The 45,651-nt window shown below is 42.4% G+C and carries 41 protein-coding genes and 2 pseudogenes; 18 read left to right on the forward strand and 25 right to left on the reverse strand.

Annotated features, from left to right (window positions below; translation table 11 throughout):
• Positions 1 to 396: 396 nt before the first annotated feature.
• Positions 397 to 1,464: a potassium channel family protein gene (locus tag AC5JM2_RS09605; protein WP_495834667.1), complete on the reverse strand. Its 1,068-nt coding sequence runs from the start codon at positions 1,462 to 1,464 to the stop codon at positions 397 to 399.
• A gap of 133 nt (positions 1,465 to 1,597) precedes the next feature.
• On the opposite strand from AC5JM2_RS09605, the gene AC5JM2_RS09610 reads away from it, so the two are divergent.
• Entirely contained in the window at positions 1,598 to 2,863 is a 1,266-nt protein-coding gene (locus AC5JM2_RS09610; RefSeq protein WP_495834668.1) for an aspartate aminotransferase family protein, read from the forward strand.
• Positions 2,864 to 3,110: 247 nt separating this feature from the next.
• Here the strand turns inward: AC5JM2_RS09610 and AC5JM2_RS09615 are convergent, their stop codons facing one another.
• The 5 genes from AC5JM2_RS09615 to AC5JM2_RS09635 form a co-directional block, all read right to left on the reverse strand.
• Positions 3,111 to 4,001, reverse strand: coding sequence for a hypothetical protein (locus tag AC5JM2_RS09615; RefSeq protein WP_495834669.1), 891 nt, complete (start codon positions 3,999 to 4,001; stop codon positions 3,111 to 3,113).
• 128 nt (positions 4,002 to 4,129) lie between these two features.
• Positions 4,130 to 5,542, reverse strand: coding sequence for a galactose oxidase-like domain-containing protein (locus AC5JM2_RS09620; RefSeq protein WP_495834670.1), 1,413 nt, complete (start codon positions 5,540 to 5,542; stop codon positions 4,130 to 4,132).
• A 683-nt stretch (positions 5,543 to 6,225) separates the two neighbouring features.
• Positions 6,226 to 7,356 (reverse strand): FUSC family protein, encoded by a 1,131-nt coding sequence (locus AC5JM2_RS09625; RefSeq protein ID WP_495834671.1) that lies wholly within the window; start codon positions 7,354 to 7,356, stop codon positions 6,226 to 6,228.
• A gap of 31 nt (positions 7,357 to 7,387) precedes the next feature.
• Positions 7,388 to 8,077: a tRNA (adenosine(37)-N6)-threonylcarbamoyltransferase complex dimerization subunit type 1 TsaB gene (gene tsaB / locus AC5JM2_RS09630; RefSeq protein WP_495834672.1), complete on the reverse strand. Its 690-nt coding sequence runs from the start codon at positions 8,075 to 8,077 to the stop codon at positions 7,388 to 7,390.
• 101 nt (positions 8,078 to 8,178) lie between these two features.
• Positions 8,179 to 8,427, reverse strand: a complete 249-nt coding sequence (locus tag AC5JM2_RS09635) for a Ycf34 family protein (RefSeq protein ID WP_495834673.1) — start codon at positions 8,425 to 8,427, stop codon at positions 8,179 to 8,181.
• An 86-nt stretch (positions 8,428 to 8,513) separates the two neighbouring features.
• On the opposite strand from AC5JM2_RS09635, the gene AC5JM2_RS09640 reads away from it, so the two are divergent.
• The gene (locus AC5JM2_RS09640) at positions 8,514 to 9,761 is read left to right on the forward strand and encodes a tRNA nucleotidyltransferase/poly(A) polymerase-related protein (RefSeq protein ID WP_495834674.1); all 1,248 of its coding nucleotides are present in this window, start codon (positions 8,514 to 8,516) and stop codon (positions 9,759 to 9,761) included.
• Between the two features lie 52 nt (positions 9,762 to 9,813).
• Here the strand turns inward: AC5JM2_RS09640 and lepB are convergent, their stop codons facing one another.
• Positions 9,814 to 10,446 carry a signal peptidase I gene (lepB, locus tag AC5JM2_RS09645; protein ID WP_495834675.1) on the reverse strand — a complete coding sequence of 211 codons (633 nt, stop codon included), beginning with the start codon at positions 10,444 to 10,446 and terminating at the stop codon, positions 9,814 to 9,816.
• Between the two features lie 260 nt (positions 10,447 to 10,706).
• Between lepB and AC5JM2_RS09650 the strand changes: the two genes are divergently transcribed.
• Together AC5JM2_RS09650 and AC5JM2_RS09655 are read left to right on the forward strand one after the other, a co-directional pair.
• Positions 10,707 to 12,029, forward strand: coding sequence for a dihydroorotase (locus tag AC5JM2_RS09650; protein WP_495834676.1), 1,323 nt, complete (start codon positions 10,707 to 10,709; stop codon positions 12,027 to 12,029).
• 215 nt (positions 12,030 to 12,244) lie between these two features.
• Complete coding sequence (locus AC5JM2_RS09655; protein WP_495834677.1) at positions 12,245 to 13,357, forward strand: phosphatase PAP2 family protein; 1,113 nt, start codon at positions 12,245 to 12,247, stop codon at positions 13,355 to 13,357.
• On the opposite strand, the gene tsaE is transcribed toward AC5JM2_RS09655, so the two are convergent.
• Together tsaE and AC5JM2_RS09665 are read right to left on the reverse strand one after the other, a co-directional pair.
• Positions 13,344 to 13,808 (reverse strand): tRNA (adenosine(37)-N6)-threonylcarbamoyltransferase complex ATPase subunit type 1 TsaE, encoded by a 465-nt coding sequence (gene tsaE, locus AC5JM2_RS09660; RefSeq protein WP_495834678.1) that lies wholly within the window; start codon positions 13,806 to 13,808, stop codon positions 13,344 to 13,346. The two genes, AC5JM2_RS09655 and tsaE, sit on opposite strands and share 14 nt — an antisense overlap.
• Positions 13,809 to 14,123: 315 nt before the next feature.
• Positions 14,124 to 15,518 carry a gluconeogenesis factor YvcK family protein gene (locus tag AC5JM2_RS09665; RefSeq protein WP_495834679.1) on the reverse strand — a complete coding sequence of 465 codons (1,395 nt, stop codon included), beginning with the start codon at positions 15,516 to 15,518 and terminating at the stop codon, positions 14,124 to 14,126.
• 172 nt (positions 15,519 to 15,690) lie between these two features.
• Between AC5JM2_RS09665 and ruvC the strand changes: the two genes are divergently transcribed.
• The gene (gene ruvC, locus AC5JM2_RS09670) at positions 15,691 to 16,182 is read left to right on the forward strand and encodes a crossover junction endodeoxyribonuclease RuvC (RefSeq protein ID WP_495834680.1); all 492 of its coding nucleotides are present in this window, start codon (positions 15,691 to 15,693) and stop codon (positions 16,180 to 16,182) included.
• A 429-nt stretch (positions 16,183 to 16,611) separates the two neighbouring features.
• Here ruvC and AC5JM2_RS09675 read toward each other — a convergent pair whose 3' ends face one another.
• Positions 16,612 to 17,331, reverse strand: coding sequence for a response regulator transcription factor (locus AC5JM2_RS09675; protein WP_495834681.1), 720 nt, complete (start codon positions 17,329 to 17,331; stop codon positions 16,612 to 16,614).
• A 773-nt stretch (positions 17,332 to 18,104) separates the two neighbouring features.
• Here AC5JM2_RS09675 and AC5JM2_RS09680 point away from each other — a divergent pair.
• Positions 18,105 to 18,734 (forward strand): CPP1-like family protein, encoded by a 630-nt coding sequence (locus AC5JM2_RS09680; RefSeq protein ID WP_495834682.1) that lies wholly within the window; start codon positions 18,105 to 18,107, stop codon positions 18,732 to 18,734.
• A gap of 63 nt (positions 18,735 to 18,797) precedes the next feature.
• Here the strand turns inward: AC5JM2_RS09680 and AC5JM2_RS09685 are convergent, their stop codons facing one another.
• From AC5JM2_RS09685 to AC5JM2_RS09700, 4 genes and pseudogenes are all read right to left on the reverse strand, one after another.
• Positions 18,798 to 19,487 carry an HAD family hydrolase gene (locus tag AC5JM2_RS09685; protein WP_495834683.1) on the reverse strand — a complete coding sequence of 230 codons (690 nt, stop codon included), beginning with the start codon at positions 19,485 to 19,487 and terminating at the stop codon, positions 18,798 to 18,800.
• A 129-nt stretch (positions 19,488 to 19,616) separates the two neighbouring features.
• Positions 19,617 to 20,801, reverse strand: coding sequence for a 4-hydroxyphenylpyruvate dioxygenase (gene hppD, locus AC5JM2_RS09690; protein WP_495834684.1), 1,185 nt, complete (start codon positions 20,799 to 20,801; stop codon positions 19,617 to 19,619).
• Positions 20,802 to 20,924: 123 nt separating this feature from the next.
• Positions 20,925 to 21,737, reverse strand: coding sequence for a peptidylprolyl isomerase (locus tag AC5JM2_RS09695; protein ID WP_495834685.1), 813 nt, complete (start codon positions 21,735 to 21,737; stop codon positions 20,925 to 20,927).
• A gap of 253 nt (positions 21,738 to 21,990) precedes the next feature.
• Positions 21,991 to 22,434, reverse strand: a pseudogene (locus tag AC5JM2_RS09700) (hypothetical protein); the annotation flags it as partial.
• Between the two features lie 198 nt (positions 22,435 to 22,632).
• Here AC5JM2_RS09700 and AC5JM2_RS09705 point away from each other — a divergent pair.
• The 4 genes from AC5JM2_RS09705 (at position 22,633) to AC5JM2_RS09720 (ending at position 24,239) form a co-directional block, all read left to right on the forward strand.
• Positions 22,633 to 22,761 carry a hypothetical protein gene (locus AC5JM2_RS09705; protein ID WP_495834686.1) on the forward strand — a complete coding sequence of 43 codons (129 nt, stop codon included), beginning with the start codon at positions 22,633 to 22,635 and terminating at the stop codon, positions 22,759 to 22,761.
• 116 nt (positions 22,762 to 22,877) lie between these two features.
• Complete coding sequence (locus AC5JM2_RS09710) at positions 22,878 to 23,420, forward strand: hypothetical protein (RefSeq protein WP_495834687.1); 543 nt, start codon at positions 22,878 to 22,880, stop codon at positions 23,418 to 23,420.
• A gap of 1 nt (position 23,421) precedes the next feature.
• Entirely contained in the window at positions 23,422 to 23,778 is a 357-nt protein-coding gene (locus tag AC5JM2_RS09715) for a hypothetical protein (protein WP_495834688.1), read from the forward strand.
• Between the two features lie 47 nt (positions 23,779 to 23,825).
• On the forward strand, positions 23,826 to 24,239 hold the full coding sequence (locus AC5JM2_RS09720; protein WP_495834689.1) for a hypothetical protein: 414 nt from the start codon (positions 23,826 to 23,828) through the stop codon (positions 24,237 to 24,239).
• 274 nt (positions 24,240 to 24,513) lie between these two features.
• On the opposite strand, the gene pstB is transcribed toward AC5JM2_RS09720, so the two are convergent.
• The 4 genes from pstB to pstS form a co-directional block, all read right to left on the reverse strand.
• Positions 24,514 to 25,293: a phosphate ABC transporter ATP-binding protein PstB gene (gene pstB / locus AC5JM2_RS09725; protein ID WP_495834690.1), complete on the reverse strand. Its 780-nt coding sequence runs from the start codon at positions 25,291 to 25,293 to the stop codon at positions 24,514 to 24,516.
• 49 nt (positions 25,294 to 25,342) lie between these two features.
• Positions 25,343 to 26,221 carry a phosphate ABC transporter permease PstA gene (gene pstA, locus AC5JM2_RS09730; protein WP_495834691.1) on the reverse strand — a complete coding sequence of 293 codons (879 nt, stop codon included), beginning with the start codon at positions 26,219 to 26,221 and terminating at the stop codon, positions 25,343 to 25,345.
• Positions 26,222 to 26,340: 119 nt separating this feature from the next.
• Positions 26,341 to 27,333 (reverse strand): phosphate ABC transporter permease subunit PstC, encoded by a 993-nt coding sequence (pstC, locus tag AC5JM2_RS09735; RefSeq protein ID WP_495834692.1) that lies wholly within the window; start codon positions 27,331 to 27,333, stop codon positions 26,341 to 26,343.
• Between the two features lie 362 nt (positions 27,334 to 27,695).
• Positions 27,696 to 28,733, reverse strand: coding sequence for a phosphate ABC transporter substrate-binding protein PstS (gene pstS, locus AC5JM2_RS09740; RefSeq protein ID WP_495834693.1), 1,038 nt, complete (start codon positions 28,731 to 28,733; stop codon positions 27,696 to 27,698).
• Positions 28,734 to 29,981: 1,248 nt separating this feature from the next.
• On the opposite strand from pstS, the gene AC5JM2_RS09745 reads away from it, so the two are divergent.
• The 5 genes from AC5JM2_RS09745 to AC5JM2_RS09765 all read left to right on the forward strand — a co-directional run bounded on the left by AC5JM2_RS09745 (position 29,982) and on the right by AC5JM2_RS09765 (position 34,437).
• On the forward strand, positions 29,982 to 31,124 hold the full coding sequence (locus AC5JM2_RS09745) for an acyl-CoA dehydrogenase family protein (protein ID WP_495834694.1): 1,143 nt from the start codon (positions 29,982 to 29,984) through the stop codon (positions 31,122 to 31,124).
• Positions 31,117 to 31,863, forward strand: a complete 747-nt coding sequence (locus AC5JM2_RS09750; protein ID WP_495834695.1) for a PIG-L deacetylase family protein — start codon at positions 31,117 to 31,119, stop codon at positions 31,861 to 31,863. The genes AC5JM2_RS09745 and AC5JM2_RS09750 overlap by 8 nt, the downstream gene beginning before the upstream one ends.
• Positions 31,864 to 31,868: 5 nt before the next feature.
• The gene (locus AC5JM2_RS09755; protein ID WP_495834696.1) at positions 31,869 to 33,281 is read left to right on the forward strand and encodes an SAM-dependent methyltransferase; all 1,413 of its coding nucleotides are present in this window, start codon (positions 31,869 to 31,871) and stop codon (positions 33,279 to 33,281) included.
• A gap of 360 nt (positions 33,282 to 33,641) precedes the next feature.
• Positions 33,642 to 33,977, forward strand: coding sequence for a hypothetical protein (locus AC5JM2_RS09760; protein ID WP_495834697.1), 336 nt, complete (start codon positions 33,642 to 33,644; stop codon positions 33,975 to 33,977).
• The gene (locus tag AC5JM2_RS09765; RefSeq protein WP_495834698.1) at positions 33,970 to 34,437 is read left to right on the forward strand and encodes a type II toxin-antitoxin system YhaV family toxin; all 468 of its coding nucleotides are present in this window, start codon (positions 33,970 to 33,972) and stop codon (positions 34,435 to 34,437) included. Before AC5JM2_RS09760 ends, AC5JM2_RS09765 begins: the two co-directional genes overlap by 8 nt.
• A 95-nt stretch (positions 34,438 to 34,532) precedes the next feature.
• Here the strand turns inward: AC5JM2_RS09765 and AC5JM2_RS09770 are convergent, their stop codons facing one another.
• The 6 genes from AC5JM2_RS09770 to AC5JM2_RS09795 all read right to left on the reverse strand — a co-directional run bounded on the left by AC5JM2_RS09770 (position 34,533) and on the right by AC5JM2_RS09795 (position 42,400).
• Positions 34,533 to 35,765 (reverse strand): glycosyltransferase family 2 protein, encoded by a 1,233-nt coding sequence (locus AC5JM2_RS09770; protein ID WP_495834699.1) that lies wholly within the window; start codon positions 35,763 to 35,765, stop codon positions 34,533 to 34,535.
• Positions 35,766 to 36,420: 655 nt separating this feature from the next.
• The gene (locus AC5JM2_RS09775; RefSeq protein WP_495834700.1) at positions 36,421 to 37,905 is read right to left on the reverse strand and encodes a mannitol dehydrogenase family protein; all 1,485 of its coding nucleotides are present in this window, start codon (positions 37,903 to 37,905) and stop codon (positions 36,421 to 36,423) included.
• Positions 37,883 to 39,019: an ABC transporter ATP-binding protein gene (locus tag AC5JM2_RS09780; protein ID WP_495834701.1), complete on the reverse strand. Its 1,137-nt coding sequence runs from the start codon at positions 39,017 to 39,019 to the stop codon at positions 37,883 to 37,885. Before AC5JM2_RS09780 ends, AC5JM2_RS09775 begins: the two co-directional genes overlap by 23 nt.
• 111 nt (positions 39,020 to 39,130) lie before the next feature.
• On the reverse strand, positions 39,131 to 39,952 hold the full coding sequence (locus AC5JM2_RS09785) for a carbohydrate ABC transporter permease (protein WP_495834702.1): 822 nt from the start codon (positions 39,950 to 39,952) through the stop codon (positions 39,131 to 39,133).
• Between the two features lie 2 nt (positions 39,953 to 39,954).
• Positions 39,955 to 40,875, reverse strand: coding sequence for a carbohydrate ABC transporter permease (locus AC5JM2_RS09790; protein WP_495834703.1), 921 nt, complete (start codon positions 40,873 to 40,875; stop codon positions 39,955 to 39,957).
• 175 nt (positions 40,876 to 41,050) lie between these two features.
• Entirely contained in the window at positions 41,051 to 42,400 is a 1,350-nt protein-coding gene (locus tag AC5JM2_RS09795) for an ABC transporter substrate-binding protein (RefSeq protein WP_495834704.1), read from the reverse strand.
• A gap of 148 nt (positions 42,401 to 42,548) precedes the next feature.
• On the opposite strand from AC5JM2_RS09795, the gene AC5JM2_RS09800 reads away from it, so the two are divergent.
• The 3 genes and pseudogenes from AC5JM2_RS09800 (at position 42,549) to AC5JM2_RS09810 (ending at position 45,372) form a co-directional block, all read left to right on the forward strand.
• Entirely contained in the window at positions 42,549 to 43,352 is an 804-nt protein-coding gene (locus AC5JM2_RS09800) for an SDR family NAD(P)-dependent oxidoreductase (protein ID WP_495834705.1), read from the forward strand.
• A 341-nt stretch (positions 43,353 to 43,693) separates the two neighbouring features.
• Positions 43,694 to 44,542 (forward strand): annotated as a pseudogene (locus AC5JM2_RS09805) (sugar-binding transcriptional regulator).
• A 380-nt stretch (positions 44,543 to 44,922) separates the two neighbouring features.
• On the forward strand, positions 44,923 to 45,372 hold the full coding sequence (locus AC5JM2_RS09810; protein WP_495834706.1) for a mCpol domain-containing protein: 450 nt from the start codon (positions 44,923 to 44,925) through the stop codon (positions 45,370 to 45,372).
• A 68-nt stretch (positions 45,373 to 45,440) separates the two neighbouring features.
• Here the strand turns inward: AC5JM2_RS09810 and AC5JM2_RS09815 are convergent.
• The coding region (locus tag AC5JM2_RS09815) for a DUF433 domain-containing protein (protein WP_495834707.1) at positions 45,441 to 45,651 on the reverse strand (211 nt) is incomplete at its 5' end.

Consider the following 45,651-nt stretch of genomic DNA (forward strand, 5'->3'; position numbering starts at 1 on the left):
GTGTTAAGCATACCGCCAGCGTTCATCCTGAGCCAGGATCAAACTCTCCGTTTTGGTTAATGAGTTTATCAAGGCTCCGGAAAAAATTTTCCGAAATCTTTCCTAACTTGATATAGTTTCACTAAGTGAAACTATTAATTTATTCTTAAAATCACAAGTCTCAGTGCTTTAGACTTTCAAACTATTCATTTTTTTTTGGTTCGGTGTGTTATCTGTTTTTAACACTTTATCTAATGTAGACCCTATTTTTTCCTCTGTCAAGGGGTTTATCAAACTTTTTCGTAATCTTTTTGCTAGTACAGCACAGCATAAATAAGCCAAGTAGAATATGGGATTGATCATAGAGCGATTGCCCAAAGGGCAGACGCAATCATGCGTATCGCAGAACTTTTCGGTCTACTGACTTTTCCTGGGTCGTCGCAGTCTCTTGGAACCGATGGGTCCTAAAACCTTGTTAAGAGTACGTAATTGTTCAGCTGTCCCCATAGCTATCAGAACATCTCCTGTTAGAAAAGCGGTTTCAGGAGTCGGACCACCGATAAGTTCGCCATTGGTGCGGCGGATAGCAAGTAATAAAGCTCCGGTTTTGGCTCGCAAATTTGCTTGTCCTAAAGTCTGACCTACAAAAGGACAGATCGCAGGGTCTAACAAAAATTCTTCCATATATAATTCTCTGTCTGTACCAGAGATAATGCCATCTACAAAGTCCATTACTTGGGGTCTAAGGGCTGCAGCTGCCATGCGCTTGCCTCCAGTTATATAAGGAGAAACTACAGCATCTGCACCAGCACGTTGTAACTTTTGCAAAGCTTCCTCTGTACTGGCGCGCGCGATCGCCCGAATTTTAGGATTAAGTGTTTTCGCTGACAAAACTACATATAGATTTTCTGCATCCGAAGGTAATGCTGCTACAATACAAACCGCTCGATCAATACCAACTTTCCACAAAGTTTCATCCAGAGTTGCATCTCCTTGGTATACAATAAAACCCTTTTCTTGAGCTATTTGTACAGATTCTAGATGAGAATCAATAATCACAAAAGAAACATTTTCTGCCTGAAATTCTATGGCAATTTGGCGACCAGTGCGGCTAAATCCACAGATGATATAATGCTGTGTTAAGGATTCCATCAAGCGCCTCTGTTGTCGTATTCTAATTCCTTGTTGAAAGTAACCTTGAATAACGGCTTCTGTGAATCTGTTGACAATATAACCAATACTAATAACACCCATTAAAATCAAGGCGATGGTAAACAATCTGCCTCGTGCCCCTAGCGGTCGGGTTTCACCGTAACCAACAGTAGATAATGTGATGACGGTCATGTAAACCGCATCTTCCCAAGCCCAATGCTCCACAAACTTGTACCACAAAGTGCCAATAAGAAAGACTCCAGCAAGAGCGATCACCCCTGCTTTTAACTCTTTCTGGATACTTTGGTATTTTTGTTCAAGTGTTGAATACACGGTTTTTTTCCATCGCCACTCGTTTGAGAATATCTGAGTGCTAGCTTAATATGAGGTTTGTAAGAAGATTTTTTTCAAGATTCTCATAGAAACTAGTATCCAACGGTAGGATAAAAAATTTCAGGAGTAGGTAGTGAGCATACAAACTCTGATTTCACAAGCGACGACTCCGTCTAGCCCCTTTGATACAAATAGCTTCAATCAAGTTGTCATGTCCACCTATGCGCGGTTTCCCATAGCCCTAGAACGGGGTGCTGGATGCCGTGTTTGGGATACACAGGGGCGAGAATATCTCGACTTTGTAGCAGGTATTGCCACTTGTGCCTTGGGACATGCCCACCCTGCATTAATTGAAGCTGTCACACAACAAATACAAAAACTACACCACGTTTCTAATTTGTACTACATTCCTGAGCAAGGAGAATTAGCAAAGTGGATAGTCCAGCACTCCTGTGCTGATCGCGTATTTTTCTGCAACTCGGGGGCAGAAGCCAATGAAGCTGCGATTAAACTGGCTCGGAAATACGCCCATACAGTGCAACAAATTGAAAAACCAATCATTTTGACCGCACATGACAGTTTTCACGGAAGAACTTTGGCAACAATTACCGCCACAGGTCAACCGAAGTATCAAAAGAACTTTGAACCTTTAATGCCCTGTTTCCACTATGTACCTTACAATGACATAGAAGCAGTGGAAGTAGCGATTAGCGAACTCGATGAAGGTGATTATCGCGTAGCGGCAATTTTGATAGAACCATTGCAGGGAGAAGGTGGTGTACGACCAGGAGATATTGCCTACTTCCAAAAGCTGCGGCAGATTTGTGATGAAACTGGTGTTTTGCTGATTTTTGATGAAGTCCAAGTCGGCATGGGGCGCAGCGGCAAACTATGGGGTTACGAGTGTCTTGGTGTTGAGCCAGATATCTTCACGAGTGCTAAAGCCTTGGGCGGTGGTATCCCTATCGGGGCAATGATGTCCAAATCATTCTGCGATGTTTTTCAACCAGGAGAACATGCGAGTACCTTTGGCGGAAATCCTTTTGTGTGTGGAGTTGCCCTGACAGTCTGTCAAACTTTAGAACAGGAGAATATTTTACAAAACGTAGAGGATCGGGGTGAACAACTGCGAAGTGGCTTGCAGGCGATCGCAGCAAAATACCCCAGTCACATCACCGAAGTACGCGGTTGGGGTTTGATCAACGGTATGGTATTAAATCCACAAACTGCGCTAACAGCAGCGGAGGTTGTGAAAGCTGGGATCGACGAGGGCTTATTGCTTGTTCCCGCAGGTCCTAAAGTCATTCGGTTTGTGCCACCGTTGATTGTGACAGAAAAAGAAGTCGAGGAAGCATTGCAAGCTGTTGACAGGGCGATGGCGAGTGTCACAAAAGAATGAACAAGGAAGATGGTGGCACTAATGAAGTTAGTAACCTTCAACACTGACAGAAAATCTGTCATCAATAGATACACGTTTATAAACCTAGCGTTTGGACGCTTGTTACTTTCAGCTTCGAGTAAGAGTTGAGCCACGTGATTGAAAAAAGTCATACGTGGTTCTTTGGGAAGAGAGATACGCTGACGTATACTCTCTAACCCAACTAATCATGAGTGGTGAATCACATGCTTAAGTTAACTCAACCAAGCTAAATTGCAATTCTGGCAACGTCAAAATCTTTTATCCTAGTGATAACTCCAGTGCTTTTATTGATGGTATGCAGGTATTTTGGTGACTCATATCTTCGAGCACCTAAGGCGAACAATTCGCTTGATGAAGAGCAAACCAAGCCACTGAAGCCACTATTCCAAGGTTGAGCGTTAAAGGTTAGTGGGGTTGTTTCGTTTTTGCTATTTATCTGTAACAAACTTGTTGTGCCTTGGCGATCAACACTAATTCCATAAAGATTTCCATCTGGACATTCAGCGACAGTAGTAACCCGCACATTTCCAGACAGTTTCTCCTCATCTGCAATTTGGCCTGTTTGAGAGTTAATACTCACTATACTCATGGGGGGTGTACCATTCCTTTTGCCGACTAAAGCACCCAGAGAGCCGTTTTTACGGGTGAACAAGTCAATAATCGTCTCTTGCTTTTTGAGTCCTGAAATTGTTACAGTTTTTGGAGAAGCACCCAAAACAAGAAGGCGAGTCGGTTGATCGGCTCTGTTGTCTGTAGTACTAGTAGTAGCTACTACCTGTGTGCCATCTTTTAAAACAGCGAAACCAGTTATTTGCTCACCGAACTCCAGAATAGGTGCGCTTGTGAGTATAGGACCACGGTTTAAAGACCGGACAACAAGAGGTTGGTTAGTGAATGCAGCAATGACTTTGCTAGTAGTTTGCTCAAGAATATTTTCGGTACTATCTATTTCAGGAATTGCTAACTCATCAGTGCTGGTAGAACCAAGAATCAAACCTAAGATGTCTGAACTAGGCGTTTGTGCGAAAGTTTTATTTACAAAGGTTCCTACGGTAGCCACTACAGTAGTGGCGATCGCGACTTGACCAAACTGTCTGCGTGTTAACTTCAGGTTCATATTTGATGCTTACAATAATTGCGTCTGAGTTATCAAGTCAGGAAAGACAGTAAATTGTGCCCTGACTAATTATTAATTTCGGACTTAGGCTTTTGCCTGTTTACCATTTGCTATGAGCTGTGAGCCAACTATGTTAATTGAATCCAGCGTGCCACTGATGGAACGTTATTGTTATTAGTAATAAACATCATGTAGTAACCAGGTGGTGCCACGTTGCGGTTACTTGTTATCGTAACGGTGAGAAAAGCGCTAGTTCTAGAGTTAATTGGTAAGTCTACTAGCCGTTGTTCGGTATCTAAACCATGAGTTGTCGCCATTGGTCTAATTAGATGAACCCATTTGATGCTTGCAGCTTGGGATGTCTGGATCGTGATTCTTCCACCGTATCCCACTAATTGGGGAGCGCTTTGAATCGTGGGTCGTGTCTGTGACATGTAAGCTGGACTATAAATTTCTATTCGCGATTCATAAGAACCACGCTCAGGATTTCCCCCAGCTGTCACAACTCTCCCATCTGGCAGAAGCAGCGCCACAGAATGATAGACACGACCGTTAACACTTGGTGTCTCTACCGCTGTCCAGGTATTCGTTGCTGGATTGTAAATCTCTGCTGGCAGGGTTGATTGTCCTACATCCTCGTTCATTCTGCTGCCATTACACACAAACACCGTGCGATCAGGCAACAATACTGCATTGTGGTGCATTCTAGCGTTGATCAAAGAGGGTGCTGTCGTATAAGTGGGGTTACTAGGATTGAGATTGATAATATTGACACGATTAGTTGCCACGCCACTATCATTGCCTCCACCGATAATCATCACCTTTTGATCTTGAGCTGGTGGTAGCAATACACTGGCACTTTGGTTGCCGTAATCTGATTGTTGTAAGCCAGACACTGACTGCTCTGTAATGGCTTGGTTGTACCTACTAGGAAGGGTGAGAATTTTTGGGGAGACACCATTGTTGCCTCCTAGTTGAGCACCGGAATAGAAAAGTTTCCCACTACTAAGCAGGAAAAGGTGCGCGTAGAGCGCGAAAGAACTAGTTGGTTGTGAAAAAATAGTCCAACTACTACCGCTAAAAATTTCTGGGTTTTTGTCGAGGTTGCCATTTACATCAAGACCTGAGATCGCAAAGATCCTACCGCTACCTAAAGTTAATACGGTAGGATACCAGCGACCTCTATTCATTGATGCGACTCGTGTCCATGCTTGGGTTCTGGGATCAAACGTAAAAGTAGCGGTCTCTCCAAAAAAGGGATCGTACTGTATAGTACCGCCTGCAACGAGCAACTTACCGTTGGATAGGAACGACTGAGCAGCACAGAAAACGTCAATGGGGTTTCCAGCATTATCTAGAGGGATGTTTGGACGTAAGAAGGTACCGTTATTCACATCCCACAAAGCTGCACCTTGAGCAGAATTTGCTACGTTGTTCGGATCATTACCCGAACCTGCAAAAAACAAGACTTTACCCGTGTTCAGTAAAGCGGCATGAACCGGATTAATTGGACAGTTATACGATAAAACTTGCCAGGGCATTGTAGTGAGTTTTTCCGCTAGAAAAAAAGGACAAGTAGGTAAACAGTTATTAACTCGATTTCAACTTATTGCATATAGCAATAGGCAGCATTAAGCGTCAAAGTTGTTATAAAATCTTGCAACTTTGAGATTGTCTAGCAACACAACTTACTAGACAATTAGGAAGAGTATTATTACCCCGATAACGTAAATATTTTTATCGTCAGAATTTTTAAAACTGACTTGTTGCAACAGTCTGAACTTTTATTTTAAAAATAAACTAATCTCAAACATGGCTGGCTCCAAAGAATAGGACAAGCAAATTTGAAATTAGAAACTGTGGAGCGGAAGTACTACGTCTTCCCCGTACTCTTTGAGTATTGCACCCTTTAACGTTGCATTTTGCACTCCGCACTATTTGACTTTTGCAAGTTTTCATGCAGTATTCCAGACTCTTCCACACTGGACTTTTTCACTTTGCACTCCACATTACTGAAGATTTTCTATCAAAGTGTATCAATTAATCATTAAAATTTACTTCTACCAAATTGTATAGCTGAATTAACAATATTTAATTTAATCTTCGGTAACTTAAATTTGAAACAAGAAATGAAGTTGTAAGTTGTTAATAAGTCAAGAGTCAATAAAGAGAATTTAAGTTTCTTTCATCTAAAATTTAATTTCGGTGAAAAGTATTCATTTTATTAGGAATTAGTTAATGTGTCCGTCATTCTTTGCAGCTTTCTACCGACTTCTTCCATCGTGTACAAAAAGGTGAAAAAGCGCAGTAGCTCATTGATGGGATAATCTGTGTGTCGAATACCTTGCAAGTGATTCAATTGCGCTGATGCATTGGTGAGCGCAACTTCCATCTTTGGTAAAGATAGATGAGATTGATGCGACTTAACAGCGTGTGCCAAGGCGAACATGGCACTTCTGGTTTCTTGTGCCAGTTGGGTTAGTTGAGGTGAAAGCATATGCCAAAATGTGTCTTGCTCTCGGGCAAGTATAGTATGTTCCATTGTCAGGATATGCTCCCAAATCCTTCGGACTAAAAATTCCCAAGCTTCATTAACTTGCTTCTGTGGCGGTTCGCGTGTTTGTCCCTGTCTGACTTCTTTCCATAGCTGGCGTCCTTTCTGTAATGAACTAATAATATTGACTTTTATCTCATCCGCTTTGGAACGCTGATAATTTCCTGTTAATGCACCGTCCACAACCAATCCGTAAAATTCCTCCAAAGCCACCAACGTTTGTGACAGACAACCCCTCAGTTCTATTCCCGCAGAAGCAGGAAAGATCAAATTATTTACCAACAGTGCAACAAAAATCCCCAACAGAGTTTCTAGAAACCTGCCCCAAGCGTAGAGCCAGGGAGACTGGTTATGACTCAATATAACAATTGCCGATAAATATCCCGCCAACTTCGCCGTCTCATTGAATTTCCAGTAGTTAGCCAGAAGTATAGTCAGGAATACACTGATTCCCAATGACCAAGGATTGCTACCTAGCGTAATAGCAAAGATGGCTCCACCAATGGCACCAATCGCTGTTCCTATTAACCGCTGAATTCCCAATGTCAAAGTACTACCATGCGTTGATGACATCACAATAATTGCAGCGATGACTGCATAAAAGGGATACTCCCATCGCAAGCACTGAGCAATGACCAAAGAGATCACAGATGCTATTGCCATTTTCAGTGCCATTTTGGCTAGTATCCCATCGGGAGAACAAGCCCAATTGTTTAATACTGTGATGATTTGTCCAGGCGATTTATGTTGACTTGTACTTTGGTTATCTGGAGGAGGAAAGGTCTTATGGGGTTTTACCATATTCATGAAGGGCGAAGTGGTTGCTGGTTTTCTACATTTCCACAGGATGCTGACCGTAAAATGGTAATGCTTCTGACCAATTAGGACATTTCCCTTGTTGCCAATCTAAATATGCGAGTTGCAATACACTTGTGACTGTCGCTGCTAATCCAGATTCTGCTTTAATAAGTTGATAAGTGGTATTCCAGGTAGCTAATTTTTCTTGCCAGACTTCAGGTGTCATCACGGTATCTGGCAACAAGCTGGTAAGTCCAGAAATATTTGGTGTCGATTGATAAATAGCACCGAAAACTTGACCGCGTTGAGCAGGCATTTCCACAGCGATGTCGCTTTGGGATCTTACTGCTGGTTTGGTTTCCGTTGACACAGAACTGAAGTGAAAAACTTGTGAATAAGCTACAGCTGCCAAAGTAGAAATAGCAAAGACAGGAAGACCTAACTGTTGCCCCAAAGTACGGGCAGTGACAACCCCAATACGAGTGCCAGTAAAACCTCCTGGCCCTTTTGCAACGGCAATAAATGCCAAGTTTCCCCAAATCTGGGGCTGGATAAACTCAATTAAATATTGATGCAAATGACTAGATAATTCACGATCTAAATACCAAACTTGAGAACGTGTGTCTCCTGCAAAGTTACTTATTGCCAAACCTAGTTCACGAGTTGTGGTGTGGAGTGCCAGTCCGTATTCTGTTGGTTCAAGATGTTCTAATTCAGTGGTCAAAGCTTGTTCAAATAATGGTTAAAAATATAATTACACACACAGATACGACTACCACAAAAAATAGCAGTAGCCGCGTTAAACACACACAACAGAATCTATAATCAGGTTGGCACTAACTCACCAGGACGCAACTTCGACCACTTACCCATTTCCCGCTTAAAACTGAGACAGCCTACAACATCCCATTCCATTTCAATCACATCTTCCTGTGTACGGATATTGACATTGATGGAAGGTTCGTTCGGCTCAAAATTTGGCGTTTCGGTCAAGTGCGGTTGTTGGTGCTGCGTTTCTACCGCATGGTAGGTGAGACAGCGGTCTACATAGTGGCAATTTACACAAACACACATAATTGAACCAACTCCGGGGACCTTTATTGATAATCTAGCTTAAGCACCATTGTTATTCACTAGTCGCTGGGTTTATTTTTATTACGATGAACGGTTCAGTTCCTTCTCTGCTGTCACCAGAAAATTGGCCATTTAGTTTGGAATTCTTGCCACAAGCAGCTTACATTGTAGGTGGTGCTGTACGAGATGCTATTTTGGGAAGGAATCGCGAATATCTGGATCTAGATTTTGTTGTTCCATCTGACGCTGTAAAAGTAGCTCGCAAAATAGCGACACACTACAAAGCAGGCTTTGTTTTATTAGATCCACAAAGACAAATTGCTCGTGTTGTGTTTCCCAACGCCACAGCGGATTTTGCTCAACAGGAAGGCGATCGCCTAGAAACAGACTTGCACAGGCGAGATTTCACAGTAAATGCGATCGCATATAATCCTCACACTCAAGAAATCATTGATCCCCTACAAGGTTATGTAGATTTGCAACAGGGTCTTTTGCGAATGATATCACCTGCTAATTTAGTAGACGATCCATTACGATTAATGCGGGCATATCGGCAAGCAGCACAACTTGGTTTTACGATTGAGCCAAATACCCAAGCTGAAATTCGTTCTTTAGCATCACACATAACAAAAGTTGCCTCGGAAAGAGTGCGGGCAGAATTAAGCTATATGCTAGTTGACGCTCAAGGAACTCCTTGGATTGCAAAAGGATGGGAAGATGGTTTACTTGCGCCTTTCTTTAAACACGCGACAAAAGAAAGTGTAAGTTTATTAGCAGTGCTTGATAAAGTTGCTTATCAACTTGCTCAAATGTGGCAGCAATTTGGGGTAGAACTTGCCGAATACGTACGCGAAACAGTCAAAACCACTTGGTTGGGTGTTGCAAAACTTGCAACTCTAGTCAACTCAGAACCCAAAATAGCAGAAATAGAGTTGATGGAATTAACTTATAGCCGTGCTGAAATAAAAGCGGTAAGCACCGCTTTAACGGTGTTACCGCAATTACAAAAGCCTCTAATGTCTTTACGAGAACAATTTTTTTTCTTCCAAGAAGCGGGATTAGTTTTCCCTGCCAGTGTTGTTTTAGCACTAGCAAATGGAACATCGTTAGAGGCGCTTACACAATTAATCACCCGCTATCTTAACCCTGATGATCTGGTCGCTTATCCCATACCACTATTGAGCGGTAGACATATTATGTTAGCACTGAATATTCCAGCTTCGCCACTGGTTGGCAAACTTCTTACTGAAATTGCAGTAGCGCAGATTGAGGGCAAGATTTTCACACCAGAACAAGCCATAGAATTTGCAGCTGGGTTGTTAGATAATAATTGAGATTCCCTTAGAAAAAAAGAGTTCTAAAGTATTTTATCAAAATTTTCTGTAATTATGGATACAGAGGAGTTTTATCTATTCCTCCAACTTGATTGAGAGGCCAAAAGCGAACGATCGCACGTCCGATAATATTCTCACGTGGAACAAGACCCCAGCAACGGCTATCATAACTACTATTGCGGTTATCACCTAACACTAAGTATGAGTTCGGGGGTATCGTCACTGGTTGGGATAAGAAAGACGGTTGCGGACCTGATGTACAAACATCAATAACTGTACGTTGTGTAGCTGATAGATACTTGTTTTCTGGAAGGACTTTGTTATTTATATAAACTTTGCCATTCCGGAGTTCAATCTTTTCTCCTGGTAACCCAATGACACGCTTAATAAAGGCATCTTGGTACTGTTCTTTTTGTAGCTCTTGTGTAGGGGAAAATACTACGATATCGCCTCGCTTCGGACTAGAAAATTTATAACTTAATTTATCGACAATAATCTTATCTGCCTCCCACTGATTTGGAGATCCATGCAAGGTTGGTTCCATTGAACCAGAAGGAATCCAACGAGCTTCGGCAACAAATGTGCGAATTCCTAAGGCTAGGACTATGCTTAATATCACTGTCCTACTAAGTTCTGCGAGCCAAGAATTATTGGGTGGTTGGTGACTAGAGTTATTTTTAGACACTTGATATGCTGTGAAATTACAAAAGTAATGGCTTTGGTGCAGGTGATTCACTTGCCTCAGCAGGGATGCTGTATTTGTTTATCTTACACTTTACAAATTAGGTGTTAAGGTAATGTAGTCATCTTAAGGGAGTTTATTTATTAAAAATTATAAAGTTTTTGTTACGAAAAACACAAAATGCCTGCAAAGAATCCAACTAAGTTTAACCTATATAAATAGTTATCTGTCACGCTCAGTTCTTTTTTTTACGCAGTTGATCCATGTCATCTCCTACCAGTTTGCTGATTCGTCGCGCTCGAATAGTTTTATCCAATGGTGAATCGGTTGTTGGGGATGTGCTGACAAGCGATCGCACAATAATCGAAATTGCACCAGAAATTACTGCCACAACGCCAACTACAGAAATTGACGCACAAGGGTTAACTTTGTTGCCAGGAGTCATTGATCCACAAGTCCACTTTCGCGAACCAGGACTGGAACATAAGGAAGACTTATTTACCGCCAGTTGTGCTTGTGCCAAAGGGGGAGTCACTTCCTTTTTGGAAATGCCGAATACACGTCCTTTAACAATTACCCAGCAAGCTCTTGATGATAAGCTACAACGAGCCTCACAAAAGTGCTTGGTTAATTATGGCTTTTTTATTGGGGCAACGACAGACAACTTGCCTGATTTGCTTTTGGCAAAACCAGCTTGTGGAATCAAGATTTTCATGGGTTCAATGCATGGACAGTTGCTAGTTGACCAAGACGCTGCACTGGAAGCTATATTTTCTAAAGGCGAGCGTTTAATTGCTGTTCATGCTGAAGACCAAGCCAGAATTAACGAACGTCGCAAGGAATTCGCTGGAATTCATGATCCAGCCATTCATTCTCAAATTCAAGATAATCAAGCCGCCCTACTAGCAACTGAGCAAGCGTTAAGACTTTCTAAGAAATATCAGCGTCGTTTGCATATTCTGCATATGTCAACAGCGGAAGAAGCAAACTTACTGCGTCAAGACAAACCAAGTTGGGTGACAGCAGAAGTCACACCCCAGCATTTGTTACTTAATACCAGTGCGTATGACAAGATTGGCAGCTTTGCGCAAATGAATCCACCTTTGCGATCGCCCCACGATAATCAAGTCCTTTGGCAAGCTTTGCGTGATGGCGTGATTGATTTTATTGCCACAGATCATGCACCTCATACATTGGATGAGAAAGCTCAAGAGTATCCAAATACTCCTTCTGGAATGCCTGGTGTAGAAACTTCTCTACCTTTGATGTTAACCGCTGCAATGCAAGGACACTGTACCGTTGCTCAAGTTGTTAACTGGATGTCACAAGCGGTAGCCAAGGCATATGGTATTCCAAATAAGGGAGCGATCGCTCCTGGTTATGATGCTGATTTAGTTCTTGTAGACTTGGACACTTATCGTCCTGTCTTACGCGAGGAATTGTTGACCAAGTGTGGTTGGAGTCCTTTTGAAAGCTGGAATTTAACTGGATGGCCTGTGATAACTATAGTAGGTGGTCAAGTTGTGTATGAAAAAGGCAACGTAGATACACGAGTGCGGGGTCAAGCCTTAACTTTTAATCATTAGTCAACCGCACTGGCTCCCCTCCTGCAGCGCTGGCTCGTCTTGGCGGTACCCTGCGGGAAGCCGCTACGTGTCTACGTTAAATCAGGTATTCTTCTGGCGGATCGGGAGTAGCTGTCAAACAACCGTGAACATGCCTGAAATAGCCAAAGTCTGTTTAGTACATATGTATGATGTGTAAGTCCTAACAGTTTGACTGGAATCAGCTAAGTAGAAAAATGGGCACTCATTTTCATAACCTTCTCAATCAAAATCCTTTAGTTCGGGCAATACACACTGCTGTTAAAGGAAGAGCTAGATATAAGGTAAATGGGCTTTATCGTTCGGAAGCTCTCAAAAGATATCTTGAATTGCGATTATCGGAACACAAAAACATTCAACAAGTTAGTGCCAATCATGATACAGGAAATGTTCTTGTTCTTTTCCACTCAGATTTGAGTGCAAATGCTATAGCCTCGCTTCTTGAAAGAACTGTCTTAGATTACAGAAAACAAGGCACAAAATTGCCTGTAAGGACAGCTTATATCAGCGCAGCGTCACAAGAAGCAAAAATTTCACCTATAAACAAAAGAAAATTAAATCACTTGACAGTCGGTGAGCACAAACAAAAAAGCACCCAAACGCATGTGAAAAAACAATTAGAGCAAGCGGGCAGTCAACTTATTCTAATATCAGGAACCACTGTGTCCACTCTTGTTCTATTCACCGGGCTGCTACATAGGTATGGTCTTGATGAACGCATTTTACTAGCAATTCAGAAGCTGCATACGCCACTTCTTGATCACATTATGGTTGGCATCACTTTTCTCGGACAACCAGTCGTTTTGCTGTTAATTTGTTTGGGATTGAGAATGGGACTGCAGCGTTATAATCGTCGCATTCAAGCAACTACCTTGAGCATAGCTGCAATTGGTGCTATAAGCTTAACTTTTTTCCTAAAACGGCTATTTGGTAGAGCACGTCCAGATTTATGGGACTGGATTATTAATGTAGGACATCACAGCTTTCCTAGCGGTCATGCAATGGGGTCAATAGTGATTTATGGCTTTGTAGGCTATATTTTGGCAAAGGAATTTCCTCAATGGCGAGGACAAATTTTTGCTTTAACCGTTGTTTTAATTATTGCAATAGGTTTTAGTCGGCTTTATCTGGGTGTACACTGGCCTACTGATGTACTAGCTGGCTATGCGACAGGCTTAGTGTGGTTGATTGTCTGTATTAAGAGCTTGGAACTGTGGCAAAAATCTCAATTATCAGGTAAATATTTACACAGTTTTTTAGGAAGGACAAATTTACAACAAGCCCAAAAGGTACAAATTACATGCGCCTAGTAACGATTTCTTCACTAAGAACACAATTATGGGGTGTAATTTCCGCTTGGCGAGTTTTTTCATCTCCATAACTCAAGCGTACACTAAGATAGCTATCTGGTTTGTAGGGCATACGTTCCGCCCACTCAATCGCGACAATTCCTGGTGTAACTTCAATGCCTTCCCAGTAGGTTTCCAAGTTTAATGCGGGGACTTCATTTGATTCCAAACGGTATAAATCCAGATGGTAAAGCGGAAGGCGTCCTTCTGTATACTCGTTAATTAGGGTAAAAGTTGGGCTAACAATTGGATCAGTAATGCCTAAGCCTTCCCCAATCCCTTGTACTAAAGTCGTTTTGCCAGCACCTAAATCACCTTCTAGCAAAATGACATTACCAGCATTTAGTGATTGACCAAGAGTTATTCCAAGCTTTCGCGTCGCGGTTGTATCTGCCAGAAAAATTTTGCTCATCACTGACCTCCTTCGCTCAATTCAAAATTTTGAATATCCACTACGCCCAATTGGCAGCTTGTGGGCAGGAAGTAGAAAATTCAAAATTATTTTTTGTTCGTGCAGCCTGCCGGTAGAACATACTATAAATTTTGAATTGGTTTATCATGTTGTCTTCTCAACCTTTTGACTTTTGATCGTAAATGAAAGGGTCTAAGACCGCTAGGTGTATACGTAGTCTCACTTTCAGTTGAGGTTTAAATCGCCCCCAATGGAAGAAAATGTCTTTCATTTTGCGAAAAGTTTGCGCGTCCAGGTTTCCCGGCGCAAAACTTTTCAAGACGAATTTTGAATTTTGAATTTTGAATTATTAAGATGCCCCCCACTATACCACCGCCACAACACTCGTGCTAATAGTTGGGAGTTGTGACGGACGCAACCTGTTTCATCTTCATGCATCACGTTAGCTATCACAATTCGCCGTCCCAACTGGGTTACGGCTTCTCGATCTAGAAAAACAGGATGGGAGTGTTGTTGAGCATAGCGGATCAGTGCACGCTCACTAGGAGATTTTTTGTGTACCAGTACAGCATTAAACAGAGGTCTACCGCAAGCAGCATCAATCGCCCTAATGTGGTCAGCAACAGTGTATCCCTGAGTTTCTCCAGGTTGTGTCATGATATTACATATGTAAATGCGTGGTGCGTCCGAGGCGGCGATCGCATCAGCAATCTCTGGTACTAACAAATTAGGAATGACGCTGGTGTAAAGACTACCAGGACCCATAATGATGTAATTAGCTTCTTTGATTGCCTTAATAGCTGCTGGCAAAGCTGGCGGATTTGCAGGAATGCAGCCAATTTTGACAATACTACCACCCGCTTCGGTAATTTTAGATTCCCCTTCTATACGGCGACCATCGGCTAACTCAGCCCAAAGACGCACATCGGTAAGAGTTGCTGGCAAAACTTGTCCTCGGATTGCTAAGACTTTAGAACTGGCAGCTACACCTCTTTCCAAATCGCCAGTAATGTCACTCATCGCCGTCAAGAACAAATTGCCAAAACTGTGACCTGTCAAACCATCTCCAGCTTTAAAGCGGTACTGAAACAGTTCTGTCAATAACTTTTCTTCGTCAGCTAATGCTGCTAAACAATTACGAATATCTCCTGGTGGTAGCACGCCAAATTCCTGACGTAACCGTCCTGAAGAACCGCCATCATCGGCTACAGTGACAATGGCAGTAATATTGGCGCTGTAAGCTTTCAAACCTCTTAGCAGTGTGGAAAGTCCAGTACCACCACCAATGACTACAATTTTCGGTCTCCGGTACAATCGGCGATGTGCCAGCAAGACATCAATAAGTTCCTCATCGCCTTCTGATCGCAGTACCTGAGTAATTGAACTTACTGTCCGAGTTTGTCCCCACAGAAGCAGCAACAAGCCACCCAGTATCACCAAAGGACCGCTGATGTAATACGGTACAATATCGGTGATCACTCCCAGAATGCCCCTCAAAAACTTAATCGCCCAAAAAATTGGCGTTAGCCTAATCCAGATAGCAAATCCCAGACTTGCTAAAATCATACCTCCAACACTAATGAGTAACCATCGTTTCACCGATAGCCCAGGGGACAACCACTTGAACCACTGGTTCACTCGATAGGAAGTGCGACTGCGTGACTGCTTTTGCAGGGCTTTGAGGGCTTGTCTGAGAAAACCAATTGACATACCTGATTTATAGCAGTACTACTAACAATGATTAACAGAAAATGTATACCACCTGGTTGAAATTCAGATGTGGAATTGTTACACTTTTCAATCCGATTGGACTAAAAGTACATAGTCTAAATTGCCAGTATACCGACTCAATAGGCTTTATGGTCAAAAAAACAACAAGTAAATGGAACAGCGAATTTTAGGAATAGATCCGGGACTAGCAATTTTAGGATTTGGGGCGATTATATGCCAAAAAAATCAAGACAAGGTGCAACATGATTGTGTAAGTCTACTCGACTTTGGTGTTATCAATACGCCAGCTAATACAGAAATCGGACAGCGGCTATGTACGTTATACGACGATTTACACACCCTGATAAAAGAATTTCAACCTCAACTGGTAGCAATAGAGAAACTTTTCTTTTATCGTATGGCAAATACTATCCTCATTGCACAAGCACGAGGAATAGTCATGTTGGTGTTGGCACAGCATCACTTACCAACAGTGGAATTTAATCCTGCCCAAATTAAACAGGCATTAACGGGATATGGTAACGCGGATAAACAGGAAGTTCAGCAAGCAGTGGCGCGAGAGTTGAATTTAGACTACATTCCTCATCCAGACGATGCTGCAGATGCATTGGCTGTTGCCTTGACGGCGTGGTTTCAGATTTAGTTATCCCTTAAAAAAATAAGGCAAGTCTAATGTATAACCGGAAACTAAAGGATAAAGTTTTTCATCCTTTATGGTTTTTAGTTCATTTTTTATTTTCCTCTCAAGAAACACAGGGGTGTAAGGGGTGTAAGGGGAGCCAGTGCTCGGCTAGAGTTTCCCGACTTGTAGACGCCGGAGACGGCTTCCTGCAGGGTAGCACAAGCGCGTTGTAGGGGTGTAAGGGAAAAAGGTGTTTCTTTCATATTTTACTGGCTGCTAAGCTGCTAGTTGAAGGCTCAGATCTTGAAGTCAACAGACTGAGGCTTTAAAACAACGCCTGATTAGTGCTTGTGCAGTAGATCTGAATTAAGCAGTTGTATGAAGGTTAATTTTATAACCAGTTTTTCCAGAAAAATATCCGTGACGTACATATTTTGGCAATATTTTAGGTTAGGAAGATTTTTCAAAATGCTGACCTTGAGAAGAAGATTCAAACTTATACCCGACGCCTCGTACAGTTTGAATTAATGCTGGTTGGCTGGCATCAATCTCAATCTTCTTGCGAATTTGACCGATATGAACGTCTACAACTCTTTGATCCCCGACGTACTCATAGTCCCAAACCTCCTGAATCAGTTCAGAACGCCGCCAAACTCGACCAGGATGGCTAGCTAAAAAATGCAACAGGTCAAACTCCAAAGCAGTTAAAGGCACTGGTTGGCTGTTAAGTGTGACTTCCCGCCGTACGGGGTCAATCATTAATTTTTCAAAGACTAACCTCTTCTGTTCTGCCGTAGTAACAACACGTTGACGCCTTAAAATGGCTGCTACTCTAACTTCTAGTTCCCCTAGACCAAAGGGTTTGGTCAGATAATCATCCGCACCTTTAGAAAAGCCGCGAATCTTGTCGGCTTCGTCTGCACGACTTGTTAACATCAATACAAAAACTCCGTTACGGCTTTGCATCTCTTGGCAGAGGTTAAATCCGATGACGTCTGGTAAATTTACATCTAAAATTACCAAGTCTGGGTTAAATTGCTCAAACAGCGCAAGAGCAGTTTTACCATCTTCGGCAGATTCTACCTGATAGTTTTGCTTAATTAAGAAGCGTTGGATTAAGTTTCGAACCGCAGGGTCGTCATCAACTACAAGAATCTTGGCAGGAGCCATGACCATCACTTTGCACAAAAATTTATAGGATAAAGGGCGAATTCCGTCAAAAAAATGGTTTTCGCATTGGAGACAATATGTATCTACAAGGCTAAGGTATGATTTCCCTGATTATTTAAATACTAGTGTAATCAGGATTATCCACAATTAGGGCGTAAATATTTTGGAAATGCTGCCCATTGCTCCAGTATTTGACTTTTTTGTCAATTTTGTTTGTGTCCATAGGGCAAATCCTCTAACCTTAGCCACAACAACTGGTTTAACTTGGACAGAAGCTATCCCAGATGTGCGATAATTTAAAACCCTTTAATTTTAAATCGAGATGTGACTTTATGGCACGAGGAAGCAAAAGACAATTATTTAGAACTCACCTTGGAGGAACGTAAATTGTTGAATCTGAAACACAAGAGATTTTTTCATCGTAAAAATTGCCTTTTAGGTATTTTTTGCTTAAATTCTAGAGTAAAGCCCTAGTTAATCAACGACATGAGGGGATACACGGAGCTATGGCTATATGTTAAAGTGGCTATAAGCTAATCGTCATTCATTTTCCCAAACTGATTCGCTTGTAGTAAGGGCTTCAGTCCTGGCTTTATGCAACTTAAATGCTCATTAGCTTAGTTAAAATTACCAAACTAGTGTGGCTTACCAGTGCTAATATCCGGGTGAAGCATACGAATTGACCAAAACTTTGGTTTCAACCAAGATAAAAATATAGTATTTTTTGTTTAGTAAAACATTGCCGCTGACTGAGGCTGAAGTAATAAACTCCCATGAGCGACGAGCAGAATCCCTACGATAAACTTGGGCTATCAGAAGATGCTAGCTTTGATGAAATTCAAGATGTTCGCAATCGTCTATTGGAGCAACACAGTGGCGATGCTAAGCGTCTGGAAGCTATAGAAGCTGCTTATGATGCGATTTTGATGGAACGCTTGAAGATGCGCCAGGAAGGTAAAATTAAAGTGCCTGAACGTATCCGATTTCCAGAGCGTTTAGTGCAATCGCTTCCAAAAGAAAGTCAAACTCCTCGCCAGCAGTCACCTGCATGGCTGCAACGAATTCTAGATAAGCCAACATTAACAGATACTTTGTTGCCTGGAGCTTGGTATGTTGGATTAAGTGCCATTAGCGTTTTTTACCAAGCTGGTGGCGACCAAGCATTGCAATTAGCGTTAGTACTTGGGGTGTGTGTCAGTATTTACTTTCTTAATCGTAAGGAAAAAAAGTTTGGTAGAGCAGTTTTATTAACGCTAATTGGTCTTACTACAGGGTTAATTGCAGGAGGGCTAGTCGCCACATGGCTTATCCCTCAAACACAGATTATGAATGTGACTCAAAATCAGTTTTCTACTGTCGTCACATTCGTATTATTATGGCTTATCAGTAGCTTTTTAAAATAAATGGGTCATTGAACAACAGGTAATAAAGAACAGATCCCTTAATTCAATTGCAACTCAGCTTGTCTATTGTGGCGTTGTTTGTAGAACTAGATCTACAGCAGAACTTAAATCCTGGGCAATTAAGTTAGGCTGGTAGAGTTCTAGTTGAGAGCGATCGCGAATGCCACACTCCACAGCTATGACCTTAATGTTATGTTTTGTGGCAGAAATGATGTCAGCTTCTGTATCCCCCACCATCCAAATATCAGTGGGAGGGGGCAATTCTTCAATTGCCCGTGCCATCAACAAAGGTTTATCATCAATGTCACGGGTTTTGACATGATCGTCGCTTAAGCAGTAACAGCGATTTTCTGGGAAAAATCTCCCTAAATCGTGTTTATTAAAAGCATAATCTAATTCCCGAATCCGACGCATAGTCATAACAACTAAATCTATACCTGCCTGTTGAGCTTTTAACAGTGCTTCTACAGCACCAGAAGCTAGGCAGTCATACTGAAAGTAAGATTCTGTATGCACAGTTTGTAGCCGCAATTGAGAAAACTCTTGTGCCTGCACTTCATCTAAACCAGAAATCATACCAATTTTTTTTTCGGAAACGCGCGATCGCTTCAGCTGCCAAAATTCTGCTTTTGCAAGTTGTTGTACCTGTTGGTTTGGACATTGGATTTCTTCCAAGCAAAATTGGTACACACGGTAGTACCGCTCAGAAACATCAATGATCGGGCCATCAAAATCTGTAATAATTCTTAACATTTTTTTATGAAAATGTAAATATTATCTACAGAATATCCCAAATCATGCTACTTTATACTTTTGAAAAATTGATAAATTAATTTTGGATTTCTAATATGTCATCCAAAATTTTTGAGACGACTAAATATTTCAGCCGAGACTACCACGTTTGATTTGTTCATTTTCAATTGCTGCAAATAAAGTGCGAAAGTTACCTTCACCAAAACCTTGAGCTTGGTGCCGACGCTCAATAAACTCAAAGAAAAAGGTCGGCTGTCCAAAGATAGGCTGGGTGAAAATTTGCAATAGTAAAGGTGTTTGGTTGTTATTCAAGCCAAAAAAAGTCTCTTCTTTCCAATCTACCAAAATTTCCTGTCCAGCAATAGTATCCAGTTCGTCGCTCGTAATGGGAAGTCCTTTTCGCTGTCGAATTTGTGAGTAGTAGTCTTTAGGTACTGGGAGTAAGGATAGACCAGTAGCGCGGAATTGGGCTATTGCATGAACTATATTGCGTGTTCGTAAAGCGATATGTTGAATTCCTGATCCTCGGTTCAGGTTTAAAAATTCTTGAATTTGAGAATTGGCTGAACCTGGCTGATTTATTGGCAATTGTACATCACCGTTACGCGAAACCATAACCTGGCTATGCAAGCCAGAGCGAGATGTTTGAATATTAAACGTCTGCTGTCCCTGAAAATTAAGGATATTTTCGTACCAAGCCACTGCATGCTCTAAATCACCTGCGTTTACATTTAGCACGATATGGTCTATGCCGGTAAACCAAGAAGATGAGGAGGGGGAGAAGGAGGGAGGGAGCCAAGGATCTTTTCCCACACTCCCACATTCTCTGATTCTGTGAGTGTCTCTTCCTCCCTCATCTGTTTGCCCTCTCCTTTCTATTAACGTATGTGTCAGAGAACCCCAAGCAGCTATTTTGCTGCACTTAATATATTCCTGACCATATTTGTATTGCTGAATGGGTTGCAGGATTTTCGCCCCGTGGACTCTGGCAAGCGAAATAATTTCTTCTAAATTTTCAACACAAAAAGCAACATCTGCCACACCAGGCGGGTGGTAGCGCAAAAACTCAGCGACTGGACTGGTGGGTAATAACGGGGAAGACAGTAAAAAGTAGATTGCACCACTGTTAACCACGTGCGTGCAGGTGTGAAAGGCGTTATCCTCTTTAGGATTCCAAGGAATGTCGTCTCCCTTTTCGAGAAAAGTCGCAGGAATAGCACAATCAGGGACTACTTCAAAACCCAAATGGCGTACAAAGCAATCGCGCCACACTTTGGCATCTTCGACATAAAAGTGAACGTGATCAATTTTCATGCTCTTTGAAAATCCAGCACAATTGTTTATCTGTTTGTAAATTTTGCCTCTTTTAGTGGATTTTCAAGTCATTCCTAAGCAAGAATCTGGTTGGTTTCTTTAACACAAGTGAGGAATGAGGACTCATTGAGCTTTGTCTGGGTTAAATACTTGTGGGGGTACATCAGAATTGTCAACACCATCTTGTTCAGTTTGAAGTTGTGGAGAATTCGCCTGTATATTTTGTAAATTTTCTTTTAACTGAGTTTGTAGCCAGTGTTCAAATAGTTCGTTAAGCAGTCGCTGTCGCATTTCTTCATCTAACTGAGATGGCAAAAGCTTTTCTAGACGTACAACCACAATCCAATCTCCCAAAGGTGTTGGTGGTAAAAGTTGACCGGGCTGAACTGATGCCAGCATATTTGCCAACACTGGATGGGGAACTCCCAATTCCACTGGACCTATTAAGCCACCTGTTTGAGCCTCAGGACCTTGAGAATACTCGCGAGCGAGTTCGCTAAAAGACTGTTCTCCTTCCTGAATTCTGAAGTAAAGCTCTTGAGCGATACAAATATCTTTCACCCGAATCAAAGAATAGACAACCCTATCTAACTTTGCTTTACGCTGAAGAAAGTAGGACTGTAACTTATCTGCCCAAGTGCTTCGCTTGAAGTTTTCCAGTTTGATATTACGTGTGGCTAGATAGTCCACTTGTTCACGGTTTAGACCACGAATTTGTAACCATGCTTGCAGGTCATCTTCAGAATTCAACTGATGCTGTTGGTAGAATTGCTTATATGCCTGAGTATTTTCTTCTGCTGTCAGAGTATGGTTAGCGATCGCATTATCGACGATAATCTCTCGCATCAATTGCGGCAGTATTCCGTACTGCTTCAGTAGGGGAATGAGTTCGTTGTTGTTAATGGCGCGATCGCCGACTTGTAGAACTGGAATCATAACCTCCTAACTGTTATAATTACTACCATAGGCTAAATAGAGTCAATAAACTCTTCAGGTTTTCTCAAGATATCTTAATAATAGTATTTCTAGTTTAACTATACTGACTCTTGACAAGTAACTTTATATCTGCTTAAGTTTTCCACCTGTCATGAGAGTGATGGAAACAGAGGTTATAGAAAAATCGCCCCCACATTTGGTGTGAGGGCAAATGAAAGCGGAAGAAAAATAAAAGCCTCAGTTATGATTTTGACTAGATAGCGACATTTGGCTGTGACCAATTCTGAGTTCCTAGCAAGTCATGACCTTCGCTAACTAACATGTTGTTGTTAAGTCCAGCAATACCTATACGCGGATCAAGGCTAAGAGGTTTTCCTAACCCTAGCAGGATGATTTCATCATTGTTGATCGCAGATGGTCGTCCCACGGAGAAAGGATAGTTGTTGTCATTGGCAACTAAGATAGTATTTTTATCAATCACCAGCACATTTTCGATGGTTTGGAATGGGAAGGTGAACTTTGTGCTGCCATCTTGATTTACAGCCATTTTCAGGTAAATAGACCACTGTCGTAGAGGTGCAAAGCTTTGCGTCCTTACAAACGGTGTGGTTCATTTCGGTGAAAACTGCTGTAAGTCATTTGGATCTTGAATATTGAGTAGATCTGCGACTTCTTCTTTTGCCACATATCCTTTGCTCACAGCATATCAAGGTGTTAATGGTCATTGATAAATTCTTCAGCTTTGGCGCAGGGAACTGTCAAATTGTCGATGTGACAGTTTGTCAGTATAATTTTATTTAAGTATATAAGTGTTAATTCTGGTTGTGTCTGTACCTTTATCTATACCCTGTCTACCTCAGTAGTAATGATAATTATTAGTACAAGGAAATAAGTTATGACGTACTTACAGAATCTTTCTGGAGTCTTCTTTGGGAAAGATGATGCTGCTTCAGAATCACAGCAGGGCTTTTTAGGTCAGATATTTTTGAAAACTTCTTTTTACGATAGGGTAAACAGTGGATAAAAATTTTTGATAACAGGAAGAAAAGGTACTGGAAAAACAGAATTCGTGTTTCATTAAAAAATGCATTAAAAGCAAAAGGTAAAAATACTATTTTCGTAACATCTAAAGATTTGTCTGTGCCAAAAATGCAGCAAATTCACAATACGGCAATTAATTATTTTGAAAAATTTGAATTAGCTTGGAGATATGTATTTATTGTAAAAATTGCACATGAATTAATTACTGTTATTGATGAAAAACAATCTGATTCAAATAAATTAGAATTTTCGGAAAATCAATATATCAAGAAAATTTCAATTTTTTTATATAAAATTAAGAAAATTGAAAAACCATTTTGGAAAAAACTAACTTCAGTATTGGATAAAGTTTCAAAATTTTCAACAAAGATTGCAAGTGTAGAAGTCGGAATGGAAGCTAGACAAATAGAAAACCATTATGAATTCAATGAGAAGCTAGATAAATTTGGCGAAACTATAAAAGCGTTAGTACAAACTAATGATTTAAATATTACTATTTCAGTAGAAGACATTGATGATATTTGGGATACAACTGAACAGTCAAAACCTTTAATTGTAGGTTTATTAAATACAATTAGAAAACTGAATTCATTTTTTTATCCAAAATTTGTAATTTTAGTTTTCATTCGTTCTGATATCTGAGATGGACTATCTTTTCCTGATAAAGACAAATAAGTTTAGAAGTGAAACTGAAACAATTACTTGGTCGGATTTCGAGTTAAAACGCTTAATAGCAATAGGTATAAAAATATTAGCAAATTTAACTCATATAGAACAACATGAAATTCATAAAATATCGGAAACTTTATTTGAAAATAAAATTGAAAGCAAAAAAGATTCTTTTACATATATTGTTGCTCGTACACTAAAACGCCCACGTGAAGTAATACAATTTTGTAATTTGGCATTAACAATTGCACTGCACAAGATAGAAATGCTTCTCGAATTACATCGGAAGATATTTTATCTGCAGAATCACGTTACTCTATTTGGAAATTAGATGATTTAGTTAATGAATACACGGTTCAGTATCCTTTTCTCCGAGATATGCTTGGCATTTTTCAAAGCTTTAAAAAATTTTTTACGAAAGAAGAGCTTCATCCAAAGTATGAACAAGCAAAGAAAGCTCTTGAAAGAATATTTCCAGATATTATTAATTTAGATTTAGATGGATTTCTTCAGATATTATTTGGAATAGGATTTATTGGAGCTAAAGTTTATGGTCAAGAGATTTATAATGATTATAGTCAAAATTTACCAAGAATTGTATTAGTAAATATTAATAACCTTGAGGGATTGGTTATTCATCCAGCATTTCATCTGGGGTTAGGTTTAAGAAAAGTTAAGATAAAAAATAATGATGAAATTGAAGTTTTACAAAAATCGGAGGATTTTCAATCAAACATTCAAATTGGTGGAAATGTTTCTGGTAACATCCATATCCAGGGCGAACGCATCTAAATATATTGTCCTAAACTTCCTGTCCGTTGCTATAAAAAGCGTACTTCGAAACCTCGTAAACAGACTGCCAAATCCGCTTAATTTCGCTATCTTTATATTCCTTGGTTTAAATTTCTTTAACCCAGCATCGCTGGGTCATTTTCCGTGCCTTAGTCTAAAGTCCAATGATAAGCTTCTTAAATTTATTAAGTATATAAGTAGATGAACGTAAATAGACGCTTCTCCTAACTTCTTTGACACAAACCAATCAATTTTTGGAATCGGCTTAAACTCCTTATCCAAAACGTCCAGAAGTGTAGTCGCGGGTGCGAGAATCAAGAGCATTCCCGAAGATTTGATTTGTTGATCCAAATTCAACCATTTGACCAATTCGACTTTCATCAGTGCTGAAGAAAGCGGTGAAATCAGAAACGCGAGCGGCTTGCTGCATATTATGAGTTACAATTGCAATTGTCAGTTCCTCGCGTAAACTGTGGATGAGCTCCTCAATTTTCATTGTTGCTATTGGGTCAAGAGCCGAACAAGGCTCATCCATTAAGAGAATTTTTGGTTTAACTGCTAAAGCACGAGCAATACATAGACGCTGTTGTTGACCACCAGAAAGCCCTAAAGCTGATTTCTGTAGTTTATCTTTTACCTCATTCCAAATTGCAGCACCTCGCAGAGCATATTCAACTATTTCATCTTGTTCTGCTCTAGGACGCCATCCAGCAATTTTTATCCCGTAAACGATATTATCGTAAATGCTCATGGGAAAAAGGTTTGGCTTTTGAAACACCATACCTATTTGGCGGCGTAGCCGATTTAGATTAACACGAGAACTGTAGATATTTTGACCATAAAATTCTACGCTGCCATCTACTTTTACTGCTCCTTCTAATTCACTAATGCGATTAAGGCATTTAATGAATGTAGATTTACCACAACCGCTAGGACCAATAATTGCAGTGACTTGGTTCTCGTAGACATCCATTGTCACGCCTTCGAGTGCTTTGGAAGTGCCATAGTAGAAGCTAAGGTTCTTGACTTTGATTGCTGGGTTTAATTTACTCATACTGTGTTAAATATTACAACAAGAGTTCACAACATGACTTCAGTTGTGATTAGACATTTCTCTTTCTTATGAAAACACGAGAGAGAATACTGATTAACATAATTATCCCCACTAAAACAAGAGAAGCAGTCCACACTAATGCTGTTTTTTCTGGCGAGGGATCGTTGTATAAGTTAAAAATTAATACGGATAAGGAAGCTGTTGGCCCCAATAAGTCGCTTGACCAATCTAAACTGAACAAAGCAGTAAAAATTAAGGGTGCTGTTTCACCTGCAGCACGAGCTACAGCTAACAAAACTCCTGTGGTAATTGTGGGAATTGCTGCTGTGACAACAACGCGCCAAGTCGTCTGAAAACGAGTTCCTCCCAAGGCAGCTGAACCGAGACGTACAGAAGTGGGAATAAGTTTTAGGGCTTCTTCTGTTGTCAATACAATCACAGGGAGCATGAGAACTGCTAATGCAAAACCACCGGCGATCGCACTAAATTTCTTAGTTATCAATACAATAACAGCGTAAGCAAAAACACCGACAACAATCGAAGGAACCCCAGTCAGAATAGAGGCGACAAAGCGAACAGTACGACCAATGCGACTTCCTTTACCAATTTCTGACAAAAATATACCTGTCATGACTCCAGTCGGAATACTGAACAGCGCCGCAATGACTACCATTTCCAAGGTACCAACAATCGCATTCCCAAATCCATCGTTTATGACTGATGTTACAAACATAGATGGTTTGATGCTTGTTATACCCCTTCCGATAATTTCCCACAGCAATGACAGCAAAGGAATCAGGGCTAAAGCTGAGAGCGAGAATGCGATCACAGTCATGCCATTGTTAAATATCTGCCTTATAGGTGGTAGAGGACTACATATCTCTGCTGCCACTGATTTCTCTATTTCAGACTCTTGATGAGTGCTCATATTCTTTGCTTAAATGATTTGGAACTTCCGCATCTTGCTTTAGAAATAGAATACATAGGACATCTTACCTGGATTTGACACTTGTTATTTGTGTTCCCAGTGTCTTGAAAATAAGCTTTCTACTTGCTCTTGCCACTGACAAACTGTACAACCACTAAAGCACAAATATTGACAACTAAAGTCACAATAAATAGAATCAAGCCCAAATATGTTAAAGCACCAATGTGCAATGGATCTTGAGCTTCAGCAAATTCATTGGCTAGTACAGAGGGAATTGAGTAAGCTGGATCAAGTAGTGAAAGACTAACCTGAGCCGAGTTACCAATCACCATAGTCACAGCCATTGTTTCTCCCAAAGCTCTACCTAGGGCAAGCATAGCTGCACCCACAATTCCAGAAAATCCAGCGGGTAATATCACCCGAAAAATAGTTTCCCAACGAGTAGAACCCAGAGCCATTGAGCCACTGCGTAACTCTTTAGGAATAACTAACAAAACTTCACGACTAATTGCTGCCATCGTCGGCAAAATCATAATCGCAAGAATTATGCCAGCAGTCAACATATTGAACCCAGCAGGACTTGGTGTATGAAACAGTGGTATCCACCCGAAAATGTTGGATAGCCACGTTTGTAGAGGTACAAAACTTGGAATAAAAACGTAGACGCCCCACAAACCAATAATGACGCTGGGAATAGCAGCGATGAGTTCTACGATAAAAGCTATGGTTCCACGTGCTGAAGCAGGGATGAAATTTTCACTCGTGACTAAGGCTACCGCTATCCCCACTGGTACGGCAAACAACATGGCGATCGCGCTGCTAACCAAAGTGCCATAAATATATGGCAAGGCACCAAAAACGAGATTACCTGTATCCCATTGTTGATTCCACAAGAACCCTAGTCCAAACTTATTAATAGCTGGTAGAGCTTTTTGGAAGATGATCCAACTCATCCAAAACAAGACAGCAACCGTCAAGGCTGCAAACACATAAACTAGCCATGTAAATCCTTTATCTATCCAGAAATTTTTCCCACTGCTAGCTGTTATGTCTATACTTTCATCAATCAAACTAGGTTGATTATTATTAGCTGGTTCAGAGGAATTTGCCATTACGAATCAGAGAATTAAATTATGTTCATGATTTTAGAGTGGGCTAATAGCCCACCCTGGTAGAGGAAAAAGTGTCAGATGACCGGAACTAAGGGTGTAGGGGTATAGGGGGAAGAGGGGATCTTCTAGCCCCTAAGAGGGGCGCTACGCAAATGTGGTACATCTCTACCCCGAACCCAGAAGGACTCAAGCCCACGCCAGATGTCTCAAGTCGGGAGACCCGCCCACGACACTGGCTCCTTAATTTCTTAATGGAGAAATGTAGAAGATGTGCATCCTTAATTCAAGCCCCTCAATTCATTGATGGGGATCCCCTACACCCTTACACCCTTACACCCTTACACCCCTAGTTTGCTGACAGATTATTTGATAGCGCTGTTGACCGTTTGTATAACTTTTTGAGCTACAGGATTTGGAATACGAGTGTAGTTTAAGTCGTCATTTATTTGTTGACCATCTGTTAACACCCAATTTACAAAGTTCTTGACAGCAGTTCCTTGGGCAGCATTGGGATAACTTTTATATATCAACAACCACGTTAGACCAACGATAGGATAACCCTGTGCTGGGTCGTCAACAAAAACCCGGAAATTGGCTGGGAAGTTTACAGTTGATAAGGCTTGGTTAGCAGTTTGTAAAGAAGGAGCTACAAATTCTCCTTGCTTGTTCTGCACCTGTGCTGCTTTGAGCTTGTTTTTCAGGGCGTATTCATACTCAACATAACCAATGGCACCAGGAGTACGAGTTACTGAACTCGCTACTCCTGGATTCCCTTTCGCCTTGGTGACATTCGGGATAGTCCAATTTGGAGACTTGCTGGTACCAACTCGTCCTTTAAAATAAGGACTTATAGAACTCAAATGGTTGGTAAAAATAAAAGATGTACCACTACTATCGGCGCGAACAACAGCTTTAATCGGCTGATTTGGTAGATTCACACCTGGATTATCTGCTTTGATTTGAGGATCGTTCCAGTTAGTAATTTGACCAGAGAAAATCGCTGGTAGTGTCTTGCGGGACAATTTGAGATTATCTATAGGAAGATTGTGAACTACTGCAACAGCACCACCTGCGGTAGGTACTAAGATGACACCATTCTTAACTTTAGCTATTTCCGCATCAGTCATCGCAGAATCACTAGCACCAAATTGAACAGTGCCAGCAATAACTTGATTAACACCAGCACCACTACCAACGGCTTGATAGTTAACTGACAGGTCTGGATACTTCTTTTTGACTTCACGAGCATAACGTTCGTAGAGTGGAGCGGGAAAAGTTGCTCCCGCACCATTGAGGGTTTCTGCTTGGGCGATCGCGGTAAAAATCGATCCAAAACTAACAGCAGCCGTAACAACTGAAACACTAACTACACGACTTAAAACAGTAGTTGAAATTTTCATATGCCTCGTTATTAAGGAATAAATTTTTGTTGAGCGACAATACGCAAATACACTACTATGAATATAGTTAAGAAAAATTTAAGAAAAAAGAAACGTTACTTTAAATATTTTTTAAGAAGCTTTTGATATTACATTCTTTACCCTTAGGCTAAAAATATCTTGACAATAGATTGAAAATTTGCATCCACGTATAAATATTATTCTTCAAAATCTTGATTAGAAAATATTTTTGGTACTGTTATAGATACAACTCCTCATTTATTAACCTTTTTTCTCACCAGTAAAGTCAATAGGCAAGGTTTTCAAATATCTCAATTTTTCACAGGAAGTTTATTTTTATGCTTATCCTTAAAAGAACGAAACCCTTTTTATCTAACAATGGCTATGAGTACGCCAAATGAGCAATTATTATTGCACACATAAAGCCATTAATTGTAGAACATAATAATGTCATATTTCCACTTGTAATTATTTCAATTTGCAATCCATGACGGCATTATTTATGGTTTTAACAAAAGCCTCAATAGATGAAGCATTTGTTAAAACCATAAATAAAATTAGCTCAGCAATCCGTGCAGGAGTTGTGAAATGACTCGTTGAGGCAGGGAACGCTTAACAGGGAATAGGCGTGTGAAAGTCTCTGATGATGTCCGTATTTTCTCATTAGTTCATGTCCGAATCTAGCTGGCAACAGCTATACTTTGTTTTTTTACGCCTTTCTACTTAGTGTGTTGATGAGAAGACTAATTTACAACCCCAACTACGTAAAGCCAATTAAATTTCCAAGCGTTCACATTGAAATCAACCTCAGGGCTGGTTTTATCAGCCAGGTAAGTTACGTATATTAAATTAGGTGATGTGCTTGTTCTTTTTCCGTAAAGGCACGGCATTGCTGTGCCTTTCTTACTTCGCTAAATTAACTTTGTTATCTCGCTACTTGTTCCAAACAAATATTAATCCCTCTCTCGACGGATATAGTCGTTGCCAGGTAGGTTCGGACATGAACTAATGAGAAAATACAGACATCACGAGATTTTCAACCCTGTTAAGCGTTAAGCATTCCTTGCTATATGTCCTAATAGAGTTGGCAACTGCTATACCATCCGCAGATAGAGGTATTCACCGACTGAATTTTATTATCTTCAGCAATATATCAATAAATATTATGTAAAGGAGGCGACTATTACTGCTCAACTATCCAAGGATGTTGTCATCCAGGAATGCCACAGATCAAGTATTGCTGAAGCCTTGACACATGCTGTAGAAATTGCTGATTATTGTGCGGCTAACGCCGCTGCGATTGATAACAATGGCGCTTTTCCTGAGAGCGAGTTTAAGCGGATTGCAAAAGCAGGCTTGTTGGCTGCACCTTTGCAGCCAGAGTTAGGCGGGTGGGGTGCAGGAATTGATGCCAATGTTACCTACGAATCACTAATGCTATTAAAGCAGATGGGGCGTGGGAATTTGGCAGTGGGTCGAGTTTATGAGGGGCATGTCAATGCACTGCAACTGATTCAGACTTTTGGAACTAGAGAACAAATTGCAAGTTATGCTTGTGATGCCCGCGATCGCCACAAAATTTTTGGCGTTTGGAATGCCCAAGCGTCTGATGGTGTCAAGATTATCCCTCTTGACAATGGTAAGTATCGTTTGGAAGGTTCTAAAACCTTTTGTTCGGGATCTGGCTATGTTGAGCGTCCCTTTGTGAATGGAACGTTACCCGATGGCAGTTGGCAAATGTTCATTGTGCCAATGGATCAAGTTACCACACTCAGTGATCCTAATTGGTGGCAACCTTCTGGAATGCGAGCAACTGCTAGCTACAAAGTAAATTTTAGCGGCGTGGAGTTGGAAGAAAGTTCATTAATTGCTAAGCCAGGAGACTACTTTCGCCAGCCTTGGTTGTCTGCGGGAGTCGTTCGCTTTGCTGCGGTGCAATTGGGTGGAGCGCAAGCACTATTTGACTTAACTCGCCAGTATCTCCAGAAAATGGAATATACAAACGATCCATATCAAAAAGAACGCTTGGGCAGGATGGCGATCGCCATTGAAAGTGGTCATCTGTGGCTACGGGGTGCTGCTGATATGGTAGCAGCTTATGCACCGATATTTGGAGGTCATCCCAGTGTTAACAACCCGCAAGCAGACCAACTTGTCGCCTATGCAAATATGGTGCGGACGACAATTGAACAAATTTGCATTGACATGATGCAAATCTGTGAGCGCTGTATTGGCACTCGCGGTTTACTACCACCAAATCCGATGGAACGCATCATCCGGGATTTAACTTTGTACCTACGTCAACCTGCCTTTGATGCAGCTCTTGCCAATGTTGGACAGTATGTCCTAGCTGAAACTCATCCTGCTCACTTGCTTTGGAATAATGAATAACCAGGTTACGATTGCATCACCACTCACTCATTCTAATAGTTTGCCTTGGCGTTCACTCAAGGAGATTGCTTGTGGTTCGGCGTTAGTCGTTGCCCCTCATCCCGATGATGAGACACTAGGTTGTGGTGGTGCGATCGCCTTACTACGTTCTCTCAATTTGATGGTACGTGTTTTGGTTATCAGTAACGGTACTCTTTCACACCCTAATTCACAGAAATATCCCGCACCTGCGCTGCAGGCGTTGCGGGAAAGTGAAACACTCTCGGCGCTTTCTGTATTAGGAGTGGAAGCGAATGCAGTCACTTTTTTACGTCTGCAAGATGGCTCAATTCCAGCACAGTATAAAGGTGCAGTAACGACTTGCGTTGCTTATCTAACAGAAATTGCGCCGCGCATGATCTTTTTACCATGGCGCTACGATCCTCACCCAGATCATCGAGCCACTTGGAAGTTAATTCACACCGCGCTGTCTGACTCAGGCTTATCGCCGCAATTGATCGAGTATCCCATTTGGGACTGGGATCCAGAGCAACGCGGAACCCTACCAGAATCTCTTGAAGTCACAACTTGGCGGTTGGATATTAGCGCGGTAGTGGAATTGAAACAGCAAGCGATCGCCGCCTATCGCTCCCAAACCACAGATTTAATTGATGATGATCCAGAAGGCTTTCGCCTGACTCCGCAAATGCTTTTGAACTTTACCCGTTCTTGGGAAGTTTATTTAGAAGCCAAAATTTAAGAATTATGAAACTGGCAATTTTTGATATTGATGGGACGCTAACTCAAACAAATAATGTAGATAGCCAATGCTTTGTACAAGCATTTGCCAAGGAATTTCAAATCAAAGAAATAAACACGAACTGGGCTACCTATGGACATACCACTGACTCTGGGATAGCTTTGCAAATTTTTCAGCACAACTGGGGACGTGTTCCCCAAACCACTGAGTTATGCCAATTGCAGCAATGCTTTGTAGAGTTATTGCATAGTCATTATACACAAACTCCTGCATCATTTGTCGAAATACCCGGAGCTTGTGTGATGTTACAGCACCTAGCCCAAACAAAAGATTGGGCGATCGCCCGCACATGCCCAGAGGGGTTTGTTGAAGGAAACCCCTCTCCCCAAATCTCCGATTTGGGGCAACCAAGCGAAGCTTTGTTGGGGCATAGGGCGCGCTACGCGATCGCAATTGCTACAGGCGGATGGCGTGCTTCAGCCGAGATGAAGCTGCAAGCAGCGGGGTTAGATATAACGCAACTACCAGCAGCGTTTGCTGACGATAGCATCTCCCGAGAAGATATTGTGAAAACAGCTGTGTCGAGAGCTAAGACGTTCTACGATCAGCCTGATTTTGAAAGAATTATTTACATCGGCGATGGTATTTGGGATGTTTTGACTGCTATCCAACTGCAACTACCTTTTGTTGGTGTCGCCAGCGATACACAAAAGCCGCTCTTAGAAAATGCTGGTGTTGAGTGTATTATACCAGACTTTATAGACTTTGAATCTTTTTTAAAAGCCCTGGATACTGCCAGCATCCCCAACCAGCACAAACCGTTGCAGGTACAAAACAATTCCCTGCCAGCAAGTTATTTTGAAACGCTCTATGGTACTAACCCCGACCCGTGGAAGTTTGAAACGAGCGAATACGAAAATAAAAAATATACTGCCACCATCGCAGCTTTACCCAAACAGCGCTATCATTCTGCTTTTGAAATTGGTGGTTCTATTGGTGTTTTGACAGAAAAGTTAGCCCAACGTTGCGACTCGCTACTTTCTGTTGATGTGTCAAAAATAGCTCAAAGCAGAGCAATTCAACGCTGTCAACACTTACCGCAGGTACGCTTTGAAATTATGTGTTTGCCACAGGAGTATCCTGACGAAATGTTTGATTTGACTGTGGTTTCTGAAGTTGGTTACTACTGGTGCTGGGAAGATTTGAAAAAAGCTCAACAGTGCATTCTCAAACACCTTGAACCAGGAGGACATCTGCTTTTAGTTCACTGGACACAATATGCTCGTGATTATCCCCTCAATGGCGATCAGGTTCACGACTCCTTTTTTGATTTAACGCCTACTCACCTGCGGCATTTAAAAGGTAAACGGGAGGAAGAATATCGGCTGGACGTGTTTGAGCGGGTTTTTGAGGAATAAGTCACACCAAGTTGCGAACAGAGAAAAAACCGCAGAGACGCAGAGGAGCCAGTGCGTTGGGGAGCCAGTACTGTAGGAGGGTTTCCCGACAGAGGTATCTGGCATCCGGGTTTCCCGACTTGTAGACGCCGGAGGCGGCTTCCCGTAGGGTAGCACCTGGCGTAACACAGAGAAAGAGAGAAAGAGAGAGGAAAATTCTCTGTATGAATGCAACGCGCGTATCAAAACTCATAACTCAGGAATTTTTTCTCCCCCGACTTTCAATCAGGGGAGCACTTCAAATCTAGCTGATTCGCTTAACAACAAGAAAATCAACAGCCAAAATTTCGCTATTATGTAAGTACATCAAGTACATACACAATGAGCGACTCCTACAAAATTCGCAGCACCAAAATTGGTAACAGCGCGGGATTTCGACTACCTGCGGAATTTTACCGCGAACATCCCCAGTTTGCTAATGCTTCAGGTTGGATAGAAGTATTGTCCCCCGATACTGCGATCGTCAAGATTATTCCCGAATCGGTTGATGACGAGGATGAGGAAGATTCTCTGGTGATGCGCCTGTTTATCGATTTTGCAATCGCAGAAGCTTTGAAAAATAATACCCTGCAACCTTACACAACTGAGATGTCCAAGGCTGCACATAAATTGATTGAGGGTGTGGAATTAGAGGACGAATCGTTGCAAGATGGCTAAGCTTCTCAGTAATGGCTGGGAGATTTATTTTCACCCGCAACTATTTGGAACTCAGTATCAAGAATTATTTGACCGTGTTTCTAATTTACGGGAAAAGTTACCAGAAAGTGAGTTTAAAACCCATCCAACAGTGAAGTTATTTGCAGCGATTACTGTTGCCATTGAAACTAACATTCCTTGCGATCCCAATGCCCGTCATTTTGCTTTGACAGGAACATTAAAGCGCTACGGACGGGTAAAGAAGATGGGTTTACCGCAAAGATATCGCCTGTTTTTTCGAGCATTTGATACCCCAGAATTAAAGGCAATTGTGATTGTGTGGCTAGGATTTCCCCGCAAAGAGGGAGCAAAGGATGATTGTTATCAAGTTTTTACCAAAATGGTGGCACGGGGAACATTTCCAGATAGTTTGGATGAATTAATTGCGCAACCAGAAACAAACCAGGACAAACCGGAGTAAAACATACAGCATAATAGAGGCACCCCTCGAAAATAAACGAACGGAAAGCTGAGAGTAACGGTTTGGGACATCAAGATTCGAAGCGCAACAGCTTATTATTCTCGACGGCGATCTCGACGCCAACTCTCAACACGCAAGCGTAAATCCTGAATAGCCTGTTCAATTTTCACATTTTCCCAGCGAGAAAGCCAAACACCATCGAGTAAGGAGCGTAGTTCAACTTGTTCAAACAACTGACCAAAGGTATATGGTTGTGCTAATTCTTCGACAAGCCATAGCGTCGGAACTCCCAACGTGTTTGCCAAAAGTGCTACGTGCATATAACTTGGCTTTAAGCCGTTGAGAACACACGACCACATTTTTCGTAATTGGTGACGCGCTTGGAAACGAGTTTCAATTGCAGCTGCGGATTCAACCAAAAATGATTGCTGTTGCTGTCCCATTTGTGACCACTTACTCAACTGGTTTGCTAAACCAATGTCTGTGCGTCCAGTTTGTCTGGCTGAAGTCACAACCCGTACTAGCGGACTGTGACGAAAACGGGCATTCACCCGGACTAAAGCGTTATAGAATGCAACATCTTCGGGAGTACGGACGGGGGGTAAACCTCCTGCCACTGCATACATTTGTGCCGTCACCGCCAAACTTGCCCCATAGTGTTGGTAGTGCCGAGGAAAACTGTCATAAGGGTCAGGGTCGATGTAAGATTCTAATTCTGCAATCAAGTAGCGATAGCCTACCTCACGTAGATGACAAACTCTGGCGTAAGGATCTAAGGCAGCACGATCAACTTGGTTTGTGATAATTCGTCCTCCTACCGCATCAGCGCCGCAAGCAATTTCATGTAGGTTGGCTGCAATCCAAGTTGGGCTGACTTGCGAGTCCCCATCGGTTGAGGCAATGATCCCTCGCGGGCGTCCTAAACCTATCAAGCGGCGATATGCCTCATCCATCAAAATCTGACGCACTCGACCAATGTAAGCTTCTGTCGGGGGTAGTGTTTTTTCAATTACGTGGAGTGCTAAATCTGGATGTTGTTGAGCAAAATTCTGGGCGATCGCCACCGAATCATCGCTACAATTATTTGCCAGCAAGATAACTTCGTAGCGTTTAGAGTCTAAAAGCTGCCCTTCTAAGTCAACCTGGTATGCCAAAGCAGCAAGAGTTTGTGTCAACGTCTCAGCTTCGTTGCGAACTGGAACAATCACACAAACTTCACAATGTGGTGAAGGCGGCGTTTGGACTAGAGTTTGGGAAAAGCCCCCGCAAAGTTGTGCAACTGGAAAGTCAGCAACTTGTTGGAAGCGCTTACTTTCCATAGAAACCATTTTTCCGTCTCCAGGAAAACATACAGATTGTGTTCATCAAAACTGGGATTTTTTTGATCTTTGTATTATTTTTTTAAAATTTAATCATTTAGTTTTAATCCCTCTACAGCATGATTAGTGTTAATTTAAACTCTACCAACAGATGTAGTAAAAAACTCTCGTTAACTTTCAACTCTCTCATCATCAAACTATTAGCCTTAGAGAATGTTTTCTTATCCTTAAAATTTTGCATATAAAATTATACATAAATTAATATTTTCTTCAATAATTTCGCCAAAAATAACCCTGATCAAAGATATTTTTTTATTATTTAAAATAAAAAATAAGATATGTTAAGCAAGCCAGCTAGCGCGATATCGAAACCGCAGTAGTTTTACAACTCATGCGGTTGAACCAGATGCCAAATCCAGAAAGTTTGAGTCAGGGCATCAACTTTTACGGTAATTCAAGCGGAAGTATGAAAGCTGCGAAGTATGTTCTGTCAATAAAGAAAATTAATTGACGGATAGCAATCCTATTTGATTTGTGTGAAAGTGCCTGCGCTTTGCGCATAAATCGGGCATACTCAGATTCCCGACAACTTTTAAAGGAGTCAGGAATCTTGTTGTTCACGAATTATTTAGGATTGTTATAGTCTCCCACAATAATGGTCGGTTTATTTAGAAAAGAGTTGTACTAGTGTTTCTTTAGCCCCAAACTGATACAACTTGTGTAAATGGTTGCTAACTGACTCAACGAAACGCGACGACTGCGATAAATCGCCAAAAATCTGAGATAGACTAAGCAATGGTTTGGGATCAAAGCCATCGGAACAAGCTAGTTGAGTCAGGATGTCTGCCATTGGATCGTCAATCGCAATGGGGTTGCCTTGGTCATCCTGTCCGTTGAGGTAACGGAACCAAGCAGCAACTGTTAGGCTCATGTAGTCAATAGCTCCTTCCTGTCGCAGCGCGTCACGCAGCGACCCCAGTACAAATTTTGGCATTTTAGCGAAACTATTAAGGCAAAGACGCGGCAGTTGATCCCGAATTTTGGGATTAGCAAAGCGTTCAATTAAGGTCTTTTTGTAATCATCTAAATCAATCCCTGGTACAGGTTGGAGTGTCGGCGTCACTTCTGCCATCAAATGATCAACGGCTTGCCGGATCAATGGATCTGCCATGACCTCATGAACGTAGGTGTACCCTGCCAAAGAACCGAGATAGCCAATCAATAAGTGACTGGCGTTGAGTAAGCGGATTTTCATCATCTCGTAGGGATGAACATCGCTGGTCATCTGGACACCAACGGACTCCCAATCGGGTCTACCTGCACAGAAATTGTCTTCAACGACCCATTGAAGGAATGGTTCAGCAACCACTGGAAAGGCATCATCGATATTAAACTGTTCCGCCACCATTTTAATATCGGGTGCAGTTGTGGCGGGAGTAATGCGATCAACCATACAGTTGGGAAACGCAACCTGTTCGGCTACCCAACGTCCCAACTCTGGGTTCTGCATTTGAACAAATGCGGTTAACATTTTTCGGGCAATGTTGCCGTTACCTTGGAGATTGTCGCAGGACAACACGGTAAACGGTGCTAGTCCTTGTTGATAGCGGCGATCAAGTGCTGCCGTCAAAAAGCCATATACTCCAATTGGTTCATCAGGATGCTGTAAATCGTACTGGATCGTTGGGTGATTGGCATCAAATTCACCGCTACCTTCAATATAGTAATAGCCCCCTTCTGTAATGGTGAGCGTGACAATGCGGCATTTGGGATCTGCTAAGGTGTCAATCACTGCTTGACGGTTATCTGGGGCAAACAGATATTGGGTGATAGCACCAATAACACGAGCGCGATCGCCTTCTGGTGACCTTTCAACTAACGTATACAAACAATCTTGAGAATTCAGTGCATCCCGCATGCGTTTGTCGAATTCCAGTAGTCCAACCCCGCAGATTCCCCATTCACTTCCGGAATTTTGATGAAAGTAATTATCAAGATAGAACGCTTGATGTGCTCGATGGAACCCACCCACACCGATATGGACAATGCCGTTAGTAATTTGGTGGCGATCATAATTCGGTACGCGGACGTTATTTCCTAAACGAGATAAGGATGTTTCATTCAGCTTAATAGCTGAGCTTGTGTTCATGTTGTTCATACGGAGTCAGGTGATGACGACGAGTTTTGTGAATAGCTGCACCTTGTTGATCGAACAAATGGCAAAAATTACCATTGATCGAAATGGGAACGCGATCGCCAGTGTAATTGGAATTGTCTCCATCTGTTTGCACAACCAGGGTGTCGCCCCCGGCAATCTTGACGTAAAGGTAGGTTTCTCCGCCCAAGCGTTCCACAACTAACACTTCGCCATTAACTGTGGCGTAATTCTCAGTGAATCGCAGATGTTCAGGGCGAATTCCCACGGTGGCGCGATCGCCAACTGAAAGACGTTCCGGTTTGACAGGAATCGTTACAGTTGCCTCACCCGGAAGTTTTACAGTTGCCCCAGAATCATTAACGGCTGTTACCGTGACTGAGAGAAAGTTCATTTTTGGGGAACCAATAAATCCGGCGACAAATAGATTGTTGGGATGGTGGTATAATTCCAGGGGTGAACCCACTTGCTCGACCACGCCACCTTGCAATACCACAATCTTGTCGGCAAGGGTCATCGCCTCCACTTGGTCGTGCGTTACATAAATCATCGTGGCTTGCAAGCTGTTGTGCAGGCTGGCAAGTTCCAGCCGCATCTGGACGCGCAAGGCGGCATCCAAATTTGACAAGGGTTCGTCAAATAAAAACACTTTGGGATTGCGGACTAAGGCACGACCGATCGCCACCCGCTGGCGTTGTCCTCCCGATAGTTCTTTGGGCTTACGCTGCAAAAGTGGCTCCAGTTGCAGGATACGAGCAACTTCCCGCGCCCGATCATTGCGTTGAGCTTTCGGCATCCCAGCCAGACGCAGACTAAATGACATATTTTCTGCCACCGTCATGTGCGGATACAAGGCGTAGGTTTGAAACACCATTGCCAAGCCGCGTTTATCTGGAGGCACATCATTAACTTTCTCTCCATCAATCAGCAGATCGCCAGAGGTGATTTCCTCCAGTCCGGCAATCATCCGCAGTAAGGTTGATTTCCCACAACCAGAAGGACCGACGAAAACAACAAACTCGCGATCGCCAATATCAAGATCAATACCTTTAATCACCTCAGTATCAGCATACCGTTTACGAACATCTCTTAAAGTGACTGTTGACATAAAATACTCCTATCAATGCATTTGACCTCTTGCAAAAGTGAGATTTGACGAGGTTCTGTTCCCTGTTCCCTGTTCCCAACTTCTACAACAAGTCTATTGAAAACAGGCAAATTATTTCACCGCACCAAACGTCAGACCACGAACCAATTGCCGTTGACTCAACCAACCAAAGATCAGGATGGGCGCGATCGCCATTGTTGATGCTGCGGAAAGTTTTGCCCAAAACAATCCTTGGGGGCTGGAAAATGAGGCAATAAATGCTGTCAGGGGAGCCGCATCCGCTGTTGTCAAGTTTAAGCTCCAAAAAGCTTCATTCCACGATAAAATGATCGACAGCAAGGCGGTGGAAGCAATTCCCGGTAAAGCCAATGGCAGCAACACATGTATCAGTTCTTGCTGAGTCGTTGCCCCATCCATGCGATCGGCTTCCAGAATTTCCTTGGGAACTTCTTTAAAGAAGCTGTAGATCATCCAAACGACGATGGGCAAATTAATCAAGGTATAAATTATGATTAAACCAATCCGCGTATCTAGCAACCTAAAGTTGCGACACAAAATATAGATGGGAACCAGTACGCCCACAGGCGGCAGCATTTTAGTAGACAGCATCCACAACAAGGTTGCTTTGGTACGCTTGGTTGGGAAGAATGCCATTGCATAAGCGGCAGGGATGGCAAGCAGCAGCGCCAGGATCGTTGCTCCGAGTGAAATTGCTACGCTGTTAAACGCATAATTGAAATAATCTGCCCGGTCTTGGACGGCAACATAATTTTCTAATGTTGGCAGAAAAAATAACTGAGGCGGAGTAGCAACCGCAGCGACTTCCGTTTTAAAACTGGTGATAAACATCCAGAAAATCGGGAAAAACAAGATGCCAGCCGCAAGCCAGCCAAGCAAGGTTAGCAGCCAGTGATTCGAGGTTTTACGTGCCATCTTTAAGTATCCAAATTACGAGCAACACTACGCATTAGAAAGATTGCCACAACATTGGCAAGAATTACCGCAATTAATCCACCCGCTGAAGCACCGCCGACATCGAATTCCAACAAAGCTTTCAAAAAGATGTAATAAGCTAGGTTGGTAGTTGCTAGTCCCGGACCACCGCCTGTGGTGACAAAGATTTCAGCAAAGATGGTGAGGAAGAAAATCGTCTCGATCATGGCAACCACAGCAATGGCGCGGCTCAGATGCGGTAACATGACAAAACGGAATAAAGCGATCGCATTCGCTCCATCCATCCGCGCTGCCTCTAGCTGTTCGTGGTCGAGGGACTGAATTGCAGTCAACAAAATCAGCAGCGCAAAGGGTAGCCATTCCCAGGAAACGATAATAATGATGGCAAGCAGGGGAAAATCTGCAAACCAATCGATCGCTCCTAAACCCAATCCTCTGGTAATTTGAGCAAACAGTCCATTGACTGGATGCATCAGCATATTTTTCCAGATCAAGGCACTCACTGTGGGCATAACGAAGAAAGGAGAAATCGCCAATACCCGCGCAATTCCCCGACCGAAAAATTCCTGGTCAAATAGCACCGCTAATAACGTGCCTAAACCGATGGTGATTGCCAAAACGGAAACAACTAAAATTACGGTGATAGTGACCGAAGTCCACAACCCTGGATCGCTGAGAATGAATGTAAAATTTTCAAAGCCTACAGGTTTTTGTGCGCCTGGATTCAGTAAGTTATACCGCTGAAAGGAAAACCAGATGGTCATCACCAGAGGTACAATCATCCAGAGCAGTAGGGCAATCACCGAAGGCGCAACTAAGGGTAAGGTGGAAATCTTTCGCTTGGGTTGTTGCCGTATGGGTGGCTTTTCGGGACGAGACTCGACAACTAATGAAGAAGACATAGCCTAAATACAAGTATAGGATTCATATTTGATTTTTGTGAAACTAGGTACACTTTTATCAGTTATCAGTTATCAGTTACCAGTGATCAATTGTTCACTGTTCCCTGTTCCCTGTTCCCTGTTAAGCGTCTCCACGAGTAAGTTCATAAATTAAACCGGATTCCCATATGTGCATTTACTTGATATAGCCAGTGTGTTTCATAAAGCGTTCAGTGGCGTTCTGCGATCGCTGCAATGCCTGATCCACTGAAGTGCTATTAGTCAACGCGGCTGCAATGGTTTGCCCAACTTGAGAACCTATTGCTTGAAATTCTGGGATATCCACATATTGAACGCCCTTGTAAGGCGTTGGTTGTGCTGATGGACGAGTGATATCAGCAGATTGGATTGAATTGAGCACAATCTCAGCAAATGGTGCTGCTTTTCGATAGTTTGGATTTTCATAGGTAGATTTCCGTGTACCTGGTGGTACAGCCACCCAGCCATTTTGGTTAGCCACTAATTGCACGTATTCCTTGGATGTTGCCCAGGCAATAAACCTTTGCGCGGCTTCAGGTGATTTTGAGGTTTTAGGAACCGCGAGTGCCCAAGCCCAGAACCAATTTGAGCCATTAGGATATTTTTCAATTGGTGCGCGGGCAAAGCCAACTTTGTCAGAAACTTGGGATTCTTTGGGATTGGATAACAGCCCCGCTGCAACGGTTGCATCTACCCACATGCCGCATTTACCCGTCGAGAATAACGCCAGATTCTCATTAAATCCGTTGGAACTCGCTCCCGGCGGACCATACTTTTGCAGCAAATCAACATAAAAGCCGATCGCATCTTTCCAAGCTGGAGTATTGATCGTCGGTTGCCACTTCATGTCGAACCACTGTCCACCATATGTATTCACCAACGTGGAAAGAAATGCCATGTTTTCACCCCAACCCGGTTTTCCACGTAGACAAACCCCATAGACTCCCTTGCCTGGATTATGGATCTTGCTCGCCCACTCTTTGATTTGAGGATAGGTTGGCTGCTGGGAAACTGTAATTCCTGCTTTCTCAAACAAATCTTTTCGGTAGTACAGCATGGAACTTTCCCCATAGAACGGCAAGGCATAAAGTGTGCCATTGTTGGAAAGTCCTTCTCGTATAGGTTTTAGCAAGTCATTCACGTCGTAGCTTGCGCTAAGTTGATTCAAAGGTTTCAACCAATCGCGTTTCGCCCAGATTGATGTTTCATAAGAACCGATTGTCAAGACATCGAATTGCCCGCCCTGGCTAGCAATATCTGTAGTTGTGCGTTGGCGCAATACATTTTCTTCCAGCACAACCCACCGGAGTTGAATATCAGGATTAGCTTCCTCGAACTTGCGCGAAAGCCCCTGCATGACAACCATGTCGCCGTTGTTAACAGTGGCGATCGCGATTCTAGTTTTCTGTGCGGCTTGTGAGCGCGGTGAACAAGCATGTAATAGTTGCACCAGCATCACTCCAGCCAGGAATACTGCCAGCACTTTAGCGAAGCGGGGGATACGCATCGCATGACTCCTTATAAAGTAAAAAATCGAACGAATTAAATTTTTTATTTTATGCTCTTTTTTTGGGCAAAAGCTCAATAATAGAATCATACCAATCCCACTTCAATGACGGGCATTTGCAACAATTCTTCAATAAAAGGTTGAAACTATGACGGCGAAAGCAACCTATCAGTTTGCAGGCAAAACCATTCTGATTACAGGCGGTGCGGGAGATATTGGCAAGGCAACTGCACACCGTTTTGCCGCTAATGGCGCAGGTGTAGTCCTGCTAGATTTGAATGAACCGAAGATGGCAGATGTGGCTGAGGAACTAAAAAGTTACAAAGTTCCAGTCGCTACGTTTTCTTGTGATGTTACGACTGCTGATGATGTTGCCAAAGCTTTTACTGCTACTGTAGAGCAAATTGGACGTATCGATTATATCTTTAACAACGCGGGTTATCAAGGAGCATTTGCCAAGAGCGACGAATATCCTGAAGACGACTTTCAAAAGGTCATTAACATTAACGTTGTCGGCGTTTTTCACGTTCTCAAGGCGGCTGCCCAGCACTTGCGTGATGTGGGTGGAGGTGCGATCGTCAACACCGCAAGTTATGCAGGGGTAGTTAGTCCGCCAAATATGCTGGCATATGGCGCTTCAAAATTCGCGGTGATTGGAATGACTCAGACAGCAGCGAAAGATTTGGCTGCCTACGGCATCCGGGTAAATTCACTCTCTCCTGCGCTCATCGGTCCCGGTTTTATGTGGACGCGGCAAACAGAATTACAGGCAGCAGTGGGATCACAATACTTTGATGCCAATCCCAAGGTGGTTGAGCAACAGATGATCAATTCAGTGCCAATGCGGCGTTTGGGAAGTCTTGAAGAGGTGGCGAATGGGGTAGCATTTCTGATGAGCGACGAAGCAAGCTATATTACCGGGTTTAACTTGGAGGTTACTGGTGGTATATAAAAATTTCGGTGACGTTGGAGCAAAAATTCTTTCTATAGGCAGAAGCTCAAAACAATGCCATCATTCTTTTGCTAGGTATAGCAGTTGCCAGGTAGATTAGGACATGAACTAATGAGAAAATACCGACTCCACGAGACAATCACACGCCTGTTAAGCGTTCCCTGTTCCCTGCTATACATAGTTTTTGAAGGTGGAATATGGGAGAACCTTTATTAGAGCGGCGCGATGCCAGCAAAGCTGGCTTGCCCCTTAGAGATCGCAAATTAGATCTAGCTGCTCACGCTGGCTAGCTCTATTACATTGCCGAAAATACACAGGAAGAGATTGCAACAAAGCTCAATGTGTCCCGGCAGGCTGCACAACGCCTGGTTGCACTCGCGGTTAGTGAAAAATTGATCAAATTTCGGCTCGATCATCCCCTGAGTGAATGCATTGCTTTGGCTGAGTCGTTACGCGATAAGTTTGGTCTGTCACTTTGTGAAGTTGTACCAACTGACGCAGGCAGCGGTGATACCTTCAATGGAATTGGCGTTTGTGCTGCCACCCACCTTGAAGCTTACCTGATCGCAAGAACCCCGACCATACTGGCGTTCTCCTCAGGACGCACATTGCGAGGAATGGTGGAGCAAATCCCCTCAATGAACCAACCCCAGCATAAGATTGTTTAAATTATTGGGAATATGTCCCATTATGGGCGTGCAGATCGCCACGAAGTGGTTATGCATTTGTCCGATCAGGTAGGTTCCCAAGCTTACCCAGTGCCGACTCCGGTTGTAGCGACTAGCATTGAAGAACGAGAACTCTTGCAGACTCAGCGATCGTTTATCACCGTCAAAACTCTTGCAGAGCAAGCCAAAGCAACGTTTGTCGGAATTAGCCACATTGCTTGGAATGCCCCCTTACATCAAGACGGCTTTATCAATGACGATGAAGTGGCTGAATTAATTGAACTAAGAGCAGTAGGAGAAATTGTGGGTTGGGCTTACGACCATTACGGAGTGTTGCTTCAACAGGGAACGAACAGCCGGGTTGCCAGTGTACCTCTCGAACAACCGACTCATCGGCTGATCATTGGTGTGGCAGGTGGTGTGAAAAAGGCGGAGGCGATTCTGGCTGCTTTGCGTGGCAAGTTAATTACGGGGCTGATTACCGATGAAGCTGCTGCCCAAGCCATTCTTGCTAAAATTTAATACTAGTTTGCCTTCAAAGCCTTAAGGATTTATATAGGAATCCGGTTTGATTCCTGAACAACTCGTCAGGGCAGGGAACAGGGAACAGGGAACAGGGAACAGGGAACAGGGAAAAGCAATAAAGGTATACTGAGTTTTTTTCAAAAATCAAATAGGAGTCCTATATTCAAAAGAAATAACAGCTATTCAATCCCGTTTATCTTCTCAATTGGCATTTGCATTTCTGCAATTTACAACTATAGCGCTTCTCAGTTGCGTACAATACACAGCTGTAGAGACGTAGCATGCTACGTCTCTACATTATTCGTGGTGGTGTATGTGATTAAAATGAGAACCGCTATAAAACATTAGGTGCTTTTTTAGACCACAACGGTCAACTTGTGAATATTAAAATTCTTGAAACTCCCATTGAAGAAGATCAAACTGTGTTTTCTTTTGGGTTTGATGGTGATTCCACTGGTGACTATTTAGACAGAGTATTTGGAGAATCAAGTGAAGATGAAGTGAGGAAACGAAGCCAGACAGTAAATGGAGCAATTGAGGCTTTGAAGAAGCTGATTTGCAAAGAAACAAAGGATCACAATAGTGTACTTTTTGCTGAAGGTGATAATATCCTTTTCAAATCGTGCTATAGAGTCAGCTTACTCAATGATCTGCAAAGGATTTACAAAGATAAAACTGGCTTAACTGGAAGCATAGGATATGGCAAAACTTTGCCAGAGGTTACATTGGCAATGCGTTTATCTAAGGCGAAAGGTGGAGACAGCATTATGGGTGTAGGTTTACGAGATTCTGGAGAAACAAACAACACAGAGCTAACCGCAGGCTAACACTGCGTTGGTGCAGACGGTACGCAGGTTGTCTGTAGGTATTCAAGGTTACTTGCCGCCGCACAACTTCACCGTAGCTTTAAATGCATCACCGCCATATCCTCTACAGCAATGCGGGTACCGACAATGCGAGGCTTCCCACTCCTCACATCAGAAGCGATCTCGATATGCTCCCGACTGACTAACTGCATTGAGAAATCTTCCATCTCCGTTCCATTATTTAATACAATACCTTCGCCAAAAAAAGAGGATAAATATCTCAATCCCAAAACCTCGACT

This window comes from Brasilonema angustatum (genome assembly GCF_059505445.1).

Coding starts and splice junctions, on each gene's coding strand:
- AC5JM2_RS09655 (WP_495834677.1), top strand. CDS start 12,245: ATGGGCACTCATTTTCATAACCTTCTCAATCAAAATCCTTTAGTTCGG.
- AC5JM2_RS09800 (WP_495834705.1), top strand. CDS start 42,549: ATGACGGCGAAAGCAACCTATCAGTTTGCAGGCAAAACCATTCTGATT.
- pstC (WP_495834692.1), bottom strand. CDS start 27,333: ATGGCAAATTCCTCTGAACCAGCTAATAATAATCAACCTAGTTTGATT.
- AC5JM2_RS09750 (WP_495834695.1), top strand. CDS start 31,117: ATGAATAACCAGGTTACGATTGCATCACCACTCACTCATTCTAATAGT.
- AC5JM2_RS09680 (WP_495834682.1), top strand. CDS start 18,105: ATGAGCGACGAGCAGAATCCCTACGATAAACTTGGGCTATCAGAAGAT.
- AC5JM2_RS09715 (WP_495834688.1), top strand. CDS start 23,422: ATGGACTATCTTTTCCTGATAAAGACAAATAAGTTTAGAAGTGAAACT.
- AC5JM2_RS09685 (WP_495834683.1), bottom strand. CDS start 19,487: ATGTTAAGAATTATTACAGATTTTGATGGCCCGATCATTGATGTTTCT.
- AC5JM2_RS09625 (WP_495834671.1), bottom strand. CDS start 7,356: ATGGTAAAACCCCATAAGACCTTTCCTCCTCCAGATAACCAAAGTACA.
- pstB (WP_495834690.1), bottom strand. CDS start 25,293: ATGAGTAAATTAAACCCAGCAATCAAAGTCAAGAACCTTAGCTTCTAC.
- AC5JM2_RS09705 (WP_495834686.1), top strand. CDS start 22,633: ATGACGTACTTACAGAATCTTTCTGGAGTCTTCTTTGGGAAAGATGAT.
- AC5JM2_RS09695 (WP_495834685.1), bottom strand. CDS start 21,737: ATGATTCCAGTTCTACAAGTCGGCGATCGCGCCATTAACAACAACGAA.
- AC5JM2_RS09760 (WP_495834697.1), top strand. CDS start 33,642: ATGAGCGACTCCTACAAAATTCGCAGCACCAAAATTGGTAACAGCGCG.
- AC5JM2_RS09775 (WP_495834700.1), bottom strand. CDS start 37,905: ATGAACACAAGCTCAGCTATTAAGCTGAATGAAACATCCTTATCTCGT.
- AC5JM2_RS09675 (WP_495834681.1), bottom strand. CDS start 17,331: ATGGCTCCTGCCAAGATTCTTGTAGTTGATGACGACCCTGCGGTTCGA.
- AC5JM2_RS09615 (WP_495834669.1), bottom strand. CDS start 4,001: ATGAACCTGAAGTTAACACGCAGACAGTTTGGTCAAGTCGCGATCGCC.
- AC5JM2_RS09770 (WP_495834699.1), bottom strand. CDS start 35,765: ATGGTTTCTATGGAAAGTAAGCGCTTCCAACAAGTTGCTGACTTTCCA.
- AC5JM2_RS09650 (WP_495834676.1), top strand. CDS start 10,707: ATGTCATCTCCTACCAGTTTGCTGATTCGTCGCGCTCGAATAGTTTTA.
- AC5JM2_RS09755 (WP_495834696.1), top strand. CDS start 31,869: ATGAAACTGGCAATTTTTGATATTGATGGGACGCTAACTCAAACAAAT.
- pstA (WP_495834691.1), bottom strand. CDS start 26,221: ATGAGCACTCATCAAGAGTCTGAAATAGAGAAATCAGTGGCAGCAGAG.
- AC5JM2_RS09635 (WP_495834673.1), bottom strand. CDS start 8,427: ATGTGTGTTTGTGTAAATTGCCACTATGTAGACCGCTGTCTCACCTAC.
- AC5JM2_RS09640 (WP_495834674.1), top strand. CDS start 8,514: ATGAACGGTTCAGTTCCTTCTCTGCTGTCACCAGAAAATTGGCCATTT.
- AC5JM2_RS09765 (WP_495834698.1), top strand. CDS start 33,970: ATGGCTAAGCTTCTCAGTAATGGCTGGGAGATTTATTTTCACCCGCAA.
- AC5JM2_RS09780 (WP_495834701.1), bottom strand. CDS start 39,019: ATGTCAACAGTCACTTTAAGAGATGTTCGTAAACGGTATGCTGATACT.
- AC5JM2_RS09785 (WP_495834702.1), bottom strand. CDS start 39,952: ATGGCACGTAAAACCTCGAATCACTGGCTGCTAACCTTGCTTGGCTGG.
- pstS (WP_495834693.1), bottom strand. CDS start 28,733: ATGAAAATTTCAACTACTGTTTTAAGTCGTGTAGTTAGTGTTTCAGTT.
- AC5JM2_RS09790 (WP_495834703.1), bottom strand. CDS start 40,875: ATGTCTTCTTCATTAGTTGTCGAGTCTCGTCCCGAAAAGCCACCCATA.
- tsaE (WP_495834678.1), bottom strand. CDS start 13,808: ATGAGCAAAATTTTTCTGGCAGATACAACCGCGACGCGAAAGCTTGGA.
- ruvC (WP_495834680.1), top strand. CDS start 15,691: ATGGAACAGCGAATTTTAGGAATAGATCCGGGACTAGCAATTTTAGGA.
- AC5JM2_RS09720 (WP_495834689.1), top strand. CDS start 23,826: ATGCTTGGCATTTTTCAAAGCTTTAAAAAATTTTTTACGAAAGAAGAG.
- AC5JM2_RS09620 (WP_495834670.1), bottom strand. CDS start 5,542: ATGCCCTGGCAAGTTTTATCGTATAACTGTCCAATTAATCCGGTTCAT.
- AC5JM2_RS09795 (WP_495834704.1), bottom strand. CDS start 42,400: ATGCGTATCCCCCGCTTCGCTAAAGTGCTGGCAGTATTCCTGGCTGGA.
- hppD (WP_495834684.1), bottom strand. CDS start 20,801: ATGAAAATTGATCACGTTCACTTTTATGTCGAAGATGCCAAAGTGTGG.
- AC5JM2_RS09665 (WP_495834679.1), bottom strand. CDS start 15,518: ATGTCAATTGGTTTTCTCAGACAAGCCCTCAAAGCCCTGCAAAAGCAG.